Annotated in this window: 46 protein-coding genes and 1 tRNA gene (2 of these 47 only partly in view); 33 read left to right on the forward strand and 14 right to left on the reverse strand. The window is 58.0% G+C overall.

Annotation, left to right across the window (positions count from 1 at the left end; all coding sequences use genetic code 11):
• A protein-coding gene (locus LOH53_RS01295) for a DUF4245 domain-containing protein (RefSeq protein WP_230065909.1) crosses the window boundary here: on the reverse strand, positions 1-405 show its 5' portion. 210 nt of this gene lie to the left of the window's left edge; the window shows 405 of its 615 coding nt (coding positions 1-405); it begins with the start codon at positions 403-405; its stop codon lies off the left edge, out of view.
• A gap of 196 nt (positions 406-601) precedes the next feature.
• Here LOH53_RS01295 and glpX point away from each other — a divergent pair, with 196 nt between their 5' ends.
• Positions 602-1639, forward strand: a complete 1038-nt coding sequence (gene glpX, locus LOH53_RS01300) for a class II fructose-bisphosphatase (protein WP_230065910.1) — start codon at positions 602-604, stop codon at positions 1637-1639.
• A gap of 50 nt (positions 1640-1689) precedes the next feature.
• On the opposite strand, the gene LOH53_RS01305 is transcribed toward glpX, so the two are convergent.
• The 5 genes from LOH53_RS01305 to LOH53_RS01325 form a co-directional block, all read right to left on the reverse strand.
• The gene (locus tag LOH53_RS01305; protein WP_230065911.1) at positions 1690-2736 is read right to left on the reverse strand and encodes a lipid II:glycine glycyltransferase FemX; all 1047 of its coding nucleotides are present in this window, start codon (positions 2734-2736) and stop codon (positions 1690-1692) included.
• Positions 2733-4022: a mannose-6-phosphate isomerase, class I gene (gene manA / locus LOH53_RS01310; RefSeq protein WP_230065912.1), complete on the reverse strand. Its 1290-nt coding sequence runs from the start codon at positions 4020-4022 to the stop codon at positions 2733-2735. Before manA ends, LOH53_RS01305 begins: the two co-directional genes overlap by 4 nt.
• A 71-nt stretch (positions 4023-4093) precedes the next feature.
• The gene (locus LOH53_RS01315; protein WP_230065913.1) at positions 4094-5701 is read right to left on the reverse strand and encodes an LCP family protein; all 1608 of its coding nucleotides are present in this window, start codon (positions 5699-5701) and stop codon (positions 4094-4096) included.
• A gap of 7 nt (positions 5702-5708) precedes the next feature.
• A complete protein-coding gene (purE, locus tag LOH53_RS01320; protein WP_230066217.1) occupies positions 5709-6287 on the reverse strand; it encodes a 5-(carboxyamino)imidazole ribonucleotide mutase in 579 nt (192 codons plus the stop codon).
• A gap of 46 nt (positions 6288-6333) precedes the next feature.
• Entirely contained in the window at positions 6334-7491 is a 1158-nt protein-coding gene (locus LOH53_RS01325) for a 5-(carboxyamino)imidazole ribonucleotide synthase (RefSeq protein ID WP_230065914.1), read from the reverse strand.
• 173 nt (positions 7492-7664) lie between these two features.
• On the opposite strand from LOH53_RS01325, the gene LOH53_RS01330 reads away from it, so the two are divergent.
• Positions 7665-8177, forward strand: coding sequence for a GtrA family protein (locus tag LOH53_RS01330; protein WP_230065915.1), 513 nt, complete (start codon positions 7665-7667; stop codon positions 8175-8177).
• A 31-nt stretch (positions 8178-8208) separates the two neighbouring features.
• Here LOH53_RS01330 and LOH53_RS01335 read toward each other — a convergent pair whose 3' ends face one another.
• Positions 8209-9024: a TIGR03089 family protein gene (locus tag LOH53_RS01335; protein WP_230065916.1), complete on the reverse strand. Its 816-nt coding sequence runs from the start codon at positions 9022-9024 to the stop codon at positions 8209-8211.
• 384 nt (positions 9025-9408) lie between these two features.
• On the opposite strand from LOH53_RS01335, the gene LOH53_RS01340 reads away from it, so the two are divergent.
• From LOH53_RS01340 to LOH53_RS01350, 3 genes are read left to right on the forward strand one after another with little or no spacing between them, the layout of a single operon-like run.
• Positions 9409-9924, forward strand: a complete 516-nt coding sequence (locus LOH53_RS01340) for a WhiB family transcriptional regulator (RefSeq protein WP_230065917.1) — start codon at positions 9409-9411, stop codon at positions 9922-9924.
• 29 nt (positions 9925-9953) lie between these two features.
• Entirely contained in the window at positions 9954-13388 is a 3435-nt protein-coding gene (locus tag LOH53_RS01345; RefSeq protein ID WP_230065918.1) for a glycosyltransferase family 2 protein, read from the forward strand.
• Positions 13381-15279 (forward strand): DUF5719 family protein, encoded by a 1899-nt coding sequence (locus tag LOH53_RS01350; RefSeq protein ID WP_230065919.1) that lies wholly within the window; start codon positions 13381-13383, stop codon positions 15277-15279. The genes LOH53_RS01345 and LOH53_RS01350 overlap by 8 nt, the downstream gene beginning before the upstream one ends.
• A 23-nt stretch (positions 15280-15302) precedes the next feature.
• Here LOH53_RS01350 and LOH53_RS01355 read toward each other — a convergent pair whose 3' ends face one another.
• Positions 15303-15911, reverse strand: coding sequence for a metallopeptidase family protein (locus tag LOH53_RS01355; RefSeq protein WP_230065920.1), 609 nt, complete (start codon positions 15909-15911; stop codon positions 15303-15305).
• A gap of 75 nt (positions 15912-15986) precedes the next feature.
• On the opposite strand from LOH53_RS01355, the gene LOH53_RS01360 reads away from it, so the two are divergent.
• The 4 genes from LOH53_RS01360 to LOH53_RS01375 all read left to right on the forward strand — a co-directional run bounded on the left by LOH53_RS01360 (position 15987) and on the right by LOH53_RS01375 (position 18968).
• Positions 15987-16385 (forward strand): DUF3499 domain-containing protein, encoded by a 399-nt coding sequence (locus LOH53_RS01360; protein WP_230066218.1) that lies wholly within the window; start codon positions 15987-15989, stop codon positions 16383-16385.
• Positions 16386-16458: 73 nt separating this feature from the next.
• Positions 16459-16647, forward strand: coding sequence for a hypothetical protein (locus LOH53_RS01365; RefSeq protein WP_230065921.1), 189 nt, complete (start codon positions 16459-16461; stop codon positions 16645-16647).
• 115 nt (positions 16648-16762) lie between these two features.
• Complete coding sequence (locus tag LOH53_RS01370) at positions 16763-17554, forward strand: MBL fold metallo-hydrolase (protein ID WP_230065922.1); 792 nt, start codon at positions 16763-16765, stop codon at positions 17552-17554.
• 169 nt (positions 17555-17723) lie between these two features.
• A complete protein-coding gene (locus tag LOH53_RS01375) occupies positions 17724-18968 on the forward strand; it encodes a L,D-transpeptidase (RefSeq protein ID WP_230065923.1) in 1245 nt (414 codons plus the stop codon).
• Between the two features lie 113 nt (positions 18969-19081).
• On the opposite strand, the gene LOH53_RS01380 is transcribed toward LOH53_RS01375, so the two are convergent.
• On the reverse strand, positions 19082-19882 hold the full coding sequence (locus LOH53_RS01380) for an RDD family protein (RefSeq protein WP_230065924.1): 801 nt from the start codon (positions 19880-19882) through the stop codon (positions 19082-19084).
• Between the two features lie 50 nt (positions 19883-19932).
• Here LOH53_RS01380 and LOH53_RS01385 point away from each other — a divergent pair, with 50 nt between their 5' ends.
• A complete protein-coding gene (locus tag LOH53_RS01385; protein WP_230065925.1) occupies positions 19933-20925 on the forward strand; it encodes a stage II sporulation protein M in 993 nt (330 codons plus the stop codon).
• Between the two features lie 51 nt (positions 20926-20976).
• Here the strand turns inward: LOH53_RS01385 and LOH53_RS16755 are convergent, their stop codons facing one another.
• Positions 20977-21105, reverse strand: coding sequence for a hypothetical protein (locus LOH53_RS16755; RefSeq protein WP_268250846.1), 129 nt, complete (start codon positions 21103-21105; stop codon positions 20977-20979).
• Positions 21106-21108: 3 nt separating this feature from the next.
• Here LOH53_RS16755 and LOH53_RS01390 point away from each other — a divergent pair, with 3 nt between their 5' ends.
• Entirely contained in the window at positions 21109-22317 is a 1209-nt protein-coding gene (locus LOH53_RS01390) for a TIGR01906 family membrane protein (RefSeq protein WP_230065926.1), read from the forward strand.
• Between the two features lie 111 nt (positions 22318-22428).
• On the opposite strand, the gene LOH53_RS01395 is transcribed toward LOH53_RS01390, so the two are convergent.
• Entirely contained in the window at positions 22429-24156 is a 1728-nt protein-coding gene (locus LOH53_RS01395; RefSeq protein ID WP_376991910.1) for a dolichyl-phosphate-mannose--protein mannosyltransferase, read from the reverse strand.
• A 55-nt stretch (positions 24157-24211) separates the two neighbouring features.
• Between LOH53_RS01395 and rsmI the strand changes: the two genes are divergently transcribed.
• A complete protein-coding gene (rsmI, locus tag LOH53_RS01400) occupies positions 24212-25177 on the forward strand; it encodes a 16S rRNA (cytidine(1402)-2'-O)-methyltransferase (protein WP_268250847.1) in 966 nt (321 codons plus the stop codon).
• Positions 25178-25435: 258 nt separating this feature from the next.
• Positions 25436-26926 (forward strand): NAD-dependent succinate-semialdehyde dehydrogenase, encoded by a 1491-nt coding sequence (locus LOH53_RS01405; RefSeq protein WP_230065927.1) that lies wholly within the window; start codon positions 25436-25438, stop codon positions 26924-26926.
• Between the two features lie 75 nt (positions 26927-27001).
• On the opposite strand, the gene LOH53_RS01410 is transcribed toward LOH53_RS01405, so the two are convergent.
• Genes LOH53_RS01410 through LOH53_RS01420 form a run of 3 tightly spaced genes read right to left on the reverse strand, consistent with a single transcriptional unit; the run spans position 27002 to position 31928 of the window.
• Entirely contained in the window at positions 27002-29503 is a 2502-nt protein-coding gene (locus LOH53_RS01410; RefSeq protein ID WP_230065928.1) for a DUF3488 and transglutaminase-like domain-containing protein, read from the reverse strand.
• Positions 29500-30864, reverse strand: coding sequence for a DUF58 domain-containing protein (locus LOH53_RS01415; RefSeq protein WP_230065929.1), 1365 nt, complete (start codon positions 30862-30864; stop codon positions 29500-29502). Before LOH53_RS01415 ends, LOH53_RS01410 begins: the two co-directional genes overlap by 4 nt.
• Positions 30864-31928: an AAA family ATPase gene (locus LOH53_RS01420; RefSeq protein ID WP_376991905.1), complete on the reverse strand. Its 1065-nt coding sequence runs from the start codon at positions 31926-31928 to the stop codon at positions 30864-30866. The genes LOH53_RS01415 and LOH53_RS01420 overlap by 1 nt, the downstream gene beginning before the upstream one ends.
• A 129-nt stretch (positions 31929-32057) precedes the next feature.
• On the opposite strand from LOH53_RS01420, the gene LOH53_RS01425 reads away from it, so the two are divergent.
• From LOH53_RS01425 to LOH53_RS01525, 20 genes are all read left to right on the forward strand, one after another.
• A complete protein-coding gene (locus LOH53_RS01425; RefSeq protein WP_230065930.1) occupies positions 32058-32999 on the forward strand; it encodes a TatD family hydrolase in 942 nt (313 codons plus the stop codon).
• Positions 33000-33237: 238 nt separating this feature from the next.
• A complete protein-coding gene (locus LOH53_RS16885; protein ID WP_326832719.1) occupies positions 33238-34386 on the forward strand; it encodes a transglycosylase family protein in 1149 nt (382 codons plus the stop codon).
• A 150-nt stretch (positions 34387-34536) separates the two neighbouring features.
• A complete protein-coding gene (gene rsmA / locus LOH53_RS01440; protein ID WP_230065931.1) occupies positions 34537-35415 on the forward strand; it encodes a 16S rRNA (adenine(1518)-N(6)/adenine(1519)-N(6))-dimethyltransferase RsmA in 879 nt (292 codons plus the stop codon).
• A gap of 59 nt (positions 35416-35474) precedes the next feature.
• Positions 35475-36440 carry a 4-(cytidine 5'-diphospho)-2-C-methyl-D-erythritol kinase gene (locus LOH53_RS01445; protein WP_230066222.1) on the forward strand — a complete coding sequence of 322 codons (966 nt, stop codon included), beginning with the start codon at positions 35475-35477 and terminating at the stop codon, positions 36438-36440.
• 28 nt (positions 36441-36468) lie between these two features.
• Positions 36469-38247: an ABC-F family ATP-binding cassette domain-containing protein gene (locus LOH53_RS01450; protein WP_230065932.1), complete on the forward strand. Its 1779-nt coding sequence runs from the start codon at positions 36469-36471 to the stop codon at positions 38245-38247.
• A gap of 188 nt (positions 38248-38435) precedes the next feature.
• Complete coding sequence (locus LOH53_RS01455) at positions 38436-39272, forward strand: hypothetical protein (protein ID WP_230065933.1); 837 nt, start codon at positions 38436-38438, stop codon at positions 39270-39272.
• A 247-nt stretch (positions 39273-39519) separates the two neighbouring features.
• Positions 39520-39591 (forward strand) — tRNA-Gln (locus LOH53_RS01460).
• 102 nt (positions 39592-39693) lie between these two features.
• Positions 39694-41145, forward strand: a complete 1452-nt coding sequence (gene glmU / locus LOH53_RS01465; protein WP_326832720.1) for a bifunctional UDP-N-acetylglucosamine diphosphorylase/glucosamine-1-phosphate N-acetyltransferase GlmU — start codon at positions 39694-39696, stop codon at positions 41143-41145.
• Positions 41146-41183: 38 nt separating this feature from the next.
• A complete protein-coding gene (locus LOH53_RS01470) occupies positions 41184-42164 on the forward strand; it encodes a ribose-phosphate diphosphokinase (protein WP_230065934.1) in 981 nt (326 codons plus the stop codon).
• 295 nt (positions 42165-42459) lie between these two features.
• The gene (locus tag LOH53_RS01475; RefSeq protein ID WP_230065935.1) at positions 42460-43035 is read left to right on the forward strand and encodes a 50S ribosomal protein L25/general stress protein Ctc; all 576 of its coding nucleotides are present in this window, start codon (positions 42460-42462) and stop codon (positions 43033-43035) included.
• Between the two features lie 10 nt (positions 43036-43045).
• Positions 43046-43621: an aminoacyl-tRNA hydrolase gene (pth, locus tag LOH53_RS01480; RefSeq protein ID WP_230065936.1), complete on the forward strand. Its 576-nt coding sequence runs from the start codon at positions 43046-43048 to the stop codon at positions 43619-43621.
• A gap of 259 nt (positions 43622-43880) precedes the next feature.
• Positions 43881-46613 carry a LuxR C-terminal-related transcriptional regulator gene (locus LOH53_RS01485; RefSeq protein ID WP_230065937.1) on the forward strand — a complete coding sequence of 911 codons (2733 nt, stop codon included), beginning with the start codon at positions 43881-43883 and terminating at the stop codon, positions 46611-46613.
• Between the two features lie 2 nt (positions 46614-46615).
• Positions 46616-49360, forward strand: a complete 2745-nt coding sequence (locus tag LOH53_RS16890) for a helix-turn-helix transcriptional regulator (RefSeq protein WP_326832721.1) — start codon at positions 46616-46618, stop codon at positions 49358-49360.
• A gap of 491 nt (positions 49361-49851) precedes the next feature.
• A complete protein-coding gene (locus tag LOH53_RS01495; protein ID WP_230065938.1) occupies positions 49852-51423 on the forward strand; it encodes a sugar transferase in 1572 nt (523 codons plus the stop codon).
• A 14-nt stretch (positions 51424-51437) separates the two neighbouring features.
• Complete coding sequence (locus LOH53_RS01500) at positions 51438-51896, forward strand: adenylyltransferase/cytidyltransferase family protein (RefSeq protein ID WP_230065939.1); 459 nt, start codon at positions 51438-51440, stop codon at positions 51894-51896.
• A gap of 71 nt (positions 51897-51967) precedes the next feature.
• A complete protein-coding gene (locus tag LOH53_RS01505) occupies positions 51968-53143 on the forward strand; it encodes a DUF1972 domain-containing protein (RefSeq protein ID WP_230065940.1) in 1176 nt (391 codons plus the stop codon).
• A 154-nt stretch (positions 53144-53297) separates the two neighbouring features.
• Positions 53298-54416: a glycosyltransferase gene (locus LOH53_RS01510; protein WP_230065941.1), complete on the forward strand. Its 1119-nt coding sequence runs from the start codon at positions 53298-53300 to the stop codon at positions 54414-54416.
• A 54-nt stretch (positions 54417-54470) separates the two neighbouring features.
• Positions 54471-55259 carry a CDP-alcohol phosphatidyltransferase family protein gene (locus tag LOH53_RS01515; protein ID WP_230065942.1) on the forward strand — a complete coding sequence of 263 codons (789 nt, stop codon included), beginning with the start codon at positions 54471-54473 and terminating at the stop codon, positions 55257-55259.
• Entirely contained in the window at positions 55234-56670 is a 1437-nt protein-coding gene (locus LOH53_RS01520) for a phenylacetate--CoA ligase family protein (protein WP_230065943.1), read from the forward strand. The genes LOH53_RS01515 and LOH53_RS01520 overlap by 26 nt, the downstream gene beginning before the upstream one ends.
• A 29-nt stretch (positions 56671-56699) precedes the next feature.
• On the forward strand, positions 56700-57671 hold the 5' portion of the coding sequence (locus tag LOH53_RS01525; protein WP_230065944.1) for a glycosyltransferase family protein. It continues 72 nt past the right edge of the window; only the first 972 of its 1044 coding nucleotides appear in the window; it begins with the start codon at positions 56700-56702; its stop codon lies off the right edge, out of view.

A 57671-nucleotide genomic window follows, 5' to 3' on the forward strand; every position in this document is an offset into this window, starting at 1 on the left:
AGCGTTCTGCGCCTGGTTGGAAATCCAGGTCGGATTGGCCGTGATTGTTTCCCTCATGGCAATGAAGGTGTTAGCGGAGGTGACAAAACCAACATCCCAAAAAGCCACGCCGTCGGCCCCGGAACCGTTCCAACGCGCATAGTTGGCGGACCAGCCAACCGGCAAGACCGGGGCTGCGGGGGTGAATCCGGCCACGTCTGCGGCATGGCCTGAGATAGCCGCCACATCCACCACTTGGCGGTACGAATCCGCCTTCTGTTGGGGATTGAGCAAAACGACCACCATGACAATGGCGACCGTGGAGAGCATGGCCAGCAGCATGCCGATAACTGAGGCGTTGGCACGTTTTGCTGCCCCGGCGGCTATGACGGGCTTGACAGGGGAATTCTGCGGGGATTCACTCACGCAATCATTATCCCAGAAATACGGGTTCGTTGTTTCGTGCAGGCTTTCCCGCGAGCTCCATTGCGGTAATGCGTCAGAAGAGAAAACAGCTCTCGCGCCGATTCAACTATGATGGATACCGTAGGTGACCATACGGCAGGGGCGTGCACCGTCGCACGCAGCGACCCTATTCCTACTTCGAAGACGAGGTTATTACATGCCTGAAAAAACATCACAACGAGACTTTTCCCAACTGTCTAGTTCGCTCGCGGTGGGCGATGACGAACCGGACCGGAATCTAGCACTTGAGCTGGTGCGTGTGACCGAGGCGGCAGCAATTGCCGGCGGGCACTGGGTCGGTTTTGGTGAAAAGAACCTGGCCGACGGCGCTGCGGTGGATGCTATGCGCTCTCTTCTTTCCACCGTCCACTTCAACGGTGTTGTGGTCATTGGCGAAGGCGAAAAAGACGAAGCTCCCATGCTCTTTAACGGCGAAGTGGTTGGTGACGGTTCCGGCCCCGAGTGCGACGTCGCGGTGGACCCAATCGATGGAACACGCCTGACGGCGATGGGTATCAACAATGCGCTGGCAGTGCTGGCTGTAGCCGAACGCGGCACCATGTTTGACCCGTCAGCCGTGTTCTACATGGAAAAGCTGGTCACCGGACCGGAAGCCGCCGACATGGTGGACTTGCGTCTGCCGGTCAAGCAGAACCTGCACCTGATCGCTAAGGCCAAGGGCGTGAAGGTCAACCAGCTCACCGTCATGGTGCTGGACCGTGACCGCCACCAGCCGCTGATCCAGGAGATTCGTGACGCTGGTGCTCGCACAAAGATCATCCTTGACGGTGATGTGGCCGGCGCAATTGCTGCGGCGCGTCCCGGGAGTGGTGTGGATGCTCTGATGGGCATTGGCGGAACCCCCGAAGGTATTGTGGCCGCGTGTGCCATCAAGACCCTCGGCGGCGTCATTCAGGGCCGTTTGTGGCCCACGAGTGACGACGAAAAGCAGAAGGCGCTCGACGCCGGCCATGACTTGGACCGGGTGCTCTCAACGAACGACTTGGTCACCAGCGACAACTGCTATTTCGCTGCAACCGGCATCACCGATGGTGATCTGCTGCGCGGTGTTCGTTACGACAAAGGGCGCGTTCTTACCCAGTCGATCGTGATGCGTTCGAAGTCCGGAACGATTCGTTTCGTGGATGGTGAGCACCAGGCACACAAGTGGGAGACGTACGCTCGCCGCCCCTGATTGAGAGGATGTGAGTGTGCGGCTGCGGCTCTGGCTGCCGGCGACTGTCCCTAGTCTCTGGCAGCTCGACGACGGTGCGCAGCCGTGCGAACTGCGCCAAGTATGGTCCGCACGTTTGTGCGGACCATACGGGCCAGACCATAAGCGCGGTACATGCCCTTGTTGACGGGTAGGTCCCACGTTCCCGGATAGAGAACCTCGGCACCCCCAAAAGAGCGTTTGAACCGGGAGAAGCCGGCCCACGGGTGCTCTGGTTCGTCTTCTGGGCTCACCCCCCACATGTCAAAGAACTTCATTCCGGAATTTTTGGCGTCGAGCATCATGGTCACCAGCAGGGGGATGCCTGCATTGAGTTTTCTGTGGGCATCAGATGCGGCGGCATGTGCGTATACCCGGGTGTCTGCTGTGTCATAAGACAATGCTGCCGCGATTGGTTTCCCGTCAAGGTGCGCAATGAACAGCTTTGCGGCCCCGGCAGGCATGAGGGTGGCCGCAGCCGCGCCAAGGTATGCATCTGTTTGGGCTGTGAAGTCGGCCCGGCCGGCCACATCGTGTAAAAAGCCCAGCAAGATGGGCAGATCAGCCGGGTCTGTTGAGGACGTGAACGTGACGCCCTTCTTGTGAATATTGCGGAACAGGTTCCGGCTGGTGCTGCGCATGCCAGCCAATAATTCCTCGCGGGAGAGCGTGAGGTCCACCAGCCAGGACAGGTGAGGCTGGATGTCTTTTGGCGCCCTGACCAATCCGGCCGCGTGCAGGTGGGCCGCTGGGCTGTCCGTCATGGTGTTGCTTGTGTGCGAGCCGGGATCACTTTGCTGCCTTGCGGGGTCCGGTGTCGGCAAAGCTGCGGAGACCGGCTCAATTCTGACGTAATGGCAGTGATGCTCCTGGGCAAGGGTGCGTAGAGCCGTCAGGGCTTCACTAAAACCATGAGCATCCGTGGCACACGGCCCATAAGGGACGTAAAGATACGTGCCCAAGGATGTCTTTTCCTCGATGGCAACGAACTGCCAGCCGGCCCCGCTGCCCTCATGCACCCGTTTGCCGAGAGTCCGCTGGAACTGCGCCCAGAGGGGCGTCTGAAGAATCGGAATCATGCGCTGACCGAGGCCGTCTGCTCCGCTGGGCGGGCTGGTGCAACCGTGACGGCAAAAACCACCGCGGGCGATGATCCTGCCAAAGGATGCACCATGAGCGGATTCTCTGTGGCCGGGACAAACACCGAGTCGCCACGGGAGAGCACCATGTCCGCGCGGGGGGAATCCAGCACTACCGAGCCTGCGATTGCAATTACCAGCAGTGGACCATTTTGCACCAGCGGCACGGGGTTATCACCGTCTGAGATCTCTACTCGCTGTAAAACAAATTCGACAAACGGCGGCTCCCAAACATGCTGACCCAACTCGGTGGAGCGGGTCGGGACGAATGGCACAGCCGTCGGAGTGAAATCGACGGTTTCCATCAGTTCGGCAACGTCTACGTGCTTTGTCGTCAGGCCCCCACGCAGCACATTGTCTGATGACGCCATGACTTCTAGTCCCAGCCCACAAAGGTACGCATGGATATTTCCGGCGGGAAGGTAGATGGCTTCCCCGGCGGTAAGAGAGACACGGTTCAGTAGCAATGAAATCAGCACGCCCGGGTCGCCCGGATACTGCTGGGCAAGTTCGACGACGGTGCTCAACGCCGGATCCAGCCCGGCGTCGTTCTTGCTTGCCTGGGCGCTGGCCAAAAGTGCGCTCGCAGCGAGATCGACCAGCTCGGACGCGCTCTGCCCGGCGCCGATCAACGCAGCGAAAGCCTTGCGGATGATATCTGGTTCAACCATGCGCGAGTCCAGGGTGGATATCACTGTGGAGAGTAATGCGGGAATCGGTTCGCCGGTGGCGCCAATGGCGTCTCGTACGGCGCGGAAGAGCTCGCTTGACTCGGCACATGGGCGGAACCCGCACAGAGCTTCAAATGATGTGAGCGCAAAGAGCATTTCCGGCTTGTGGTTGGTGTCTTTGTAATTACGGTGGGCTGCGTCGTGTGGAACACCGGCCGCCTCTTCCTGGGCAAAGCGGTTGCGGGCGCGCTCCACAGTAGGGTGCACCTGCAAAGATAACGCAGTCTGGGCCGCCAGGAGTTTGGCCAAAAACGGCAGCTTCGAATCGAAGTCTTTGGCCACATCCGTCCCAAGCATGGCTACTGGGTGCGCGGCAATGAGCGCATCCAAGGGCACCGGGCCCTGCGAAGTTTGCGCCAAGGATGGGGAGTCAGGGTGCGCTCCCATCCACAATTCCGCTTCGGGGCCGCCACTGGGCGTGGTTCCTAGCAGTCCCGAAATTGCGGTGGTGGATCCCCACGCATAATCGCGCATGACGTTAGTGAGCGAAAACATTGTCTCTCCCTGTGGTGGTTGGAGGCATTACATGCCCGTAACGAGCCGGTTAGCGCAGACGCTTGTGACTATCAGTTTGCCGAACAGGTCCCGTTGTTGGCCAAAAGAGAGGTGAGCATTACATCGTCGCCATTGATGGCCAGTTGTTGGAGGTATTCTTCGGTGACTGGCGGGGCAGCAGGAGCAGCTGGTGCGGCTGGAGCAGCGCCAGCCCCAGCGTCAGGGGCGCTGGAACCGGGAGCTCCCGAGTCGGGGGCGGCCGAACCGGCGGTGCCCGTATCCGGTGCCGCTTGCGCGGGTGCCGGCGGATTGAGCAGATCCTGGACGCGCTTGTGGATGACGCCGAAATCGGGGTACGTGGAGAACTCGATCGGGAAATCGGGCGGGCCGATTGTCAATCGTGACAGCTCGTGACTCTTGGCCTTGATGGCGAGAGATACAAAACTACCCAACTGTCCTGCGGGGAGATCGGATTCTATGACCTTGGTGCCGGCATCAGCGATCGCATTGAACTTTGTCAGCACGGTGGCAGGGTCCATTTGTGCCAGCAACGCAGACTGGATGCACTGTTGGCGTTGGCTGCGAGAGTATTCAAGCACCCACTGGCGTGAACGGGCATACCAGAGCGCCTGATAACCGTTGAGTTTGTGCACTCCAGGAGAGATCCACCCGGTGGGTGGCAAATGGTTTCCAGTACCCGTAGGGTCGTCGCCACTGATGGGAACCCAACCACCCGCGTTGATGGTGACTCCGCCCAACGCGTCAATCAGCGAGGAGAACCCGGCCATATCCACCAGTACATAGCCTTGGATTTTCAAGCCAAGGATGCCGCCGGCAGCATCCATCATGGCCGCCGCTCCAGGATCAGATGCCTTGGGATAGAGGGCTGCGTGATTGTCAGTGACGTCCGTGTAAAGGAAATTGATGATGCAGTTGTCGCCACAGTTGTAGCCGTCAGGGTAGACACTCCACAGTGGAGAGTCCTTGGAGAACTGTGCATTTTGTAAGTTGCGGGGAATGCTGATGGTGGCGGATTGGCCTGTCTTAGCATCCACACTGACCACAACAATCGAGTCTGGACGCCGCCCCGAACGGTTAGCGCCGGCGTCGCCGCCCATCACCAAGAAGTTGTAGCGACCGTCCACAGGCGCCATATCAGGTCCACTAGCGAAGATGCTGGTGATGGCGTTTCGACCAGAATTGACCAGAAATGCTCCATAGCCCAGAGATCCAGTCGTCAAGACCATTAGCACTACCAAGGACCCACCGACCACGGCGCGCATTCCCGGAGCCAACAGGGCCAGGCGCAGGATGATCAGCGTGTTGATGAACAGCACTGCCCAGCCAACAGCGACGACTATGGCGGCCACAATGAGCAAAAATGACGTCCACGGGTTGGTGAAGAGGTTCAGCAATGCCTCGCGGTTGAAAACGGCCAAGGCGACGGCGGCGACAACCATCAACCATACGACGAACGTGCAGCGCAAGGCCAAGCGTCCCAGCCGTTTGTTTCCGGCGACGATCTGGGCGCTCCCAGGCAGGACGAGGGTCAGCAGCAGGAGTATCCAGGCTCGTTTGGAGCGTAAAGGTGCGGATGCTGACTCCGGGTACCTGATCGGGTTGGTCAGGACAGGCGCACGATTAGAGGCACGGGAGACTTTAGGGCTGCTGAAACTCATGGGTGCCTTACCCTCGGTCCGGCAGCGTGTGCTCAGTGAGTTCTTGCTCAGCCGATGCGGGAGCCGGCCGTGTGCGTTCCGCTAGCACCGCCATCGGGTAGTTCGCGCCGGCTTTCTCGCGCAGGGCGGCACCTTTGGCGCAAGCTTGGTCATTGAGCTCTTGGGCAAAATCACCAAGCTTTTTCGTTAGCGAGGTGGCGAGATCATCCGAGCCGGTGGCAAGTATCCGCACTACCAGCAAACCAGCGTTGCGGGCACCACCGATCGAGACTGTGGCGACGGGAACGCCTGCGGGCATTTGGACGATTGACAGCAGCGAGTCCAGACCATCCAGGGTTTTCAAGGGCACGGGGACGCCCACTACCGGCAGTGTGGTCACGGAGGCCAACATGCCCGGCAGATGGGCGGCTCCTCCGGCGCCGGCAATGATGACGCGCAGGCCACGCGCCGCGGCAGCTTGGCCGTAGCCGATCATTTCGGTCGGCATGCGGTGGGCGGAGACGACGTCGGTCTCAAACGGGATGGCGAACTCGGAGAGCACCGCGGCGGCGGCTTCCATAACGGGCCAATCAGAATCAGAGCCCATCACAATGCCCACGAGGGGGCGCAGAGAATTACTCACTCAAGTTCCTTTACTGTCCGTCACGGATGATGTTGGCCACGGTTGCGGCGCGGGTACGGACGGCAGTGACGTCTTCGTTCGCGAAACCAATCACATTGACATGGCCGATCTTTCGCCCGGGGCGCACTGATTTTCCATAACTGTGCACCTTTACGGCGGGCTCAGCGGCCAGCGCCGCACGGTAGGAGCTAAATAGATCCTGGTTGGCGCCGCCGAGGAAGTTCTTCATGACGACGACTGTGCCTAGAGCGTCCGTGGCGCCAAGAGGAAGATCCAAGACAGCTCGCAGATGCTGCTCAAACTGGCTCGTGAGGGAGCCATCCATGGTCCAGTGGCCCGTATTATGCGGGCGCATTGCCAATTCGTTGATGAGGTATCCGGGGCCGCGGCCAGGTGTTTCGAACAACTCTGCGGCCATGACGCCGGTGACGCCCAGCTCGGTGGCGATCTTCAGTGCCGCCTGCTGTGCCCGTGCGGCGACCTCGTCGCTGATCCCTGGTGCAGGAGCGATGACCTCGTCGCACACCCCGGCCACCTGCCGGGATTCGGCCACCGGCCACGCCCTGGCCTCGCCGGAAGGGGTGCGTGCCACGAGGGCCGAGAGCTCGCGGGAGAAGTCAACAACCTCCTCCACCAGCAGCGGGCTCATGGCTGCGAACCATTCGCCGGCGAACTGCGCGGCGTGGTCTGCGTTGCGCAGGAATGCCACGCCCTTGCCGTCATAGCCGCCACGCGGCATCTTCAGCACCACCGGCCAAGCATTTTTTTCACCAAATTCGGTGATTTCCGCCACGGACGTCACGGCGGCCCAAGCAGGGTTGGGTAGGCCGAGTTTTTCGATGGCTGCGCGCATCACGAGTTTGTCCTGGGCATTCACGAGCGCGTCGGGGCGCGGCTGGACGTTGATGCCCTCCGCGATGAGCGTCTGCAGGTGTTCGTTGGGTACGTGTTCGTGGTCGAAGGTGAGGACGTCAACCCCGCGGGCAAAGGCCCGCAGGGTCTCTAGATCGCGGTAGTCACCCACGGGGGCATAGGCCACCGCGTCAACTGCCGAGACGTCAGCGGCCTCTGCCAAAACGTGCAAATGAAAACCAAGGGCTACGGCTACGGGGGCCATCATGCGGGCAAGTTGCCCACCGCCTACAACACCGATTACAGGAAAAGTCACAGTCCCCAGCGTACCGAAAGAGTGTGAGCATGCCCGCCTTTTGGCGAATATGTTCCAACTTCGCAGCTTCTTGCCAGCTAAGAGGAGCTTTCTCCCCTTTTTGTTTGCCCTAGAATTTAGGCAAAGAGCTCTGCTCGAACTCAAGCAAGCGAAGCTCGAACTCACGGAGGAACATGTACAAGGCACTGTCGGCACGCATCAAGGGGCTGTTTGGCCTTTTTTGGCGCGAGGTGGCCAAATTCGGCGTTGTGGGCGGCGTTGCATTTGTCATCGACTCAAGTATTTACGTCTGGTTGCTCAACGGAACGATGAGTGGGCATCCAACTAAAGCCAAGATCATCTCGGCTTTAGTTGCCACTGTGTTCTCTTGGGTGGCCAACCGGTACTGGACGTTCCGCCACCGCCGGCAGGCAAACATCGTCCGTGAAGTGGTCTTGTTTGTCATTATGAATGGCGTTGGGATCGCCATCGCCGCTGCCTGCGTTTACATCTCGCACTGGGTGCTTGGTTTTCAAACTGCCTCTGCCGACTTCATCGCGGGCTCGGTAGTCGGTCTAGTTCTAGGAACTATCTTCCGTTTCTTTGCCTACCGCTATTGGGTCTTTACAGAAGAACTCGATACCGAACCGGGTTTCCAAAATGACCACGCGCTGATCGAATCCGAAGGTTCCCCGGAGGTCAACTAGCCCAAGCTGGCCGTATTTGTAGCCAGCGCTTTTAGCCAGCCGTCACATTTTCAGTGCTCCGCAGGTGATCAGTGGCCGTTACCGACGGGTCTAGCAGCACCACGGAGCCGCCGGCCGCCCACGTGCGTAATGCGGCCGGAAGCACCTTGGCCCAACCGTCGCGTGCTTCAAGTAGTAGACGCTGCCCCACGATCGATTCATCTAAGGTCTCCACTGTGGGCGGGCCAAATAGTTGCGCAAAGCTCACAGCTAATCCACCTGGCTCCGGTGTTTGTGCGGAACCCGCCACGCTGTGTTCCCATGCTGTGTCGCCGGCGTCGGGAGCTTCATCCGCGAAGAACACGTCAGCGTGGGCACGAACACCGCCAGAATAATCCACGGCGTCGGACGGCAAATCGCCGGTCCACCTCATGGCCAGAGCCGGCAGGGCTACGGCCACGATGCAAGGGTTCATGGCTAACACCACACACTGTTGTGCCACGTCGACGGGGTTGGCAGTTGCCACAATGTTTGCGCGCGTGAGAGAAGAGATGCATGAGCCAAGATAGCCAGTCTCATCGGCATCGCTTTGTCCTGTCATTACGGTGCCACCCGTGGCAAAGGACGCCAGCGTCCACACTATTGAGCGCCAATGAATGGGCAGATCCAGCGCCACAACGGTGCCAGCTTCTGCATCCAACTCTTCGATGAGAAAATTTGCGGTTTTAGCCACCCAGTTATCCAATACACGCCCTGATAGCTCTACTCGCTCGGAATCGGCGCCGTACCAGGTAAGACGAGGGGCGGTGGGATTTTGTAGCCGGAACGCTTGGAGCAACGCGGCAATGGTGCGGAGGGAAGTGGTCATGGAACCGATCTTGCCACGCTAAGCCGAGAAGATATATCTGCTGATTTGCTAAATTCTTTTTTTCTAGTGATTTGCATCACGTCAGATTTAGCTTAAGGGTGCTATGCGGGTTCAAATACCCCGAAACTACGGTGAATTCAAGACTTTTTGAACCCAAAAGTGACACGCCACGAGGGAGGATCGACACCAAATTGCCGGGCGTGGCGGGTGCACTCTATGCCTGTAATGGTGGTTATGATTCATCGCCCGCTTGACGCGAGTGACTTACATGGATGTAATTAGACGCACGAACCGCTGTAAACGCCATTCCCGGCGGACCGAACCGCTTCCTTGGGGGAGATAGGTTCGGTGACAGGCAAGACGGCACCATTCAGGAGGACGATCATGGGGCAAACGCAACTGAGTGTGGAGTTTCGAAAAAGCAATGACACCGCGTCCCAAGTCGCACAGACTCGGGGCCAGCGCGGGATACCAGCTGACTGGTTTGTGGATCCAGCTGATCCAGGCGCAGCACAATCCCACGAGGCGGCGAACCGCCGGGCACTCGAAGACCAGGCAACGGCCTTCCTGCACGAGCATGACTATGTGGCGCAGCCAAGCGAAGTGCCCGAAGCGGCGAGTACGGCCGTTCCAGTCTGGATTGGAATACGGCCCGGTCTTGACGACTTCAGCGACGAAGGTGAACTAGGCTGGCAAACGGATGCCTTGTGTGCGCAAACCGATCCGGAGGCGTTTTTCCCGGAAAAGGGTGGTTCCACGCGAGACGCCAAAAAAGTTTGTGGTGCCTGCAATGTGAAGTCGCAGTGCCTTGAATACGCTCTGGCCAATGATGAGCGGTTTGGAATCTGGGGCGGCCTGTCCGAGCGTGAACGCCGGCGGCTGCGGAAACGAGCGGTCTAATTCTTGAAGCAGTAAACGTCACCGCCGTCGTGGTTGCCCACAACGGCGGTGCTTACCTCCCCACGGTCTTGGGTGCCTTGGCAGCCCAAACGCGCCCAGCCAACGCGATTCTGGCGGCCGACGTCGGCTCCACTGACGATTCAGGCGAGTTGTTACGCAAGGAATTGGGCGAGCGTCACGTCATTACTTTTGACGCCCGTAAAGGTGGCTACGGTGCAGCCGTGAAAGCGGTTTTGGATCTTCAAGAACGCCTGGGCGACGCTTCTACCCTGATGCCTGCGGCGTCCGGGAGCGCCAATTCAACGGGCAACTCCGCCGCTGCTCCCGAGGGTAGACGACGCGGCAGCGCGCACGATTCGCCATCAGCAACGGGTTCTCAGGAGTGGATCTGGTTGCTCCAAGATGATGCTGCACCCGCTCCGGACGCCCTGCAACGCTTACTGGAGGCGCTGGAACGCTCTACCACGGCTACGGTGGCTGGCTGCAAGCAACTTGATTGGGAGAATCCGCGGTCTCTGGTTGACGTAGGCCTGACGACAAATAAGTGGTTCGACCGTTTTGCCATGATCAATCTCGACGAATTGGACCAGGGACAGTACGACGACCGCACAGACTTTTTTGCTGTCAACGCGGCAGGCATGCTTGTGCGCCGGGATGTATGGAAAAAGCTGGGAGGCTTTGACCCGGCCATTCCTGGACCTGGGGATGACATTGACTTTTGTGCCAGAGTTCGGCTCGCAGGACATCGTGTCCTCGTCGTTCCGGGCGCTAAGATGTTCCACGTCGTGGACCGCGTCAACCCTCTGGGATCGCCCGCCGCTGCCCGTAAAGCCGCAGTCTTTACCCGGCTAAAGCATGCGCCTCTGTGGCAGGTTCCCTTCCTCGGCGCCGGCGCCGCACTTTCCGCGGTCTACTGGCTGTTCGCCGGGTTCTTACTTAAGGCGCCCGGCCATGCGGTGAGTATGTTCGTTGCAACCTTCGCTGCCCTACTGCGTCCGCGTGCATTGTTCCGCAGCCGTCGCTCCTTGGCTGCGGCTCGCATTCAACCCAACTCCGCGCACAGGGCCCTGCTGGTAGGGCGCGAAGAAGCCAGAAACCAGCTTAAATCCCTCCGAGAGGCCGTGGGACCCGACGAGGAAGACGACGACGCAGCGAGCGCACCATCGATCCTCGAGCCTACGGGGGACGTCCACCACGAAGCTATTGCCCCCATGGCGGCTGTTCGAACGTCGCCTTTGGTCAGCGCTTTGGGCTTGGCAGCGATACTGGCACTTGTTTCCATCCTGACGCTTTCACGCCTGCTAGGTGCCAAAGCAATATCAGGCGGGTCGCTGCTGCCCATATCTGACACCCTTGGTGTCATCTGGATGCACGCCACGGACTGGTGGATCTCCTTGGGTTCGGGCTTGCCCGGCCGGGGGGAGCCTTTTAACTATGTGTTGTGGATACTGGGGGCCTTGGGACTCGGCGATGCCTCTAAAGCGACGCTATGGATCTTCATACTTGCTATTCCGCTCTCGGCTCTGACCGGATGGTTGGCAAGCGGTGCCTTTTCACGCAAGCGTTGGCCGCGCATTGTGGCTGGCCTCTTATGGGCTGGCGCTCCCGTTTTGCAAACGGACATGGCGCAGGGTCGTTTGGGGGCTTTGCTAGCCCATGTGTTGCTTCCGTTAGTGATTTTGGGAATGATCCGGGCCGTCGGGGCAGCGGTGAACGGCCCCGAGAAGCTAGTGCTCCCGGCTGCCGCGGCCTCTGCAAAGAAAACTCATAAGAACACTAAATTGGGCCGTCCCGGTGTCAATGGAACGCCGTCATGGACTGCGGCTGCGGCCGCCGGACTAGCGCTCGCTGCCGTCTGTGCCGCCGCTCCGAGCCTTTTTGTCTTGGCTGTTGTGGCCGTTCTTGGAACAACGGTGATCCTTCGCCGCCGGGCCAAGACACTGTGGTGGTCCCTTGTTCCTTCCCTTGCCATTTACGTGCCCTACGCCTTCTCCGCACTGTCCAACCCACGGGCACTGCTGGCTGATCCTGGTCTTCCGCTTTCTAACAACCCGGGCCCCATCTGGCAGCAGTTGCTGGGTTTCCCCACCGCGATTTCGACAACACCCAATCTGTTGGGCGAAGGAACGCTGACTGGGGCAGGTGCCCTGGCCGACGGCGTCGTGTTGACTTGGGTTGCTGTGCTGGTGGTTGGTGTTCCGTTGGTCGCGGTAGCCTTTTTCGCTTTATTTGTTCCGCTTCGACGTGCCGGACTGGTGCGCACTTTGTGGCTAGTTGCCATCCTTGGACTGGGATTGTCTTACGCGAGCGGGCTGGTTGCGGTAGCGGTGGAGGGTAACTCCTTGGTGACCGCATTCAACGGACCAGCTATTTCCGCAGTCTGGTTTGCCGTTTTGGGGGCAGCCTTGCTCGGCTTCGATGCTGTCTACCGTCGTGGCTATGACGGAGTCGTGGCCGGGGATGCTACCAGCGCGGGCAGCAAGCACCGAGTCAGTAAGGTCACCGCTCTGGCGATCTCCATTGTGCTAGTTGGAGCGCCGACGGCGAGTCTGGGACTGTGGATCATCGGCAGCTTCGCGGGCAACACAGCAGGTTTGGTTGGTTCTTCCTTAGTTGCGGCGAAAAACATCGGCACCATTCCGGCCACCGCTGCCGACCGTGGAACCGGGCCTGAAGCCAGCCGGACCATAGTTCTTCGCGTCGTCTCCGAGGGGGGAATCGACGCTTCCTTGATGCAGGGTAATGGAACCACGTTAGACATGCTTTCTGGAATTGCCGCGGCTGACGGGCTGACGGGAGCTCCCGGCGATGAATCGCTGGCCGGGGCCGATGATGCCACCAAGATGTTGCGTGAAACTGTGGCGAGCATGCTAGCCAAGTCTGGTCCAGACCCGCGTTCCGAACTGAGCAAATTGGGTGTGGGCTTCGTGGTCCTCTCACAAGGGGACACCGCTGCGGAACTACTGGCAAGCCAACTCTCAGCGGTGCCAGGACTTGAAACTGTGGGACCTACGGACGCAGGCTGGCTATGGCGCGTCAAACCCGATTATAAGAGTTCCGGCGTTACCGACGTCATCAATCGCGTCCGGCTAGTTGATGCTTCTGGAGCTGACCTTGCTCCCGTAGCCTCAGTGGGACAAAACGTCGACGCCGTAATTCCCGCTGGCCTGCAAGGGCGACGGGTGAGCATGGCGGAACGCTTTGACTCCGGCTGGAGTGCTTGGCTAGATGGTCAGCAACTCGCCTCGGTCAAGGATGGATGGGCTCAGTCGTTTGAACTGCCCGCCACTGGTGGACATTTAGAGATTCGTTACGAACAGCCATGGAACGCGGTGTTGAACCTGGTGCAGCTGGTCCTTCTGGGACTGACAGTACTGCTGGCCATCCCCGTAAGAGCACGACGGGGTCGGACTGGATCCTTCCGAGACGAAGCGTCACTGCACAAGGTAGGTAGAAGTGTCTGAGGATAGCAAGCCGCAAGAGCCCAGCGAGGAGAAGTCGTCCCGCAAAATCAAGTCGCCACGGTTGAGAGTGCCACGTGAAAACTTCACGCACGCGAAGTCGAAGGCTTCCAAGGAAAAAAAGACTTCCAGGGAAACGGGCGCGGTCGTTCCGCAAGTACCAGAAGCGAATGTTCCGCATACGCCAACGCACGCCCTGGCCTCAGGGACACGTACCACAGGTAGTAAATCCGCCGACACTAAATCCAGGGGCCGCAAGACCGGTCACAACACTGCCACTGGCCGGCGCTGGCCCCGCGTCTTTGCCGGTTCTGCCACGGCGGCTTTGGCCGTTGGACTGGTTGCTGCCGGGACCCTGTTTCCCGGCAATGATGCCTCAGCCCAGCTCGACCCAGTCGCTCAAGCCCTACCCATGGGCGATGTCATCGCGAACTGCACCGGACCCACCCGGCTGCTGAGCGGATCGGCAGCAGGAGCAGATCCCGAGTTCGCTGCGGCCTCTTCTTCGAGTAAAAGTCAGCTCAGTGCATTGGTCCTCAGTGATCCTGAGGGTGTTCTGCCCGGTTCAAGCATTGACTCTTTGGACAACGCGGCCACGCCGCTGACAACGCTGGCAACAGCACCTCAAGAAACAGCACCTCAAGAAACGGCACCGGCAGCCTCGTCAGCGCCAGCCACCACCCTTGCCCCTGTGACAGGTGTTGCCAAGGGTAAGGCCGCCGTGGTGGCGAATAAGGACATAAGCGCTGCGACTGCCTTGCGTGTTCAGCCCCTGAACGGCATCGCCTACCCGGCCATTGGATCGGTGGTCGTAGGTGCTAAAGACGGTGATCTTCGTGGGCTGGCGGCGGCCAATTGCCAGCAGGCCTCAAATGATCTCTGGATTGCCGGTGCCAGCACAACCGTGGGCCGCACCGCCGTGCTGGTTCTCTCTAACTCCTCCAAAAGCCCAGCCACGGTTTCCTTGGAACTATTTGGCAAAAATGGTCCTCTCGTGGCGCCCGGTGGCAAGGGCTTAGTGGTGGCACCGGGGACGGAACGCTCAGTGGTCCTCTCTGGCTTGGCTTCTGACCAAGAGCTACTCTCCGTCCATCTGAAAAGCACAGGAGGGCCAGTCTCCGCCGTCGTCCAACAATCCGTGTTGCGAGGACTGACGCCGGGAGGTGTGGACTTCCTAGCCCCTGTTCAGCCGCCCGCGCTCACGCAAACTATTCCCGGCGTCCGAGTAGTCGATCCCGCTGCCGCTAGCGCTGTCACTGGACAGCCTGGTTACTCCGACGCTGGCACGGCGCTGGAAGTTACGGTACCTGGAATTAGAGATGTGGTTGTTGAGGTGAAAGCCTATGGGGCCAGTGGTCAGGTAGCCCTTCCTAACGGTGGAGTCTTCACCGCGGGGGCCGGTAAAGTCACTGAACTCGCTCTGGCCGGGCTCCCACAGGGTAGCTACACGCTGACGCTTAATGCCGATTCTGCTGTCGCGGCTACCGTTCGCCTGATGAATTCCACGAAGCCCGGCGACGCCGTCGATCTCGCGTACGCTCCGGCAACGCAGCGATTAGGCGTCAATCATCTAGTGACGCTGCCCGGCGGTGTTTCGTCCAACTTTGTCTTCACAGCGCCCACGGGATCGGCGTCGCTGACTCTGACACCCGTCTCCTCCTCAGGCGTCCTTGGACCACAGAAGTCAGTGGATCTCAAGGCCGCGATGACAAGTGTCATCGACCCGTCAGCGCTGCTTGGGGACGGGGTGGCAGGAGTGCTGATTTCTGCCTCGGGGGCGCCGGTCTTTGGGACCCAATTACTGGGAGCCAAAGACAGCGCAGATATTGCCGTGCTGCCGATCGTTGGTAGCTCAGCGGACTCACAATCGCTGGCGATCACCGTCAAAAACTGATCGGTTGGCGCTTTCGCCGTGGCTTATCTTCCTTGCCGAAAGCGTCGGAAGAGCGGGTCCACGGTATCTGGATCGATGTTCAGTAGGCCTGCCACCTGTTCAATGAGGACCTCGTGCACCACCTCGCGCACCTGCCAGGGAGCATCACAAAGAGTTTCCACAGGGTGGCGATAAATGATAATCACGGCCGGTTTTTCCTGGGTTCCGTTGGAAGCTTTGATCGCCGGCGTGCACTTGCCTAAAGGGGCCTGTATTCCCGAAGCTATGATGGCTTCTAGCCCGTTGGGAACTTCTTCCACCAGGTATTCCACCTGCTCCAAAGGGGTCCCCCAGAGGTCGCGCAGGCGGGCGGCAGAATCTACTACCAAGTCTTCAAAACGTTCCGCCCGTGTCCGGGCACCTGGGAGCCCGGACATCAACAGGGGACCGCGCAGGCCACGGCCGTGTCTGTTGCGGCGTCGTCTTTGAAAGCTGCGTGGCGTCGGCGCAGCGGTGTTAGCGGAACCGTCCGGCAGTGTTGCTCGGGAGCCTAGTTCCTCGACTTTGCTGGGTGGGGGAGCGTCTACGGAAGAGGTTGGTGCGTCATGAACAAAAGTAAGTCTGAACCCGGGTTCCTCTGCGAAGTGATGCATCATTTCACTCTAGTTCACCCGTGGTGTGTGCGCCGGTAGGGTCATTGGAGCCCAAACGCTGTAATCTTGGAAACCGTGGGAACTCTTCGTCAATGCACCCGATCCGCCTGCCGTGAGTCAGCGGTGGCTACTTTGACGTACGTTTATGCCGATTCCACAGCAGTCCTGGGGCCCCTTGCCACGTTCGCTGAGCCACATTGTTACGACTTGTGCGCCAAACACTCTGCCCGGCTGACGGTCCCACTAGGTTGGGAAGTCATCCGGCTTGCCCACTCGGACAGCCCGCCCGCACCTGGCCCTGATGACTTATTAGCCCTCGCCGACGCTGTTCGAGAAGCCGCAAATGTGATTCCCGAGGACTTTGGCCCGCCTCTACAGCGTGAGCCCAGAGGTACCCTCTCCCGGCCAACTTTGGAGCCAGGACCAGTCTCCGCTAGTGGTCGCCGAGCACATTTGCATATTTTGCGTGACTAAGATTTTGAAAGCATAAGACGGAGCTTCTGCACGTAGTTCCAACACCACCACAAGAGACGAAGCGAGACGAGCCGTGGCAAAGATTAGCGAAGAAGTGCTCAGTGTGCTCCAGTGCCCCGTCACCGGTTCCGCCCTGATTCAGAAGGGCAATGAGCTACATAGTTCAACTCCCGGCCCGGATGGGGTGCCTGTTGTGTACCGCATGGAGGACGGGATCGCCTTGTTGCTCCGGCCAGAACAATTAGAGGTAACCGCATCTTAGCTACTGCTGGGAACACACAGCGCAAGGGGTCGTCAATGAGCGCCGGAACTTTCTCTGAACTCCGTGGAGGCAACTCTTCGGAACTGTCCCTCTTAATTCGTGCCAGGTCCTAGCCATGGTTGACTGGCAAATCACGGGGCCATTGAGCCGCTTACTGCGTGCGGATAATCCTGGGCCGATGACGCTTAAAGGCACCAATAGCTACGTGCTGGCTGCTCCCGATGAAAAGTCCGTCGTGGTAGTTGACCCCGGTCCGCTGATGGAGGACCACCTTGGGGCACTGGCGGATTGCGGGATGGTGGAGCTAATCCTCATCACGCATCGTCATGCTGATCACACGGGTGGCAGTGCCAGACTCCACGAACTGACCGGTGCGCCTGTGCGGGCATTTCACGCCGATTTTTGCCACGCCGGCGACCCGCTCCTGGATGGGGAGAGCATCAGCGCTGCCGGAGTGGAGATCAAGGTGTTGGCTACTCCTGGCCATACCTCGGATTCGCTGTGCTTCTTCCTTAAGGACGACGGCGAGCACGGCGCGGTCCTGACAGGCGACACGATCTTGGGCGAGGGAACCACGGTGCTCGACTTTCCGGACGGCCAGCTGATCGATTATTTGGCGTCGCTTGAGACACTTCGAGTGCTTGGATCCGCCACGGGGCCGGTCACTGTGCTGCCAGCTCATGGCCCAACCCTCCCGGATCTGGCATCCACTGCGGGTGCCTATATAACTCATCGGCAGCAGCGGCTGGCGCAAGTGCGTGCCGGCGTCGAACTTCTTCGTCAGCGCAACGGGAGTGAGCCAGACGCTGCGGCCGTGACTGCTCTGGTCTATGCTGGCGTGCCTGCCGCGGTGCAAGGGGCGGCGCTGCTCTCGGTGCAGGCACAGCTGGAATACCTCTCTCAGTAACGTTCTGCTCACGAGGCAACGACCGAAACTTGGGACAGGTTACACAATCGAGACATCTGATTTGTCTACACTGACCCCAACTGCGCGGCTTATAGAGTAAAATTGAACTTCGGCGGTGAGCTGTTCCTGCCGTCATAGTGGAATAAAACCACCGAATTGGGGAGTTTGGATGCCTGCATTGGACGAGACCAAGAAACCTCGCCGTGGCTTGAAGATCACGCTGATCTCTGCACTGGCCGTGGCGATCGCCTTGGGTGGCGTGGGGGCAGCTACAGCCAACACGTGGCTTCCCTCTGCAAATTCCACTCCCACCAGCACCTCGAATGCTGCGCCAACGCCGTCTGTCGCGCCTGTACCTGCGGCGACCATGGTGTTCGCCCCTGAAGCTGGGGCCACCTCCGTAAATCCTGCGGCGCCGGTCAGCGCTCTGGTGGAGAACGGCACCGTTTATAGTGCCGTTCTTAAAGCCACTGCCACGGGTGAAACCCTCAAGGGGGATCTGTTCATCAGTGGCCGCAAATGGCTTAATACGGAACCGTTAGCGTTCGACACCAACTACACGCTGACGGTGACCGCGGCCGATGAGTCTGGAAAGAAGACCACCAAGACCAGCACGTTCTCCACGGTTCCGGCTTCCCACGAGGCTGACCTTGCGATGTACCCGGCGGCGGATTCCACTGTGGGAGTGGCGCAGCCGCTGCAATTCACCTTCAGCGAACCGGTGTTGAATAAGGAGGCGGTGGAGAAGGCCATCAAAATTACTGCCTCCTCCGGTCAGACGGGCGCCTTTCGCTGGTACTCGGACAAACTGGTGCGGTATCGTCCGGCAGATTTTTGGGCTGCGAACACCAGCATCACTGTAGATATGAAACTTTTTGGTGTTGACATTGGAAACGGCCAGATTGGCAACTTTAATAAGACCAGCGTGGTCCAGATCGGTAACCGTGTCGAGATGGTTGCGGACGCGGCTAATTTGGTGGCGAGTATCTACATCAACGGAGCCATGGTCAAACAGTATCCGGTGACGATGGGCGACGAGCGGTTCCCGTCTGCTTCCGGATACCTGGTTATTCTCAGTGACAAGCAGCGCTTCGCCCACTTTGTTGCCTCCACCATTGGCCTCAAGCCGGGCGACCCTGCCAACTACGGCGAGGTTGACGTGGAGTACGCTACCCGGTTGACACCCAGTGGAGAGTTTATCCACCAGGCAACCGACTCGGCATTACCATTTTTAGGTCGGGTAAATCTCTCACACGGCTGCATCGGAATGTCCGCTGAAGGCGCCGGTTGGGTGTTTGCCAACATGCATACCGGTGACCTCGTCCAGGTAGTTGGTAGTCCGAACGAGACGATCGCACCCCTGGATGGCTTTGGCGACTGGAACATTCCCTTCGCTCAGTACGCAAGCCGCTAAACCATCGGAAAAACGCTAAAGGGTGAGTCACTAAGTCAAGTCCTCAAGGACTCTTAGTTACTCACCCTTTCTTCGTTGGGTTGTGCACGCTGCTGGCAGCTACGCTCGATTTACTATTTAGCGACACCATGGCAGGAGATGCGATCACGAAGCACGGCGGCCCGACGTGCTTGAGCGCTCATCCGCACGAAGTCCCGCTCGCGATGTTCGCTGATAAGGGCTGCCAAGAAAATCTCCGGGCTAGTGCCATGCGGAGGCGCGGGAGAAACATGGAGTAGGGCTTCGCTGGCTAAGGCAGCGCCCAAAGCTGCGCGGGATCCGGCAGCCATGTGCCGTCCCTGTCCCAAAAACAACGAAATGCGCCGCACGAGTGGGTCTGGGAGCCGTCCGATATCTGCCAGTTGCGCCCAGGGCGCCAGTGCCTCAACAGTATGAACCTGCAACGGGACAGTCTTAGGTACCCGGACACGGATGGCGTAGGTCCCGGCGAGCATGTCCCCAAGTCGCTTGGACTTCTCGTTAAACAAGGACACTAAGAAGGCTACCGACCCAATGGACATGTAGAGCTCAAGGACGCCTAAAAGGGAGCGGATCAAGGCGTGGCGGAAGCGGATAGAACCGCCGTCGTCACGCACCACCCGAAGGCCCATGACAAGTTTTCCCAACGATCTACCTCGGGACAACGTTTCCACGGCGATGGGCAGGCCCACCACTAGTGCCAGCGCCAGCGCCAGGATAATTGCTTTAGCCGCCGCCAAATCCACCAGGAACGGAATGGCGGAGAAAGCAATCAGGGCGCCGATGGCCAGTAGTACGGTGGCTAGCACATCGATGGCCGAGCCCAGCGACCTGGCGGCAAACGATGCCGGTCGCAGTTCCAGAAGGACGGCTTCACCCGTGAGAATCTCGCTCATGGTGCCAGTCTAGTGAGGAACTCGCCGTCGGTGGACTATAGGCTGGGGATGTGAATTTGGATGCGTATTCGGCAGTGCACAGCCCCCAGTGGGACCGGCTGCGTTTCCTTGGGCGCAAACGTAGGCTCACGGGGCAAGAAAGCGACGAGCTCCTCCAGCTCTACCAAAGCGTCTCCGCTGAGCTTTCTTTGATCCGTTCAGTCGAGGCCGAAAGCGAGCTCTCGGCATCGCTGTCCGCCAACCTCGCCACAGCTCGCACCCGATTTACCGGGGCGCGCAGCAACTTCTTTGCCGATGTGGCCCGCTTTTTCACAATTTCTTTGCCGGCTGCGTTTTTCCGCTTGCGCTGGCTCACAGTTGCGGTGGGTGTGTTCTTCGTGATTATCAGCGCGCTTTTTGCGGTGTGGACCTCATCTAACCCGGACGTTTTGGCTGCCTTGGGGTCCGATGCGCGCCTGCAGCAATTGGTCAATCATGACTTTGTGGACTACTACTCCTCGAACCCTGCGGCTTCATTTGCCGGGTCCGTGTGGACAAACAACGCTTGGATCGCCGCCCAGTGCGTAGCATTTGGCGTCACGGGTGTTTTTGTCCCATATTCACTCTTTGCCAACGCCCAAGGGATAGGCATGAGTGCTGGCGTCATGTTTGCCTATGGACGCGGAGACGTCTTCTTTATCTACATACTCCCGCATGGATTGATGGAATTGACATCAATTTTCATCGCCGCCGCGGCCGGGCTGAGGATCTTTTGGGCCTGGGTCTCGCCTGGTCCGCGCAGCCGTCTGGACTCTTTGGCCTTGGAAGGGCGCTCACTGATGACCGTCGCGCTCGGATTGGTCTTCGTGCTCTTTGTTTCGGGTCTTGTGGAAGCTTTCGTCACGCCCAGTTCGCTACCCGTTTGGGCAAAAATTGGTATTGGAGCGTTGGTGCTGGCGGGTTATTGGACCTATACGCTGGTGCTGGGGAGGCGCGCCTGGCTGGCTGGGGAGCGCGGTGATCTTTCCGAGGACGACGCCGGCGCCGCCGCGATTTCGCGCTGAAATCGCTTTCTGCCCGGTCCATCGTTGCCCGCGAACAACGTTCCCAGTGGGTCACAAGAGCTGGCGGTGTGCGGACAGAGCGAAGATTGGCACTGTGCCTAAAGCTGTGAATGTGGTGACAGTTTTCGCCAGCTCCGGGGTGGCAACGGCAATGATGAGCCGTGCAACGGTAGTCTTCACGGTGTGAGAGAGAACCAGAAACCGCAGGAATCCGCTGGCGAAAAGCCGGGCTCAGACCGGGCTGACGCCTTGGCCAAGATCAAGCTTGCCGTGCCGACTGACGGTAGCGAGCCCGAACCCATGCGCCCGGCCGGGCGCATGCTCAAACTCCCGTTACTGGATGAAAAACAGGATGCAGTGGACGCTGGCGCTGTCAGCACAGCCCCATCCTCCTCGGAACGCTCAGTCACGGCTGCCTCGACTGCGGCTGCCTCGACCAATACCGCCTCCACTGCGGCTGCCTCGACTGCGGCTGACTCCACTGCGGCTGACTCCACTGCGGCTGACTCGAGTGCCGCTGGCGCAGCCACGCACAGACCGTCTAAAGCCGCGTCTAAAGCTGAGCCGCAGGGACCATCGGCTGTTTATGAGGAACAGTCGCCTACCTCCATGCTGCAGATAAGTCCTGCGGAGAAGGACTTAGCCAAGACTAGGGCGGCACTAGAACAAGCCGCCAACACAAAGCCGGTATTGACACGGGTTTTTCAGGTCCTGCTGGCTGTGTTCTACCCCGTGGTATTGCTGGTAGTCGCTATACGTTTGGTCACCACACCAATATTTCTGTGGGTGGAGTATCACCGTCCGGGTTTCCCCGCTGACTCTTTTGGTTTTAGCACCGATGACCGGATGACTTATGGATCCTACACGGTAGATTACCTGCTGAACTTTTCCGGCTCCAGATATTTGGGTGGGCTAGTGAACGCCCAAAATAACCCACTGTTTTTGACCCGTGAAGTGGCGCATATGGCTGACGTGAAAACGGTAATCACCATGGCGTTCATTGTTGGTTTGGTGCTGGCCGCTGTGATGGTGGTGGGCATGGTGTATCTCTCCAAACGCAGCGTGGGCGGGATTCGCCGCGGACTGTTTGCGGGCTCCATCGCCACCCTTGTTTTGATCATCGCTTTGGGCGTGTTGGCTGTTCTGGGGTGGGAAGCGTTCTTCACTGAGTTCCATCGAATTTTCTTCGCCAATGGCACGTGGACTTTTTACACTGATGACACCCTGATCAGGCTCTTTCCCAGCGACTTCTGGACGGACTCCGGGATCTTTATCGGCGTGTTTGTGTTGGTCGTTTCTTCGTTGACTATGGCATTTACGTGGCCCACCAAAGACCGGCGCCAAGCCGTAGAGCGTGCGCACCGGCCGGGCCGCCGCGCCGCCGTCAAGTAGGCGGTTAGGTCAGCGGTCCCGTAAGCACAGTCGGGTGGCATTGAAACTCGCTCACTCATTCGTTGCCCGCAGCTGACCGGCTAGTGCACCCAGCTGTTTAGATCCAGCTGTCTAGATCCAACTGGGCAGCCACATGTGCTGGCGCCAGTATTCAAAGGGAATCAATTCAGTGGTCCAGATGGGGTAGAAGTAGGCACTGAGGAGCACTGCCAGCACTACGAATATCCCTGCGAACAATGCCCCCTGCTGCCGGCGCCATGGTGGTTTGGAGATCGCACCCATGATCAGTCCCAGCACCATGGTCACGGCTAAGATCATGAACGGTTCGTAGGCGATCGCGTAGAAAAAGAAAATGGTGCGATTAGGGTAAAGCAGCCACGGTACGTAGCCTGCGGCGAAGCCCACCAAGATGGCGCCTGCCCGCCAGTCGCGCTTGGCGATCCAGACTCCGATGAGGAACAAGATAGCCAGGGAGCCGCCCCACCAGATGAGTGGGTTGCCCAAACTGGTCACCATGGCCGCGCACTTATCCGCTGTGCACCCATCCTCGCCACGGACAGGGTATTGGGAGTAGAAAGAAGTGGGACGGCCCATGACAAACCATGACCACGCATTGGCCTTGTACGGGTGATCGGAGGAGAGCCCGGTATGAAAGTTATACGCGGTGTCGTGGTAGTGCCACAGTGATCTAAGGGATGCTGGCACCCAACCCCATGTTTCACTTGGGTTCGACTGCGCCCAATTGCGATCGTAGGCGTCCTTGGAGAGAAACCAGCCCGTCCAACTGGCCAAGTAAGTTGCCGATGCTACCGCAACCATGCTGACAAACGCGAGGATTCCGTCCTTCAAGAGGGCGCCAGTGACCCAGAACTTGATCCCGGCAATGCGTCGGGCACTCATATCCCAGACCACGCTCATCACGCCAAATGCGGCAAGAAAGAACAATCCGGACCATTTGGTGCCGATGCACAGGCCCAATGAAACTCCTGCGGCCACGCGCCACCAACGCATTCCCAACCACGGGCCGTACAACAAAGCTTTCGCCGGTACCCTGCCATCCGCCCCGGCGAGCTTGGAGAGCTTTCTGGCCAGCCGACGTCGGCCATCATCACGGTCCATGAGCAGGGCGCCAAAGGCGAGTAACGCCCAAAACATCACAAAAATATCTAGCAGTGACGTCCGTGATTCCACAATGGCGTGCCCGTCGACGGCGAACAAAAGTCCGGCGATGGCACCCAAGATGGTGGAGCGGAACATCTTCGTGGCAATCAAGGCCAGGATGAAAATGGAAAGAGTGCCGACCACGGCCGCGGAGAAACGACAGCCAAACGTGCTGCCCGGACCAAAAAGCCACATGCCAAAAGCAATCATCCATTTACCCACCGGCGGGTGAACCACGTACTCGGGAGTGTTTTGGATGCCGGTAAAAATGCCTTGGTTGAAAAGGTCGTTCGCCTTTTCAGCCCAGTTCCGCTCGTAGCCGCTCTGCAAGTACGAGTATGCGTCCTTGACGTAGTACGTCTCGTCGAAAACAAGCGAGTTCGGTTCCCCGAGGCGCACAAAACGCAAGACCCCGCCGATTAACGCTGTCAGTAAGGGCGCCAGCCAGAACCACAGACGCAAGCTCAAGGGTGTCTGTGAGAACGTGGCCCGTTTTCCGATGAGTCGCAAGATCAGGGCGCTGCGGGTATAGGCCGTGGCCGGATCTAGTAGCCAGCGGTTTGATCCACGTCCTGTACTAGGGGAGTCACTGACAGCTGGAGTCTGCATGGATTCCGGAAGTTGGCCCGGGCTTACGGTTGGCTCTGAGGCCTGGGCGTTGATGTGCACGCTGTCCATGTTACCTAGCGCAGCCGAGTGCGCGGTGCTGGCGGTGGCCAACTACGCTGGTGTCATGGACGAAGATCAAGACCTGAACGCAGAGAGTTTCGGCGCTGACGCCGGCCAACCCGAAGAAGCAGACACGGATGACGGTGCCGAGGCTCACACACGGCGGCTGAAAACGGTGGGCGGCCTGGCCACAGGCGAGGGTTGCATCGTTTTGGCGGCCACGCCGATTGGCAATATGGGCGACGCCTCCGCTCGGCTCATTGCCTGGTTGGGAGCAGCCGATATTGTGGCCGCGGAAGACACCCGGCGCCTGCACCGCCTTGTTACGTCACTGGGAATCACAGTGACAGGGCGGATTGTGAGTTACCACGAGCACAATGAATCCGCGAAGACCCCAGAATTGTTGGCTGAAGTTCAGAGCGGAAAAGTATTGGTCATGGTCACGGATGCCGGAATGCCTTCGGTATCTGACCCTGGATTTCGCCTGGTGGAGGCCGCAGTCACTGCTGGTGTTCGCGTCACCGCCGCGCCCGGACCGTCTGCGGTTTTGACGGCGCTGGCCCTTTCCGGACTTCCCACCGATCGTTTTTGTTTCGAAGGATTCCTGCCACGTAAATCTGGTGAACGCGCTTCCCGCTTGCATGAGCTCTCCGTGGAACCGCGCACCATGGTTTTTTTTGAAGCTCCTCACCGGTTAGAGACAATGCTGAGGGCGCTACACACGGCATTTGGACCTGCGCGTCAAGGCGCCGTATGCCGGGAAATGACGAAGACGTACGAAGAAGTGATCCGCAAGTCGCTTGCTGGTCTGCTGGAATGGGCGGAGGAAGCGGAGATACGGGGTGAGATCGCGATTGTGGTTGCGGGAGCGCCGGTCGGAGATCTTGGTTCCAGCGAAGACCATGTGGCTGCTGTCAACGAGCTGATGGGCCAGGGAATGCGGCTCAAGGAGGCTGTCTCAGTGATTGCCCACGATGTCCACGTCAGCAAACGCGAACTTTACAGCGCCGTTCTGGCCTCCAGGGCTTAACCTGAACGGACTTTGATCTGGCGCAAAACTGGGGTTCAGTTTTGCGCCAGGTGCACTATGCGCAAAACTGGCGCCCGGTTCTGTGCTGGCACAAACTAGGCGTCGTTGTACAACTGCACAAGGAAATCTATCGCTCGTAGTGCGCACATGCCTAGACACCCTTGGTGGTGGAGAATTACCGTGAACAAGAACACACCACCGACATCGTCGTTGCTCCGCGCGCTAGCCCGGAGAACCAAGCCGAAACTAGGAGTCACCATGACCGCTGCCACCGAGCTGACTGACCGCGAAGAAGCGCTGCTGGCAGGTGTCCCCACCGGGTTGCTGATCAACGGTGAGTGGCGCGCTGCCGCGTCCGGAAAAACCTTTGATGTTGAAGACCCTGCCACGTCAAAGGTCTTACTGAAGCTGGCCGACGCCGGCGTGCAAGACGGTGCCGCCGCTCTAGATGCCGCCGTTGCAGCGGCCTCAGAATGGGCTGCCACGGCCCCGCGCGTCCGTGCCGAAATCCTGCGACGCGGCTTTGAGATGGTCATGGCCCGCGCTGACGACTTTGCTCTCCTTATGACGCTGGAAATGGGAAAGCCGTTGGCCGAGTCCATGGGCGAGGTTAAGTACGGTGCCGAATTCCTGCGTTGGTTCTCTGAAGAAGCCTCCCGTTCCTTTGGTCGTTACAGCGGCAACCCTGAGGGCACACAGCAGATTCTGGTCCAGAAGAAGCCGGTTGGTCCATGCCTTTTGATCACGCCCTGGAATTTCCCGCTAGCCATGGCCACCCGCAAGATCGCTCCGGCCATCGCGGCGGGTTGCACTATGGTTCTCAAACCAGCCAACCTCACCCCACTCTCCAGTCAGCTGTTCGCGCAGGTCATGCTCGAGGCCGGTCTGCCGGATGGAGTCCTGAACGTCATCGCAACCAGTACGGCCGGTGCGGTGACCGGGCCTCTCATCCAGGATCCACGTCTTCGTAAACTTTCTTTCACCGGCTCCACTCCCGTAGGGCGACGCCTCTTGGAAGACGCTTCCACCAACGTCTTGCGTACTTCCATGGAACTTGGCGGCAACGCCCCCTTCTTGGTTTTTGCGGACGCCGATCTTGACGCCGCCGTCGAGGGTGCCATGGCAGCCAAAATGCGCAACATGGGCGAGGCCTGCACAGCAGCCAACCGGTTCTTGGTCCATGAATCGGTCGCGGAGGAGTTCGCGGAAAAATTCGCCGCCAAAATGGGGGCAATGACCCTTGGCCGTGGCACCGAACGGGACACAAAAGTCGGTCCATTGATCGATTCCAAGAGCCGCGAGAAGGTTCACTCCTTGGTAAGTGACGCCTTGGCTGAAGGCGCCACCGCGGTGGTCGGAGGCGCGCCCGTGGACGGGCCAGGATACTTCTACCAGCCCACCGTCTTAACCGGAGTGAAGCCAGGTGCCCGCATCCTTGGTGAGGAAATTTTTGGCCCGGTGGCCCCGATCGTTACGTTCAAAAACGAGGACGAAGCGGTAGAGATGGCAAACGCGAGCGAATACGGCCTGGTTGCTTACGTCTTTACAAAGGATTACGCGCGCGGATTGCGCATGGCAGATCGCATTGAGACCGGGATGATGGGTCTAAATGCTGGCGTTATCTCCAACGCGGCAGCACCATTTGGCGGCGTCAAGCAGTCCGGTCTGGGCCGTGAGGGCGGGCTGGAAGGCATCGCAGAATACCAGTACACCCAGTACGTTGGCATGCCGAATCCACACACCGTCTAAGTCATTTCGGCGGATCGCAAAATTGAACAAAAGGTGGTTCCCGTCAGGGAGCTGCCTTTTGTTCGGCTCCGGGGCTCAATGGCCCCGGTACCAGAGGGAGGACGGGAAAAGTCCCGCGCGAACCCTGATCCACGTGATTGCACCGCTCTGCATCGAAGCATTGATCCGTTCAAGGGCGTCTGCGAGGTCATCCCGGCTGCCTGGCAAGGCTGGCGCATGCGCAGCGTTCTGGCCGGTCGTCTGGCCGGTCATCTGGAGATGCGGAGCGGAATGGGGCGCAAATGCCCACTTTTCATAGGCGGTCCGGATCAGCTCGACGTCGTGCTCGGTGCTTGCGCCAAGCATCACGGCTATGTGTTCTCCCTGGAGCGCTGGCGTCAGTGCAGGATCACGGCGATATCCATAGTCCGTGGCCGTGGCGAGGAGTTCGCGCCATGCCAACTCCTCCGGCGTCGGGCGTGGACTACGGGCCGAATCTGCGCGGCCCGAATCCTTGCCACGGATCAGGGCAAGTCGCCGTCGTCGCGCTAGTGCCCGCGTCACGGCAGGCGATGCCAGCGCAAGCAGTGCTAACAGTAAGACCAGCAGCACGGTGCGGAGGCGAGTTTGTGGGGGAGTCTCTGGCGCGTGCACGAGAGGGCCTGTGGCAGCGGCTGTGGCAGTGGCAGTGTCTGTTGCGCCGGAGGATGCGACGGGACGGTTATCGGCGCCGTTGAGCAGATCACTGTTGTTTTGGCTCGTCTCCGGGGCGACCGTAGCAACTGCGTATGAAGGAACCACGCCACGGGACGGTGTGGGCTCGAACGGAACCCAGCCCAAGCCCTCGAAGTAGAGTTCGGGCCAAGCGTGGGCATCGCGCCCCGTCGCCTGATATCCCTGCAAGGTGACCCCGTCGATGCTGACATTATTTGTTATCTGGGAACCGGGCGCGAAGCCCACCACTATGCGAGAGGGTATACCTACCTCTCTGGCCATGACTGCCATGGTTGCGGAAAAGTGAACGCAATATCCGGCTTTGACCTCCAGAAATTTTGCAATGACGTTCATCCCTGCACCGTCGTAACCCTTTTCCACCGGCGTCTTTTCGCTGTACGTGAATGCCCCGGATCGCAAGTAGTCAGAGATGGCGAGGGCGCGGTCGTAAGGAGTATTTTTGCCAACCGTGACGTCTTTGACTGTTTTGCTGATAATGCCCGGCATGTTATCCGGCAGTTTCGTGAAAACAGGATCCAAGCCGGTGTTCGGTTTTTGGGTGGCGGCCCGGAGCAGATCGGGTGTTAGCTCGGGCGTTTCACTGGTCACTTGATACGGTTTTTGCGACGTTAGAGCATCGCCGTGGATGGTTTCCGTGGAGGGTTCCCACGTCCACAGACCGCTCAGCCCCTCGACCTTCGTGGGCCGTAGTGGGGAGGGGAGCCAGTTTGTGCTCAGCGCGGCCAAGGACACCCAGGTGGTGGTCGTGGAACGTGGCACGGCGGTGTTTGCTCCAAAAGTAGGGGCAAGAGTGCCCATGTCTTGGCTGAGGTTCTCCGGGACTGCCGAGGGCTTCCATGTTTTCCCGGTGAAATCCTCCAGGGTGCTCATTCGCATGTAGAGAGAGCCAGGTGCATTCGTTAGATACGTCATGTTCACGGAGTTGGACTGTGAACGCAGGTCATTGCCCAGTGAGATCATGGGGTCCAGTGCGCCCACATTACCGACTTGTCCCAACCGGCTTCCTTGCGGGAAAGTTCCAGAGGTAAAACCAGGAATTAGTCCTGGCAGCACACCAATGACCAGTACGACGGCGGTACCCAGCACAAGTGCGCGGCGGAGAGTTCCGCTGGCCGCACGGTTTGCCCCTGGACGAGGCTTCCCATCCGGGGCATACCAGCGACAACAACCCAAAATGAGCATGTACCCGATGGCGGCCCCGACGATGGAGAGAACACTAAGCCCGTCTTGGGTGGTGAGTGATGAAGGTAGCAGGATCAGCACCAAGCCGAAGGCGCTCGCCGCGGGCAGCGCCACGGTAATAGCCAAGGTGTCCACCAGCATGGCTGCGAAGCCGAGGCCGGCACAAATGACGAAGATGATGGCGTTCTCGGTCGGGACAGGGGCGTTGCTCACCATGAGGATCGTCGCCGCCTCGCCCGTCAAATTCACGGCGGCTCGGACTGTCGCCGCCGACGGAATGAGCCCCAAGAACGCTGTCGCGGGAAAAAAGACGAGTGTCAGTCCCATGGACCACCCGGCTAGTGCGGCGATCGGCGCATAGAGTGCCAGCCGGGGATAGCGTCTGATGAGCGCAGGCAAGAACGCAGTGAACACGACAACCAGCAGCGCCGGGGGGAACCAACTGGTATCCAAAAAAACATTGCCGAGGGCCGGGGCAGCGGCCATGATCGAGCCCACCACGGCGAGCGCTAGAACCCACCGGGCCGGTCCAGTTTCCGGTACTCCCAGAATCCTGCGTGGATGATCACGGCGTTGTGGGCTCCGCTGCCCCCTGGGACCGGAACCTGCGCTAGTGGGCAGATCTCCGGATTCGGAGGTGCCGTCGCTGCGCGCGTGTTGGCCCGTCGTGGTCCCAGTCATTGCTGCCCCGCGCCCCGACGGGCACCACTGCTGGGAGCTGACGGCGCCGATGTTCCGGCATCAAGCTCGATCCAAGCTTGCGCCAATGCTGTGGAAGGTGTGGCAGCAACCGCTCGCCAGCCTGCCTGATGGAGGATGCCCAGGGAGTCTTCCGCTAAGGCGACGTCGGGGCACACGAGCAAGGCAAAGGCGCCTTCGGACGCGTTGATGGCGGCAGAGAGCACCCGTGCATCCGCCTTAGTCAGCAGTCCGGTGACGACGACGACTGGCCCACGCCGTCGGGCCGCGAACAACTGGTCCACCAAAGTCTCGCCCAGTCCCGACGGGACGTTTTTGGTGGATGTGGCGTCGGGGCGCTGTGAGAGCTCAAGGGCGGCTAGTGACTGTGCCACTTCAAAGGTGCCCACCTGACCTGCAAAGTCTTCCTGATGGGGATCGGGAGCTGAAGGCGAGGACGTGAATGCTGGGGCGCCGGCGTCGTCGAGGACACGCAGTGAATAGCCTCGCTCCAGCAGATGGGAGGAAATGGAGGCGGTCGCCGTCACAGCCCACTCGAATGCGGGAGAAGAGTGCAGAAAATCCTTGCCGAACGCGGACTTGGCGGTGCTGCCGTAGGTGTGTGGGCGCTGATCGAGGATCAAGGTCGCCTCGGGGGTGGCCACCGAATCCTCCGCGCGGACCATCAATTTGCCCTGCCGCGCCGTGGCTGGCCAATGAACGCGCCTAAACGGGTCACCGTGACGGTATTCGCGAGTCATGACATCGTCATTGCTGGGGTTGGCCTGTTGACGGGTCATTTGAGAACCATCCTGTCCACGGCCACCGATGAACGGCACTAAGGGCAGTTGAATGATGGCCGGTGCGACGGTCAATGCATCGCCCTGGTCCAAGCTGCGTGCCAGAAGTGCGACGTCGAACGGGTCACCAAATGTGGCTGTGAGCGGGCCGATGGTGAAGACGCCCCTATGGTTAGGCTGCATCGTGTAGCTATACCGGCTAACGAGGCTATGGGCAGAAACCGGACGTGGATACTCGAAACGCGGTACGTCAATGAAGCGTGGAGGCAACTGCTCAGTGATGCGGGCGCTTGCGCCACCGGGGGTGGAGCCGCGCACTTCAACGGTGACAGTGGTGGTTGTGCCCGCTTCGGCAAAGGCGGGTGAAAACACGCGACTGACGGTAAACCCAGGAGCAAAGAAGCGAAGCCCCGCGCTGGCAGCAATGGGAAGTATCACCATAAATATGCCTGCCACCAGGAGGTCCCGACGGCCCAGAACCGCGGCGAAGAGCAATGTCAGTGCCCCTACGGCCAGCAAAAGCCAGCCTCGGGGCCGAAACCAACGCTCAGGAAGCCACTGCATCAGCGCACGGGTCCGGCCTTGCGGAATCCGCCAGAAAATGTCCGGCCAACGGCGGACCTGGATGAAGTTGTGGGCACTGTGGGCACGGGAACCTGGGCCAGAATATCGGAAATTTCTGCGGCAGCTGTGGCCCCAAGACTTGCTGCTTTCCGCTCAACGATGAGTCGGTGGGCGAGAACTGGTTGCGCTAAATTGCGGATGTCATCTGGAAGAACAAAGTCTCTCCCGGCCAGTGCGGCAGACGCTTTTGCTGCGCGCAGCAGCTGCAGGAGTGCGCGCGGGCTGGCGCCCAGGCGCAATCGGTTTCTCGTTCGGGTCGCCTGACCCAAAGCTACGACGTATTCCTTAACGGCTGCCCCGACGTGGACAGCGGCCACCACTTGGAACATTGACGCAACGTCCGCAGCAGTTGCCACGGCAGTGACTTCATCTAAGGGGTTGCTCCACTGGTGAGATTCGAGCATGGCCAGCTCCGCCGTCGTATCTGGATAGCCAAGAGAAATCCGGGCCATGAAGCGGTCGCGTTGGGCTTCCGGTAGAGGGTAGGTGCCTTCCATCTCAAGGGGGTTTTGCGTAGCAACGACCATGAACGGCTCCTGCAGGTGGTGGGAGGTCCCATCCACGGTGACCTGCTGTTCCTCCATCGATTCCAACAAGGCTGACTGGGTCTTCGCTGAGGCCCTGTTGATCTCATCGCCGATAACCAGGTTGGCGAAAATAGCACCCGGGCGGAATTCGAAGCTCTGGCTCGACTGGTCGTAAATGGACACACCCGTGATGTCACTGGGCAAAAGGTCCGGGGTGAACTGGATTCGGTTCACGGAACAGTCAAGAGTCTTGGCAAGGGCCTTAGCCAGCAGTGTTTTACCCACGCCCGGGACATCCTCCAGAAGCAAGTGCCCGCGGGCCAGCAGCACCGTCAACGCCAGCTCGACGGCCTCTGGCTTGCCGTCGATCACTGTATTCATGGCAGCCATGATGTCTTCGCTGCGTTGGGCGAAGGTCGCCGCTTTCATCAATGGGCCCACGGTCCCTGCCACTTCCAGTGTCTCGCTCAGGTGCATGCCAAACCTTTCGCATCAGCCGCTACGACCCAAGAAATGGAAGTAGTGAAGCAATAGTGACCCACGCTACTATTATTGGCTTGTTTTTGGGGAACAGTGCAGTGGTGGTGGTAGGTATATTTGGGGAATATGTGCACTTCAGAGATTCCCCAGCAATATAAGCGCCCGGAAACCGTGTCCTTGGCAGCCGCAGATGCGCAGGTTCAAGAGCCCGGGGCGCGTCCCCGTCCTGGATTCGCGCCGGCGCCCCTAGCGCTGCCGGAGCCTGTGTATGACAACCATACGCATTTTGACTTTGGTGACTCGCCGATCGCACTTCGCGAGGCGCTGGATGCTGCCTCGACGGTGGGTGTTCTCGGAGCCGTGCAAGTGGGCTGTGACCTTGCCTCATCGCGGTTTACGTTCGCTGCCGTCGACGCTGATCCCCGCGTGCTGGGAGCTGTGGCCATCCACCCGAATGACGCCCCCGGATTAGCTCTCGCTGATGGGGCTTCGGGGGGCACCGCATTGGAGGATGCGCTGATCGAAATCGAGACGCTTGGCGCACATCCGAGGATTAGGGCAATTGGGGAGACCGGGCTGGACTATTTTCGCACTGCGCCGGACGGTCTCGCCAGCCAGCAATACTCCTTTCGCCGGCACATCGACATTGCCAAGAGACTTGATCTGGCACTGCAGATCCACGACCGAGACGCACACGAGGATGTGGTGCGCGTTTTGCGGGAGGAAGGGGCTCCGACAAAAGTGGTCTTTCACTGTTTTTCAGGAGACGAGGAACTGGCTAAAATCTGTAATGACAACGGCTGGTACATGTCTTTTTCTGGAACGTTGACGTTTAAGAATGCGGCAAATTTGCGTCGGGCGCTCGCCGTAGCGGATCCGTCGCTGCTCATGGTGGAAACGGATGCGCCATTTTTGACACCGCATCCCCATCGTGGACGTCCGAATGCCAGTTACATGCTGCCGTATACGGTACAAATTATGGCACAGTTGAAAGGCTTGGATTTGGACCGCTTAGGTATCTTGTTGCGGGCCAATACGGAGGCTGTTTACGGAAGCTGGGACGCCTGACAGGGCCGGAGGACCGTTACCATTCCTTGTCTTATTGGTAACGAACAGGTTACGATGGATGACTATTAGCCGTGGTCGGGGAAGGCCAACGGATGTAATGCTGGCGAAACTAACGTTTCTTGTGGGTTTCGGCGGCGATCGTTCCAAGGAATAAATGTGTGGTTTGCCGTGTCTGCGGTGCTGCGCTTTTTTGCCTGTACTTCTCCGTGCCCGGATGCTCTAGCAGTTACGGGAACTAGTGACAAACCTCTTCTCCTCACACGGAAAGCTGAACGTTTTCAAGATCGCCGGTCAGGTGGCTGTGCTCCTGGCACTCGTGGCCGGACTTATCGCTTTCGCGGGAGCCAATAAAACCGTCTCCTTGACGGTGGATGGCCAAGCCAGTTCAGTTCAAAGCTTTGGGGGAAGCGTGGCGGACGTGCTCAAGCACGCGAATGTTGCTGTGGATGCGGGGGATCAAATTACCCCGGCGCTGGGAACCCAGATCGGCAACGGAACAGCCATCACGGTCAATACTGCCAAGAAGGTCACGGTGAACCTTGACGGCGCCGAACACACTGTCACCACCAACTCCAATAAGATCAGTGGTCTGATCAGTCAGCTCGGCATCGCTGCCAGCGCTCGGGTTTCTGCCCCGGCCGACGCCCTTTTGGCTAGTTCAAGCAATATCAGCATCATCACTCCCAAACAGGTCACTATCGTCGCTGACGGTAAGACAACTGTGCGCACCACCACGGCGGAGACCGTCCAAAATGTACTCTCCGACGCAGCGATCACGCTGGCACCCAGCGATGTGGTTTCGGTTCCCCCAGCGGCAAAAGTCGTGGAGAACATGGTCGTGAAGGTCTCTCGCGTGAACCCCGCAGGTATAGTCACCGAAGCTTCGGAACTGCCGTTTGAGACCGTCAAGAGCGTGGACCCGGCCATGTATAAGGATGAAAGCAAAACTATTAAGGCCGGCGTCGCCGGATCGGTAGAGAAGACATTCCAAACTGTCACTGTTGACGGCCATGAAGTCAGTCGAACCGAAACCGCAACCAAGACCGTTTTGGAACCTGTCGCCGCGCAGGTGAGCGTGGGCGCTAAGGATCGTCCTGCCACTCCAGCAGCACCAGCCAACACGGGTGCACCAGCCCCGGCCATGTCTAATCAGGCCATGTGGGATGCCATTGCTCAGTGCGAGTCCGGCGGCAACTGGTCGATCAACACCGGAAACGGTTACTATGGCGGTCTTCAATTTGATGCAGGCTCTTGGCTGGCCAACGGCGGCGGGGCCTACGCTGCCCGGGCCGATCTCGCCAGCAAGGAGCAGCAGATTGCCGTTGCGAACACTTACTACGCCAAAGCTGGCCTCGGGCCGTGGGGCTGCGCGGGCGCCGCTCGCTAACGCGAGAGACTAAGCGCCAGAAGATCCAGCCGTCAGAAGATCCAGCATTGGGCTCCGCTGCCCCCGGCAGTCCCACACGGGCTACCGGGGGACCGTGACGCCGTGGCCCAGTGCCGCGACCGGTGTGTAATAGCAGATACGATGGGACCCGTGACCTCGCCTGAACCCACCCCCGGAACCAAGCCGCTACTTGGCGCAACCGAGATCCGCCGCCTAGCGGAGGAAATCGGAGTGCGTCCGACAAAGACACTGGGACAGAATTTTGTCATTGACGGCAACACTATCCGCCGGATAGTTAGCGCGGCCAAGATCGAACCGGGTGAGATAGTGCTGGAGGTTGGGCCCGGGCTGGGCTCGCTGACTCTGGGGCTACTCGACGCCGCTGCTCGGGTGGTGGCGGTGGAGATCGATCCCGTTCTGGCAGCTAAATTACCATCAACTGTTGCCGCGCTCCGCCCCGAAAAGTCGATGAACCTTGATGTGGTCCTTGCAGACGCGATGCGCGTTACGGAACTTCCGGCGACGCCCACGGCCTTGGTGGCGAACCTGCCGTACAACGTGGCAGTCCCCGTCGTTTTGCATCTCTTGGAGCACTTTCCTTCACTCCAGCATGGTTTGGTTATGGTCCAGGACGAAGTGGCGGATCGGATGGTGGCTGGCCCAGGCTCCAAAACTTACGGTGTGCCCTCGGTTAAGGGGGCCTGGTACTCGCAGATGCGTAAGGCCGGAGTCATTGGCATGAACGTGTTTTGGCCGGCACCGAAGATCTCCTCGGGCTTGGTGGAGTTCATCCGCCGCGAACCTCCACAAACTCACGCGAGCCGCGAAGAAGTTTTTGCTGTCATTGACGCGGCCTTTGCCCAACGGCGCAAAACGTTGCGTGCTGCGTTGGCAGGGTGGGCCGGCAGCCCCGCAGACGCCGAACGCTATTTGCGCATTGCAGGTGTTGACCCCAGTGCCCGTGGCGAGGTCATCGATGTCACCGCCTATGCCCGCATTGCCGAAGCCAAGAACCCTCTGGTGGTCTAGCCCTAGTGGAAGATCGCAATCCCCGTCCCGGACTGCTCCCAGAAGTTCAGGGTGATCCCATCGGAGCCGTTGATGACTTCACCGGATCGCCCCCGCACGTTCGGGTGAGAGCTCCTGGAAAGATCAATGCAAGCTTCAAGGTCGGCCCGCTGCGCGCGGACGGGTACCACCTCGTAGCCAGTACTTACCTTGCCGTCTCTCTCTACGAGGAGGTTCGGGCCACGGCGAAACCCGGCACACCGGCGTCGGACGTCACCGTGAGCATCAGCGCCCACAGCACGTTACCCGAGCAGCAACTGGCAAGTATTCCGTTGGACGGGCGCAACCTAGCGGTGAGGGCTGCCCTGCTGGTGGCAGACGTCAGTATGAATCCGTGTGGTGTGCACTTGGAAATCACCAAACGGGTGCCCATCGCCGGCGGGATGGGCGGCGGTTCCGCTGATGCAGCTGCCGCACTCGTTGCCTGTGACATCCTGTGGGGCGCAGGACTCTCCCGTGAGGAACTCTCACTTTTGGGAGCCGAGTTGGGCGCTGACGTGCCCTTTGCGTTGCTGGGTGGCGCGGCTGTAGGGCTGGGCATTGGGGATCAGTTGACGGCGGCCCTGGCGCCAATTCCCCTCCATTGGGTACTAGTGCAATCGGACTTTGGACTCTCAACGCCGGTGGTATATGGCATGCTTGATACCTTGAGAGCCGGGACCGAGCCCGATACTCCCGAGCTCGTTGACCCGCCTATTTTGGCGGCGTTGCGGGCAGGGGATCCGGCTGCCCTGGCGAAGTGCCTGACTAACGATCTCCAGGCAGCGGCCATTGAACTTGCGCCAGGGCTGGCGGCAGTTCTAAGCGCCAGCGCCGAACAGGGTGCGTTGGCAGCGCTGGTGTCCGGTTCCGGGCCCACAGTGGCAGTGCTCGCCACCGATGGCGCGCACGCAGCTGCTCTGGCTGCCAAGCTGTCCGACGGCGGTTTTGTGGCCATGGCAGTGGAAGGCCCCGTTCACGGGGCGCACAGAGTTTTTGATTCATAATTTCCTTATTAGATGAAAGTAGTTTGTCGTGGCACACCTTCTCGGTGGAGAAAACCTTAGTATCGCCTTTGCCACCCGCGTCGTTTTGGACAGTGTGACGGTGGGCCTTGAAGAAGGCGATCGAATCGGCATCGTGGGTCGTAATGGTGACGGAAAATCAACATTGATGCGGCTGTTAGCAGGGCGCCAAAGTGCCGACTCCGGACGAGTCACCAAGCGCGGCGGGGTCCACGTTGGCTATCTGGATCAGTCAGACGTGCTCGACGGCGAGAACACGGTGGGATATGCGATCGTCGGCGAATCCGCGGATCACGTGTGGGCGTCGAATTCAAAGATTCGCGAGATCATGGGCGCCCTTGTCGGTGAAGTGGACTGGGATGCGAATATCCACTCGCTCTCCGGCGGGCAGAAGCGCCGCGTGGCATTGGCCAAACTTCTCATCGGTGATGATGACGTCATCATGCTGGACGAGCCCACTAACCACTTGGACGTGGAAGGTGTTGCCTGGCTGGCCAAACACCTCAAGGGTCGCTGGCGGGCCAACGAGGGCGCGTTTGTGGTTGTCACCCACGATCGCTGGTTCCTCGATGAGGTCTGTAACAGGACCTGGGAGGTCCACGACGGCGTCATTGACCCGTTCGACGGCGGCTATGCGGCCTATGTGCTGGCTCGGGTGGAACGCGACCGGATGAACTCCGTCATTGAGTCCAAACGGGTACAACTGGTCAAAAAGGAGCTCGCGTGGTTGCGCCGCGGCGCACCGGCACGCACGGCTAAGCCGAAGTTCCGCATCGAGGCTGCCAATGAGCTCATTGCCGACGTCCCGGAGCCCCGGGATACCGTAGCGCTGTCCAAGATGGCAACAGCCCGGCAGGGCAAGGACGTGCTGGATTTGGAAAACGTCTCACTTTCCTACGGTGATAACGAGATCTTCAAGAACATCACCCTGCGTCTGGCGCCCGGGGAGCGACTTGGCTTGGTCGGCGTCAATGGCGCGGGCAAAACGACCTTGCTGCGTCTGCTCAATGGCGAGGTGGAACCGACGTCCGGTCGGCTTAAGCGGGGCAAAACTGTGCAGACAGCCGTGTTGACGCAGGAAGTAACCGAGCTCGATGACGTCATGAACCTCCGAGTGCTGGAGGTCATTGAGCGCGAGAAGCGCTCTTTCGACGTCGGTGGTAAGGAAATGAGCGCTGGAGCATTGGTGGAGCAGCTTGGCTTCACGAAGGACAAGCAGTGGACTCTCGTCAAGGACCTCTCCGGTGGTGAACGGAGGAGGCTGCAACTGCTGCGTCTGCTAGTAGGCGAGCCAAATGTGCTCATGCTCGATGAGCCTACGAATGACCTTGATACCGACACCCTGGCCGCTGTGGAGGACGTTCTGGATGGTTGGCCAGGCACGCTAGTGGTGGTTTCGCACGACCGATACCTGTTAGAACGTGTCACTGACCACCAGATGGCGATGCTGGGTGACGGGAAACTACGCGGGCTGCCAGGCGGAGTAGACCAGTATTTGGAACTGCGTGCGGAGGCTCTCTCGTCCGCCAAACCCGCGGGATCGTCCGCTGACGATGCTCCCTCCGGGCCCTCTGAGGCGGAAAAACGAGACGCTCGCAAGCAACTCAACCGCGTGGAGCGCCAGCTGAGTAAGCTAGCTGCCGCCGAGGCAAAAGTGCAGCTGACGATGTCGACCAACGTGGGCGAGTATGACGCCCTGGCAGAGTTGCAAACGAAGCTCGCTGAGCTCGCGACTGAAAAAGAGTCTTTGGAGCTGCAGTGGCTCCAGGCTTCAGAGGTGCTCGCGTAGCCCGAGTTCGCGCCAGCGCCCAACCGGCGACTAGTTTTGCGCATAGTACTCCTGGCGTGGAACTCACCACGAGTTTCGCGCCAGCGCGAAGTAGAGATATTCCTCCCCAGCGGACTCTGCTTCCTTAGTTATCCACATCTGCGTAGATCCACCGGACTGCTGTGTTGAGGGTGCTCCAGACTGGGGTGATGGCTGGACATCAAGGTAAAAATAGGCACCCGGATTCGTTGGAACGTGTGATCTCATCGTTCGGAACGGTGGCTAGGCGCCGAGACTTAACGGCCGCCGGTTTCTCTTCGTGGCAGCTTTCGCAGGCTGAAACTCACGGCCGGATCGTTGGGGTTGCTCGGGGCTATTTCGGGCTGCCAAAGCCCGACCCATTAGATGTCCTGCTAGCCAAGAACCACGGCTGTCGATCGTGCCTGAGCCGTGCCAAACAGCTTGGTTTGTGGGTTATCCGTGAGCCAGAACGGCTCCATATCGCTGTGGCGCACGGCCGACCAGTGATGGGCTGTGTGGTCCACCGGATTCGGGGCACACAGACGCTCATGGACGTCTTGTATCAGTGTGTGAAGTGCGGGAGCGAAGTTGAAGCGTTGTGTGCCCTTGAATCTGCAATCGTCCTCAAAAAGTGCACTTTTGCACAACTTCGGCACGCGTTCGCCCGCAGGGAAGACGTGGCCGCCCGGGCGATTATTGCCCTGATCGATCCGCAGTCTCAATCGATCCTTGAAACCGTGGCTCGCTATTACATTCAGAAAGCCGGGTACAACGTCCAGGGACAGTTTTACGTCAAGGGAGTCGGCCACCTTGATTTGTTGGTGGATGGGATCCTTGGCGTGGAAACAGACGGGCAAACGTACCACAACACGCCAGATGGCTGGAGTGAAGATCTGCGAAGGGATAACCTGCTGGTCGTAAACGGCCTCTGGTGTCTGCGTCTGCCAACAGAAATAGTGCTCCAACGCCCAGAAATCATGCTCACGTGGGTGCGGCAGGCGTTGGAAAAGATTCAGGGTGCGTAGGCGGTCCCGGAGGTGTTTGCGCCAGCGCGCAATTGGCCCCGGGTTTTGCGCATAATGCACCTGGCGCGGAACTCACTACGAGTTTTGCGCCAACGGTAAGTGGGCCGCCGTCGAGCCTTAAAAAGTGTGAAATTTGACACCTCAAGCAAACAAATTTGTCAGCTGACACCGCCTCAACTCGCGAAACGGGGCTCTGGCGTGGCACACTATATTCTCGTGAGCTTGCCGTAAAGGGAAAACTTCACATTCCGCCCTGGTGTAATGGCAGCACCCCAGCCTTTGGAGCTGTGGAGTATAGGTTCGAATCCTATGGGCGGAACAGTGCTAGAAATTCGGGCGGCGCTGTGAACGGGTACCATGGACTTGTTTCCAATTGCGTACATTTGATCACGGACAGTGGTCCGGGTAGGAGTGCCACTTAGTGAGCCCCCAAGACACAAAATCATTCAATCTCGCTGCCGTAGTGGTGTTAGCGGCCGGGGCCGGCACTCGGATGAAGTCTCGAATTCCCAAGATCTTGCATCCCATTGGCGGGGTTTCCATGGTGGGACATGCACTCGCCGCAGCCAAAGGACTCAACCCGAATCGCCTCGCCGTGGTGGTGCGTTTCGAGCGCGATCAGGTGGCTGCGCACATTGCCGCCTTGGACCCATCAGCCGTCATAGTTGACCAGGACAACGTCCCCGGTACCGGGCGTGCTGTGCAAGCGGCCCTGGAAGTGCTGGATGCAGAAGTCCCGACGCGTGGCACAGTGGTTGTCACCTATGGTGATGTCCCACTTCTGACGAGCGAGCTGCTGAGCGAACTGACGGCGACCCATGAACGTGACGGCAATGCTGTCACCGTCCTGACCGCCGTCCTGGCGGATGCCGCCGGTTATGGACGCATCTTGCGCGATGAAACTGACGGTACGGTGCTAGGCATCCGCGAGCATAAGGACGCCACCGACGAAGAGCGTGCCATCAAGGAGATCAACTCCGGCATCTACGCTTTCGACGCCGATGTCCTGCGCAAAGCTCTCAAACTCGTCACCACGGATAATAACCAGGGAGAGATGTACCTGACGGATGTGTTGGGCCTTGCCAGGAACGACGGCGGCCGCGTCGCCGCGGTTCTCACCACAGATAAGTGGCAGGTAGAAGGCGCCAATGATCGGGTCCAGCTCGCGGCACTTGGCAAGGAGCACAACCACCGGATTGTGCAGGCGTGGATGCGTGCAGGTGTCACTGTGATCGATCCGGCCACCACCTGGATTGATTCCACCGTGCAGTTGGAGCAGGACGTGACGATTCTCCCCGGCACTCAGCTGCACGGAAAAACCACTGTGGCCCAGGACGCCGTCGTCGGCCCTGATTCAACCCTGACGGACGTTCAGATCGGTGCGGGCGCGCATGTCACGCGCACAGAGGGAACAGGTGCCGTGATTGGGGCGCGATCCCAGGTGGGTCCCTTTACGTATCTGCGCCCCGGAACGGTGCTTGGCGCGGACGGTAAGATCGGCGCATTTTATGAAACCAAGAACGTCACGATCGGCCGAGGTTCCAAGCTCTCCCATCTGGGCTACGCTGGCGACGCGGAAATTGGCGAGGACACTAACATTGGCTGCGGCAATATCACAGCTAACTACGACGGCGTCAACAAGCACCGCACGAAGATCGGCTCAGGTGTCCGAACCGGATCCAACACGGTTTTCGTGGCGCCCGTGTCCGTGGGCGACGGCGCTTTCACCGGTGCCGGTGCTGTGGTGCGCAAGGATGTCCCCGCCGGGGCATTGAGCCTGACGGTGGCCCCACAGCGCAACGCCGAAGGCTGGACGGTCGCGAACCGACCCGGGAGCATCTCCGCACAGGCAGCGGAAAACTCCGCTAACTAAGACTTCTCACCTACCCCACCCTGCGAGAAAGCGATCCCATGAGCGAACTAAGTTACAACGTCGACAAGAAACTGGTGTTGGCGTCAGGCCGTGCGCACCCTGAACTGGCTGAGGAAGTTGCGCGCTGTCTGAACACTGAGCTGCTGCCGATGTCTGCTTATGACTTCGCTAACGGGGAAATCTACGTGCGCTCGGGGGAGAGCGTACGAGGCAAAGAAGTTTTCATCATTCAGGCCCACCCGGCGCCATTGAATAACTGGCTCATGGAACAGCTCATCATGGTGGATTCCATGAAGCGGGCCTCGGCCCGTCGGATCACCGTGGTGGCACCGTTCTACCCCTATGCCCGCCAAGACAAGAAGGGCCGTGGCCGGGAGCCGATCTCTGCCCGTCTGGTCGCGGACCTCTATAAGACGGCCGGCGCTGACCGCATCATGAGCGTGGACTTGCACACTGCCCAGATTCAGGGCTTCTTTGACGGTCCCGTGGACCACCTTTTTGCCATCCCGTTGCTGGCTGGGCATATTCGTAAGGTTGTCGGGGACGACGCCGTCACGGTCGTTTCCCCTGATACTGGCCGCGTGCGCGTGGCTGAGCAGTGGGCCGAGCGCCTGGGTGGGGCGCCGCTGGCCTTCGTGCACAAGTCTCGTGACTTAACGGTGCCGAACCAAGCGGTTTCCAAGACTGTGGTCGGCCAGGTTGCCGGGCGCACCTGCGTGCTTATTGATGACATGATCGACACCGGCGGAACCATTGCTGGTGCCGTGCGCGTGCTCAAGGATGCCGGTGCCAAGGACGTCATTATCGCCGCGACTCACGCCGTGTTCTCGGACCCGGCAGCTGAGCGTCTCGCGAACTGTGGTGCCCGTGAAGTGGTGGTCACTGACACTCTCCCGATCCCGGCCGCCAAACGCTTCCCCACACTGACCGTGCTCTCGATTGCTCCGCTGTTGGCTCGCGCCATCAAGGAAGTCTTTGAAGACGGCTCAGTGACCAGTCTCTTCGACGGCAACGCCTAGCATTTTCGGCTGGCGCCTGCGCAGAAGTTCCCGCTAACGCCAACCACTTTCCTTCCGCGCTAAACCCGGATCGGGTTCGGTGCCACTTGATCACTGGCGCCGAACCCGAGTTCGGTTCGGCCCAGCGGCGTCCGGAGGCAGCGAATCCTCTGCTAAACTTGGAAAGTAAACCTTGGCGAGGGACGCTTATATTGCGTCCGTGATCGACTAGGTCCCACAGCTCCTGAATCTTGAAGGATTGTGTAGGCCTGTTTAGTCCACGCGAAGAACCACAAAGATAAAAGGAGCTTTTTCTATGTCTGATTTGAACCTCACGGGCGAACTTCGCACCGAATTCGGCAAGGGCGCAGCACGTCGTATCCGCCGTGCAGACCAGATCCCCGCAGTTGTCTACGGCCACGGCGTAGCCCCCTTGCACATCGTCTTGCCGGAGCGCGCAACCGTGCGTGCGATCCGCGGCGCCAATGCTTTGCTGACGATCACGGTGGATGGCAAGGCTCACTTGGCACTCGTCAAAGATATCCAGCGTGACCCTCTGCTCCAGATCGTTGAGCACATCGACCTGCTGACAGTGAAGAAGGGTGAGAAGGTCGTTGTTGACGTCCCGATCATCCTCACCGGCGAGCCGGCCCCGTCCGTCGTCGTCAACCAGGAAGAAATGGTCGTCAGCCTTTCCGCAGACGCCACACACTTGCCTGTCAGCGTTGAAGTCAAGCTGGACGGGCGCGTAGCTGGCCAGCACATCTATGCCTCCGACCTGACCCTGCCGGCCAACGTTGCCCTGTTGACTGATCCCACTTTGTTGGTCGCGCATTTGGCTGAGCCTAACGTTGCCGCTGACGAGGAAACCGCAGCAGTAGCAGCAGAGTAACTTTTACTCCATGTCTACTACATGGCTTGTAGTCGGGCTCGGGAATCCCGGGCCCGGCTACAGCCGTAACAGGCACAATATTGGCTACATGGTGGTTGAAGAACTTGCTTCCCGCCATGGCGTCACCTTCAAGAACCACAAAGCGAGGGCCCTCATTGCCCAAACGCGTTTAAGTGTTGGTGGACCGAGGGTGGTGTTAGCCAAACCGTCGGTTTTTATGAACCTCAATGGGGCGCCGACGGCGGTGCTTGCCAAGTTCTTTGACGTTTTGCCCGAGCACGTGCTTGCCATTCATGACGAGATTGACATCCCTTTTGATACGGTCAAATTAAAACAAGGTGGCAGTGAGGGCGGTCACAATGGGCTGCGAAGCATCTCCTCAGTGATGGGCACAAAGGACTACTACCGGGTGCGCGTCGGTGTGGGGCGGCCCCCAGGGCGTGGAGATGCAGCCAGCCACGTGTTGAGGGATTTTTCCTCCACGGAAAACAAAACGCTGCCGTTCCTGATAGATGCTGGTGCTGACGCAGTTGAGGTTCTCATTGCGGAAGGCCTAACGGCAGCGCAACAAAAATTTCAGGGCTGAAATAGATGTCTCCACTGCCAAGACCTAACTTGAATCCCGGTGGCTGCCACCCCAATGGCTCAAGACCCATCGCAGTATGGCTTGCGTGGTCCTGTCTTCAAGATGGCTAGTAGGTGGATTTTTGATGAACGGATGGGCAAGCGCTTCCCAAAAAAACTGATCGATATCCCTGCTTCGTCCTGTTACAATCACTGCTAGGAGCAACCGCGGTTTCTAAGGGCCGCTTTCTTGCATGATAAACGGGGTCTCAAAAATGACAATGGAAAAAGTTGTCGCTCCTGAGTCGTGGGTCCAGGGCGGTGAAGGTACATCCCGTGGAGCCCTGGGGGCGGTTGATCGTAATTCGTGGTCGCCGTATGGGCGTCATGACAAAGCGAACCAAGTTTTAGAAATTCTCCAAAACTCCGCAAGATATGGCGCTGTGGTCATCGGTCCTTGGGGTGTCGGAAAAACGGCGTTGGCCCGAAATATTGAAAAGTTACTGAACCCAACCACACATGTTGTCAGAGTTTTTGGTTCCACCACCATGACTTCGATTCCTTATGGCCCACTTTCGTTGTTGGTTGCCAAGCTACCTACAACTGCCTTAGAGACACCCGTAGGTATCATTCACGGCATCGCCGACCTCCTGCAAAGTGAGGCCAACGGCAAAAAAGTTCTCTTGATCATAGATGATCTACCCGGCTTGGACGTCATGAGTCTCGGCGTGATCATGCATTTGGTCATTAGCGGCTGCGTCAAGATTCTCGTTATGGTGAGGGACCTCAACAATCTTCCCGAGGACATGCTCTGGTTGCATAAAGACGGCTTATTGGATCAAGTTCAACTGGAATACTTCAGCCGCGCGGAAGTTGCGGAGCTTATTTCCTCGGCAACAGATTCGGCGATCTCTGAGTCGGCGGTCACAGCGCTACACAGTGCAAGCAGTGGTATCCCTCTAGTGCTCAAAGCGCTTTTTGATGAGCAGGTAGCCAATGGTGGCATACGCCATCGGCGTGGAGTTTGGGTCGTCACTGGTCCCATCAACTTGGATCCAGCCAGTGCTCTATCTGAAATTGTGTCCTCGGTCCTAGCCCGGGAGAATGAAACTGTCCGCGTAGGCGTTGAGAAGATGGCGCTGATTCGCAGAGCCCCACTTTCGATTGTGATATCTGCCCTCGGAGAAGACACCGCGGCCCAGATGGAGCAGCGGGGCTTTCTTAAGATCAGCTCTCAGAAATGGCGACACACTTACCTGACTCACCGCTATGTGGCAGACATCGTTCGAGGCTGGCTGTCCGCGGAGCGGAAAGCGACTCTTCTGGCTGAGATCTCCGCCTGCGCTAGCTCGGAGCTTAAGGCATTGGACGGGCCGGAGATCATGTCCATGGCCGCGTGGTCGTTGGACGCTGGGTTGGTACTGGCACCAGAAGCGGCCTTAACGGCAGCTCTAGAAGCTGTGCGGAACTTTGACCCCGGTCTGGCCCTTCGCTGTACTGCGCAAATCCCGCCCACTCATCGCCTGAGGATCGACGCCATCCAGGCGCGCAGTAAGGCGTTTAGGATTTTGGCTGACTACCAGCGTGCACTCCAGGAGCTGGAAACAGTCTCCGAGGCCGATCAAGCCGAACTTGATCTGGAAGACTACTGTGCTTGGGCGGCTTCGTTGTGCGGGGCGCTGCTCTGGGTGGATGGTGGTTGTGTAAGGATTCCCGGTGTGTTGGCTGCGGCGCATGAACGGATCACCCAAGTCAGCGAATCCGGGAGTGCTACCCATCTAAGCATCCGGACGGCTGAGAATACTCTTAGACTGGCGTTCTTCGAGCAGCAGATATTTCGCGGTGACTATGCCGGTGCCATCGAGGAACTTGAGAGCGCTAGTGAGGACGACGGCGATCCTGGCTTTGCACTCAATTGCTCCGCTCTGCTTGTTCCAGCTTTTGCAGCTACGGGGCGGGAACTCGATGCCGTGGCTCTTGCCAAGCGAGTCTTGGGAACCGTTGACTCGGGGCGTCAGGGGCTGTGTTTCGCCGACTACTGCAAGGACGGCATGCATAATGCCTTGACCTGGAGTGGACTGTGGCGCGAATCCGTTGACCTGCTCAGGAACGAACTTGAGGGTTTGTCACAGCTGGCGTCGTATAGCGGTGGGCTGATCGAGTTAAGATTAGGACTGTCCTACACATATGCAGGCCGGGGCGAGGAGGCGGTGGCTGTGTTGTTGGCAGCTACGGCGCAGTTGGAGGTCCGGGAATTTCGCAATTCACTGCCGCTGGCCTATTCGGCGCTGGCATTCGCCTACGCGCAAATCAACAATGAAACTGAAGCGCTGCGTCATTTGGCCCTCGCAGAAGATGCCACGCGACCAACCCTTTGGACGAATGACTCTATGTCTTTGTTTTTTCGCTGGATGGCGATGCGCTGGCTTGATGATTCTCAAGCCAGCCATCAGCTGATGGATACGGCGCGTGAGGACATCGCCCAGAAACGGTATACGATCGCATCGATGTCCATTTTTGGCAGCACCATTCATGGCTCCGAGAAAGACTACCGGCTCCTGGAAGAGGTTTCGCTTCGACGGCAGGGCCCCATGGCTACCATCAGTGTTCTGCTCGCCGTGAGCTGCCAGGACCGCGATGCAGGTAAAGCGCTTGAGGCGGCGGCTTTGGCGCAGGAACTCAGATTAGATGCTGTGGAATCGCGTTGCTCCGTGCTGGCCCTGGATCTCGCGCGGGACAATGGGCAACACGGGCAGGCCAGAATGGCTCGGGAGCGGCTAGCGCATCTGAAAGAGAAACTGGCGGTATTGCCGGTCTCACCGGCAAACCAGCAGGTGAAGCTGACTCAGCGTGAACTTCAGATAGCAAAGCTGGCCAAACGTGGCTTCGGAAATAGGGCTATTGCCGACCGCATCGGCGTTTCCGTCCGTACGGTCGAAGGCCACCTTTATCAGGTGTACAGCAAGTTGGGCGTCACTACTCGTGGCGAACTTGAGCAGGGCGTGGAGCTTTAGCATTGGTCCATCGATACGGGGATGGCCCGTCTGCTAATGAGCGTCGCCGGGATTTAGTGCACCCCTTTTGCCGCGATGAAGAGCTCCAAGCCATCATTCGGGATCTGAGCCAAGAGGCCTGCCGGGCCGTGTTACTAGAATCTGATATGGGTCTGGGTGCAACGACCCTTCTGCAGTCTGTCGCCGAACGGGCGCACGGTAATATGCCAGTTCTTGCCATCCACGGGACCCCGTCGCTGGCAAAAATTCCCTTTGGCGTCTTGGCCGCAAACTTGCGAGCGAGTGGTCCCACTTCATTGCGGTCACCGGTGGAGATGATCCGTGACATGTTGGCACTTTTCTCCGAGACGGCCGTTGATAATTCGGGCAACTTAGATGATTCTCAAAATACGCCTTTAGTGATCTTGGATGAGGCGGAATTCATCGACCAACCCACAGCCGAGTTGCTGGTTCACTTGGTGCAGGTCGGCAGCGTGAAGCTTTTAGCGTCGTATCGTACAGGCAGCGAAATGACGGAGCCTCTTCCATCTTTATGGTCTAAAGGGGTGGCAGAAAGGATGCGGCTACTCCCTCTAACCCGGAGTGAGGGCCATGATTTTTGCTGTGCGATGCTCAGCGGAAGAGTGTTGCCCAGCAGTAGCTGGCATATGTGGTCGGCGGCTGCTGGTAACCCGCTGTTGCTGTCCTTGATCATCTCCGACGCTTACCAGGACGGCCACCTCTCGCAAAGCAATGGCGCTTGGGTGGCTGACGCAGCAATGCTCCCGAATGGCGTGCAGTTGCAAGGCCTAGTACACGGTCAATTGCGGAACCTCTCGGCAGCGGCGGAGGAAGCCTTGGCGTTAGTTGCGCTCTCAGAGCCCGTGAAATCGGCCACCTTGAGGGAAATCGTTAGCGCAGAGGCGATTGAAGAACTGCTACGTCGGCGTATAGTCCATGCGCCAGCGTGGGAGCCAGGGCAACTGCGCCTTATCAACCCTGCATATGGTGACGTTATTAGGGCCACCTTGCCGCATACCAAGAGTCGCCGGCTTCACCTCCAGCTCATTGAGAAACTCAATGCCGAGGCTCCCAACCCCGAGGCTCTCCTTCGCCGGACCATGTGGGCCTTGGATAGCGGCCTGCCAACTGATGATGGACAACTGTTGCAGGCGGGAACCTTCGCCTGCAAGTTGTACCAATCGGAGACAGGATTGCATTTGGCGTCGGCCATTACGGATCCTAAATTTCTCAGCCGTGCCAACTGTGTCAAAGCGCGGGCGAAATTTAACATGGGAGACTATGCTGCAGCGGTCGGACTATTGGAGGCGGCGGAAAAACAAGCCACAAACGTAGTCGATCTGCTATTTGGTGGATTGTTAATGAACGCAGCTAAAGCGGCGATGGGCCTTCCGCTGAAAGCCTGTTATGAGGATGCCGCGAACTTACGTCGTCATGGCGAACAGCTTGCCCTGTCTGCGGAGAATGATTCAGAGCAGATAATATGGATCACTCAGGAGCGTGCCACTGTCCTTGAGCTGTTGACGATGTCCAGAGAAGGCCGTTATTTGGAAATGGACAGCCCCATCCGCACAATTTTAGCCGCGTCCGCCCCTGCCTACGAGTTAGATCATAAGTTGCACTGCTCAATTGCGCTGGCAATGGAGTCAGAACGACTGAGTGCCCTGGGCCAGCCGGAAAGCGGCCTCACGGCAGCGTTCTCGGCCTTGGCTATGACCCATCAGGAGGACCGCGACGTTTATTTTCTGCCTGAAATGATCGTCACCCGCTCCCAAGTTGCAGCATTGCTTGCGGGGGACTGGGTGCAAGCTGAACAAATCTTGGCGCACTTTTCAGTGGACATGGGTCCTGCGACGATTTCCTTCGGCGGTAGCATCGACGTGGCACGGGGCATGGTCATGCTTCGACAGGGGCGGATGAGTTCGGCTTTACCCGTATTACGATCAGGGATCGTGTCTCTTCAACAAAGTGATCCACAGCAGATGCTGGGCCTGTGCACGGCCATGGCTATGTACGCTGGGGCGGGTACCGGTCACTTAGATGCTACAGCGCCGAATTTGACGCCGTCGGGGGCTAATAATTGCATGTATCTTGTCTCGATTCATGAACAAGCCTTCGCTGCTGCAGCCCTTGAATACCGAGAGAAAAATGGTCAGGGGCTAACGGGACTGATTCGACTGGCCGATGATGCCGCCAAACGCGGACATCTAACCTTAGAGCTGACCGCGCTGGCCCTAGCTGTGGGATTCGATCCCGACAGCTATATGGACAGGTTCGCCAGTGTTGCGGCCAAGGTTCAAGGCCCGTGGGCAGGCGCCGTGCGCACTTATGCTCGAGTCTGGGCCAGCGGGAACGCACGGGCACTCGTCGAAGCGGGGGAGGAACTTCTCTCAGCACGCATTTATCAGCATGCGCAGAAAGTCTTCCACAAGGCTTTTGCCCTTTCCTTAGGTAGTCACCAGCAAGACGTGGCGCTTAGGGCTCGTGACGGACTCGCACGGGTAGCTCACGCTACCGGCGAAACTGCTACGCAAGGAGTCACTGAGGGGGTGTCATCAGTGGAGAGCAAAGCTGTGCTCACCAAGAGGGAGGGTGAAATTGCGGCTTTGGCGGCGTCAGGTGCCTCCGATAAGGATATCGCGGAGAAATTAGGCGTTTCAGTACGCACCGTTGAAGGTCACCTCTACCGCACGTACGCAAAGTTGGGTATTGCTGCGAGGGAAGAGCTTGACCTCGTCTTGCCGTAATACAGGTATGAATTCGAGTAGCTCCGAGTACCGACGAGTACTTACGGGTAGTCACGCAAGTACTTAAGCGAGTACTGCCCCGTTTCTAAGTACCCTTACTCCGACTAAACGGGTAGTCACCACGCGTGTGTACGCGTCCTTGAGGCCGTTAACTTGAAGTATCCCACCGGGTACAAGTTCAAGAGGTCTCGAATGTTTAGTCTGCAGCACACGGTGGTGCTTCCTGCCGGGGGAGAAAATCTCAACCTCGGGGCGCACCAAAGGACGGATGTTACCTTCCCGTCCCCTAACCCCAGGTTGGAAACCCTGTCCGTCCTTCAAGGACGGACTCCCTATTCGGAGCCGGCGACGGATAAGCCTTCTGAGACCAAGGCTTTCCCCCAGCCGTCGTCGGCTCCCTTGTTTTATTTCCAGGCTCAATCCGGAGCCCAGAAAAGCAGCCCCATGTACGCCGTTGACCATCTGCTGCCGTTTAAGCCGGTGTCGCTGTCGTGACGACCATCAAGACACAGAAGCATGGCAACAATCGGGTTTCCTCACCCAAAATAGGCACAAAGCCTGCGCCTACGGCAGTTTCCCACAAGCACAGCGTCTGGGACGAGACCACGCATTCAAAGGATGCCCAGATTGCCAAATCTGGACGCCGTTGGTGGACTGCCTATAGCTGGCGGTTGCGTATCACCGATCTACTAGTCATCACGAGCGTGACGTTTCTAGCATTCTCGCTGCGGTTTGGACTTGACGATCCAACTGAACGCGAACGCTATGGACAAGTTGGCTACTTTTGGTTGTCCGTGGGTATAGCTATTTTGTGGATGGCCGATCTCGAAATATGCAGAAGCCGTGAGAAGCGTGTTTTTGGCGGTGGAGTGGTGGAGTACCGCCGTGTACTTGGATCCACAGTTAGAGTATTTGGTTCCGTGGCCATTGTTATGGCCGTCCTCAAAGTTGATGTTATTCGTGGATTCTTTGCAGTGGCCCTACCACTGGGCATCGCTTTGTTACTACTAAGCCGCTGGCTGTGGCGCCAATGGCTGAGTAAACAACGCAAAAACGGAAACTATCTCTCCGACGTGGTGGTGCTTGGTAGCGCAGTTGACGTTGAATACGTCATTCACCAATTGCGCACGAATTTGAGTGCAGGGTACCGGGTAGCTGGCGCCGCGCTTTCTTCTCTTGATAAATCCATGGAACTGCGGCCGCCGTGGTACAAGATTCCGGTGTTATCCACCATGGCTGATATTTCACGCGTGGTGTTGGTTACAGGAGCGGATGCAGTGATTGTTGCAGGCCCGTTGCCTGGCGGCCCAGAAACCATTCAGCAACTCGGCTGGCGTCTTGAAGATCTGTCCACAGAATTGGTGCTCGCTTCGAACCTAACCAATATTGCCGGTCCACGGGTTCATTTCCGTCCGGTAGAAGGTTTGCCACTAATGCATGTGGAACTTCCCCAATATTCAGGTGGAAAGCACATTTTTAAGCGTGCTATGGACATAATTCTCTCTTCATTTGCACTTTTGGTCCTGATTCCTGTCCTCCTGGCTCTGACACTCATAGTTCGGATGGACAGCTCCGGGCCGGCATTCTTTCGGCAGGAACGAGTGGGACGCAACGGAGAGTCCTTCAAGATGTATAAATTCCGTTCCATGGTGGTGGATGCCGAAGAAAAGCTCGTTGGATTAGCGAAGCAGAACGAAACAGATGGACTCATGTTCAAAATGGCCAACGATCCCCGGGTAACTCGGTGTGGTCGCTGGATGCGGAAATTTTCGCTGGATGAGCTTCCACAATTTTGGAACGTTTTGCTCGGAAACATGAGCTTGGTAGGCCCAAGGCCCCCATTGGCAACTGAAGTTGCCCACTATGAGCAGCCCACACATCGACGCCTGTTAATAAAGCCCGGAATTACTGGCCTATGGCAGGTCAGCGGACGCTCGGATCTGAAATGGGAAGAAGCCGTTCGCTTGGATCTCTATTACGTTGAAAATTGGTCATTCATGGGAGACATCGTGATCCTGTGGAGGACATTTAGGGCGATGCGAAGTTCGGCAGGTGCTTACTAGAAATGGGAGTCTCCATGGGAATGCGAATCGGATATGCGGCTGGTGCCTTCGACCTGTTTCATGTGGGGCATTTGAATTTGCTTCGGCAGGCTAAAAGTCGCTGTGATTACTTGATTGCCGGCGTCGTGGCTGACGACCTTCTGCTCCAGACGAAGGGACACTCACCCGTGATTCCTTTGGTGGAGCGCTTGGAGATAGTACGCAACATTGGCCTCGTCGACGAAGCCGTTGCCGAAGTCTTGCCGAACAAGATCGATACTTGGCGAGAAAAACCCTTCGACATCTTTTTCAAAGGTGATGACTGGAAAGGTACGCCCAAGGGAATCGCCCTTGAACGTGATTTTAGTGCCGTTGGTGTGGAGATTGTTTATTTTCCATACACGGTCCACACATCGAGCACTGTACTGCGGCGCACGTTGGAGATTATTACCTCTGAATACGAGGAATCTTCGGCCCGCCAACGCCGTGTGTAAAAGGGTGCGTTGCCGGAACTATCTGGCATCGCACGGTCTTAATATCAGAGAAGAATCGGGGGATTCAAGCAATGAATCAAATTACTAGGAAGTTTGAGCCACTACGTATAGCCCTCATCGGCACTAGGGGAGTGCCTGCACGATACGGCGGTTTCGAAACTTGTGTTGAAGAAGTTGGAAAACGGCTCGTGGCTATGGGACACGAGGTGACTGTGTACTGCCGGAGAAGAAAAACAGATTCCCCGGCCCCATCGACGTACCTTGGCATGAAGTTGGTTCATCTACCGGCGCCACAGAAGCGGTCTATGGAAACTTTAGTTCACACAGCACTGTCTGTGGGGCATCTTATGGCCCACAGAGTTGACGCTGCGATTGTTTTTAATGCTGCCAACGCCCCGCTGCTGCCGGTTTTGCGAGCTGCGCGAATTCCCGTCGCCACCCATGTGGATGGACTCGAATGGAAACGGGCGAAGTGGGGGAATCTTGGGAAGAAATACTACCGTTTGGCAGAGGCACTTGCCGTCCGATGGTCTGATGCGCTCATTGCAGACGCGGTAGGGATCCAAGACTATTACGAGGATGCCTTCAACGCACAGACATCCCTCATCACCTATGGTGCACCGATTTTGTCCGAGGTAGGTTCGCGCAGATTGGCCGAAATTGGACTAGCTGCCGGCCGTTATCATTTGGTGGTTGCAAGATTCGAACCCGAAAATCATGTGGACTTGATCGTAGAGGGTTACGTCAACAGCCATGCACGGTTTCCACTCGTCGTGGTCGGGTCGGCTCCCTACGCAGCAGAATACAGCCGAAAGATTCACGACCTCTGTGATGACAGGGTCCACTTGCTCGGTGGCCTGTGGGATCAGCAGCTCCTCAACGAGCTCTATTCCAACGCTGCGATCTACTGGCATGGACACTCGGTTGGCGGGACCAATCCTTCACTCTTGCGAGCTCTGGGTGCAGGTGCTGCTGTAAATGCTTTTGACGTGGTGTTCAACAAAGAAGTTCTTGGGGACGCCGGTGCCTATTTCTCAGTACCCCAGGATGTGAGCGCCTTGGTGGAGTTCGCAGAGACGAACACGGATGACTCAGCTAAGCGAAGTGCCGCCTCGCTTGAGCGCGCCCGCCTCTACGACTGGGACATGGTCGCCGGCAAATATGAATTGCTTTGCCAGCAAATGGTTGCTGACGGGCGCCACGGTCAACGTAGCAGCGGACGCCGATACGCGTCGGCGTGGGGATGAGCTCCCATGCTGACACGAGAGAGACTTCAAGAATCCACAAAGAGCAGGAGGCAGTGAAATGAGTATCAACTTCCGACGGATCACCTCACTGTTCACTCGCGGACCATCCCGACAGGCCGCTGCCTCTGACCATGAACGACGTCCAGTAATTCTCATGGCACATCCGGGTGCGGATCTGTATGGTGCGGACAGAGTATTTTTGGAAGCGGTTGATTGCTGTGTTGCGGACGGCTTAGACATTGTTGTTACTATTCCCGGTCCGGGCCCACTTGTTCAGGAGCTGGAAAGCCGCGATGTGAGAGTAATTTATTGTTCGACTCCCGTGCTTCGAAAAAGCCTATTAACGATAACTGGTATTTTACAGCTCGCGACTAAAACAATAACGGGTCTAATTAGCGGTTGGAGACTAATTCGACTTGCAAAACCAAAAATTATTTATGTTAATACACTAACCATACCTCTGTGGACTATCTTGGCGCGTATTTTTAGGCTGCCAGTAGTATCCCACGTTCATGAGGCAGAGAAATCAATTCCTAAAATTCAACGCCTAATGCTCTCCACTCCACTCCTGCTATCGACAAAAATTATTGTGAATAGTCGTTTTACGTCTGACGTACTCGTGGGTGATATCCCAAGATTGAGCAAAAAAATATCAGTAGTACTCAACGGTGTCGCTGGTCCACTGACAAAGACTGCACCACGGGAGCTGATTATCGGGTCCTTGAATATGCTCTACGTGGGCCGAGTTTCACATCGAAAAGGTGTGGATGTGGCAATTGAAGCTGTCAAATGTGCGCGGGACCGGGGGGTAACTGTTCACTTAGACATTGTCGGTACTACTTATCCTGGAAACGAGGCATTTGAAACAGACCTGAGGCAGCTGATCAACCACCTAAATGTACGGTCTTCCATTACCATGCACGGCTTTCAAAGTGATGTTTGGGCCTATCTGGATCGGACCGACATCGCAATCGTGCCGTCACGGGCCGACGAATCGTTTGGTAACACCGCGGTAGAAGCAATACTGGCCGAGCGGCCACTCATCGTTAGCAAAAAACCAGGCCTCATTGAGGCTGCTGGCGGATACGGCGCGCCTCAATTTGTTGCACCGGATGATCCAGCTGCGATTACTGACGCAATTGTTATGTTGTACGAAAATTGGGGCCACTACCGTGGATTGGTTTCCCAAGACTCGGAAACCGCCGGAGTGCGTCAGAGTACTGAACAATTCCGCGGTGGAGTTAGGAAGGTGCTCTGTGAATATCTCAGGTAACCAAAATATGGGGCAAGCCAGATCGCGTCCGCTTTTGTTGGGAGAGCGCACATCATGAGTACATCGAACATCGATTCGGAACTTCATTCGAACGCGCGATACGGGTATACCGAAGCCATTCGACGGTTGTCAGCGGGGCGCAAGTACACAGGGCAGAACGCACCCGCATATTCACGTTTCGTGAACAGGCGCTTAGGACGGTATCTGGCTGGATTAGCATATTGCGCGGGTCTGAGCCCGAACGCCGTGACGGGGATCAGTGCGCTGATGACATTTTGTGCCATCACCCTGTTGGCTGTCGCGCCCCCAACTGTGCTGCTCGGTGGGACGGTCGGGACTCTTTTAGTACTTGGGTATGCCCTTGACTCTGCGGATGGACAATTAGCCCGGCTTCTAGGTCGGGGAAGTGTCGCCGGCGAGTGGCTCGATCATATGGTCGATGCGCTGAAGGTGTCGGCTCTGCCTTTGGCATTGATGGTGGGTCTTTTTCGTTTCAATTCTGTACCTTCTTGGTGGCTCGTGGTTCCGCTAGTGGCGACCGTATCTGGCTCAGGTCTATTTTTCGGAATGATTTTGACTGAACAGTTGAGACGTCAACATGAACCGACGAAGATGACTTCAAAATCGGCAGGAGATATTCCCCTGTGGACGAGATCATTAATGGTCCTACCTATGGACTACGGGATCTTGTGTATTACTTTTCTCTTGTTCGGTTTTTTACCAGTATTTCTGATTATTTACACCTTGATTACTGCGCTGACGCTATGCTTCTTTGTACTGGCAGCACGTAAATGGTTTATTGAATTAAAGAGGCTCGATGAAGATCCAAAGAGTCGCAGTTAGAGCTTTCTCTGATAGTCCAATAATTCGGTGCAAGAATAGTTTATGGAGATTTGTTGCTATGTTAGGTTCAGTTCAACGGGGAGCGTTTGCGGCACGGTCTAGATTCATGGTGCCGGGAAGTCGGACGGCATGGAAAAATCTCCTAACGTCTGATTCGATCACGCCCGATGCTCTCAAGGGCCTGAAGACCGATAGGTCGATAGCAATTGCTAGATTCGCCATGGAACATTCGAAATTCTATTCCGATTTTTATCACGGACACGGCTTTTCGGTTGGAGACTTGAAGGACCCCGCCGCGTTTTACGAATTACCGCTGACAACAAAGGAACTACTGCGCGAAAACTTTGACAGTATTGTCTCGGATGAACGGACGGTGGCAAACAGCGTACTTTCCGTATCAAGTGGAAGTACTGGCCAACCGCTGAAGATGTATAGAGACTTGCGTGTGCCTGCCAGAGCCTTTGAATGGCGGTTGCAGAATTGGTGGGGACTGGAACCGTGGATGAGCACAGCGGTGATTGACCGCCATTATCGGACGAAGTCTGCACATTGGAAGCAGCAATTACTGTGGTGGCCTGCAGGACGAATCCAGCTAGACACCTTTGACATCAGTGATCAGGCCGTGAGGAAATTTGCGCATGCGTGGCAAAGGAACAAACCAGAATTTTTGATCGGCTATATTGGTGGGATTTTAGCACTCACCCGGATAGCTGCAGAAAAAGGTATTTTTCTTGCTCGTCCCAAAGCTGTGGCCGTGACAGCCGGTCCGCTTTCTCAGGCCCAACGGGTAGAAATCGAAGAGTACTTCGACGCACCAGTTTACGATCACTATCGGACGACGGAAGCAAACTGGATCGCGGGTGAGTGTCAAGAACAATCTGGTCTACATACATTCGACGATATTAAGAACGTTGAAATCGTTCAGGACGGACTTCCCGTTCTTGACGATCGAGACGGAGAATTGGTCGTTACCGACTTCGACAATAGAGTATTTCCAATCATTCGGTATCAACTTGGCGACGTGGCTTCCCGCATTGATGGTCCGTGTGCTTGTGGGCGTCCGCACAACAGAATTAGTCAGGTCCGCGGTCGGACATCTGACTTTTTGGTCCTCCCGAGCGGGAAGGTGATTCTAGGAGGACTGACGGGACTGTATGCGGGCGCTGACGTCTATGTCCGCCAGTTTCAAATCCACCAGGAACAAGATTATTCGATCGTTGTCCGTTGCCTGTTGAGTGAACATCCCGATGCCGTTCAGGTGGCACAGTCCAGACTTGCAGGGCTGCGAGCCAATGTTGGCTCAGAAGCGGCCGTAAGACTGGAAATTGTTCAGGCAATTGCACCCCAGGGCGGAAAGTTTCGGTTCATCACCAGCGACGTCAGAGGTTCAACTTCGACGGTGCCCCGATGAAACCGCTCCGTGTGATGGAGTCGTTCGCAATGCCACGCCCAACGACGAATCCGTACATAGCCCAGCTTGCTCAGTCGCTAACGAGTGAACCCAATTGCGACTTGTTATTGTTCTCTTTCGCAGGAGCAATTTTCAGAAAATACGACGCTTTTCATGTGCACTGGCCCGAGGTTATTTACCGGGGAAGTTCGCCGTTGAAAAGCCTCCGGCGCCAGATCCTGACGGCAGGCATCCTCACTCGGATTCAGTTGACGAAAACTGCGCTTGTAAGAACCCGGCATAACATTGCTAGGCCCAGTGGACTGAACCGGCGCGAAGAATTTCTTGATCGATGGTTTGACCGTCTGACCACATTGGACATCTGCCTCAATGATGCGGCTGAGGAGACCGCAACTGAACGTTCCATGGTCATTCCTCATGGGCATTACCGGGAGTGGTTCACGCCGGCTATACATATTTCACAGGTGCGTGGGCGTCTAACCTATTTCGGTCTAATTCGCCGGTATAAAGGAGTCGATGGTCTTGTCTCATCTTTTCTAGGTACATTGACGCCTGGCCTTACATTGTCCGTTTCCGGGAACCCATCGACGCCGTCACTCAAAGAAGAACTTATAAGCCGCGCCGGCAGTGACAGCGGGGTGAGCTTCGACTTCAAGTTTCTCTCCGATACGGAGCTGGTCTCGGTTGTCACCCTGGCAGAGCTGGTTATATTGCCTTATCTCTTTATGCATAATTCGGGAGCAGCACTAGCCGCTTTGTCGCTAAACCGCCCTGTTCTAGTTCCTGACACGGAAGTTAATCGCGCACTTTCACAGGAAGTCGGACCTGGGTGGATATACCTTTTTGATGGCGTCATCACGGCGGAAGCCATCGATGCGGCAATCTTAGCGCTGCGTGCCGAACCTCCTGTTGTAGAGCCCAATCTGGATGCTCGGTCGTGGGAGACAATGGGTGCCCAACATGTGAGTGCCTTTAGGGTTGCTTTGGGCCTCAAGGGAGGC

The organism is Arthrobacter cryoconiti (genome assembly GCF_020905375.1).
Classification (GTDB): Bacteria; Actinomycetota; Actinomycetes; order Actinomycetales; family Micrococcaceae; genus Specibacter; species Specibacter cryoconiti.

Coding starts and splice junctions, on each gene's coding strand:
- glpX (WP_230065910.1), top strand. CDS start 602: ATGCCTGAAAAAACATCACAACGAGACTTTTCCCAACTGTCTAGTTCG.
- LOH53_RS01305 (WP_230065911.1), bottom strand. CDS start 2,736: ATGATTCCGATTCTTCAGACGCCCCTCTGGGCGCAGTTCCAGCGGACT.
- manA (WP_230065912.1), bottom strand. CDS start 4,022: ATGTTTTCGCTCACTAACGTCATGCGCGATTATGCGTGGGGATCCACC.
- LOH53_RS01315 (WP_230065913.1), bottom strand. CDS start 5,701: ATGAGTTTCAGCAGCCCTAAAGTCTCCCGTGCCTCTAATCGTGCGCCT.
- purE (WP_230066217.1), bottom strand. CDS start 6,287: ATGGGCTCTGATTCTGATTGGCCCGTTATGGAAGCCGCCGCCGCGGTG.
- LOH53_RS01330 (WP_230065915.1), top strand. CDS start 7,665: ATGTACAAGGCACTGTCGGCACGCATCAAGGGGCTGTTTGGCCTTTTT.
- LOH53_RS01335 (WP_230065916.1), bottom strand. CDS start 9,024: ATGACCACTTCCCTCCGCACCATTGCCGCGTTGCTCCAAGCGTTCCGG.
- LOH53_RS01340 (WP_230065917.1), top strand. CDS start 9,409: ATGGGGCAAACGCAACTGAGTGTGGAGTTTCGAAAAAGCAATGACACC.
- LOH53_RS01355 (WP_230065920.1), bottom strand. CDS start 15,911: ATGCATCACTTCGCAGAGGAACCCGGGTTCAGACTTACTTTTGTTCAT.
- LOH53_RS01370 (WP_230065922.1), top strand. CDS start 16,763: ATGGTTGACTGGCAAATCACGGGGCCATTGAGCCGCTTACTGCGTGCG.
- LOH53_RS01375 (WP_230065923.1), top strand. CDS start 17,724: ATGCCTGCATTGGACGAGACCAAGAAACCTCGCCGTGGCTTGAAGATC.
- LOH53_RS01380 (WP_230065924.1), bottom strand. CDS start 19,882: ATGAGCGAGATTCTCACGGGTGAAGCCGTCCTTCTGGAACTGCGACCG.
- LOH53_RS01395 (WP_376991910.1), bottom strand. CDS start 24,156: ATGGACAGCGTGCACATCAACGCCCAGGCCTCAGAGCCAACCGTAAGC.
- rsmI (WP_268250847.1), top strand. CDS start 24,212: ATGGACGAAGATCAAGACCTGAACGCAGAGAGTTTCGGCGCTGACGCC.
- LOH53_RS01405 (WP_230065927.1), top strand. CDS start 25,436: ATGACCGCTGCCACCGAGCTGACTGACCGCGAAGAAGCGCTGCTGGCA.
- LOH53_RS01410 (WP_230065928.1), bottom strand. CDS start 29,503: ATGACTGGGACCACGACGGGCCAACACGCGCGCAGCGACGGCACCTCC.
- LOH53_RS01415 (WP_230065929.1), bottom strand. CDS start 30,864: ATGCAGTGGCTTCCTGAGCGTTGGTTTCGGCCCCGAGGCTGGCTTTTG.
- LOH53_RS01420 (WP_376991905.1), bottom strand. CDS start 31,928: ATGCACCTGAGCGAGACACTGGAAGTGGCAGGGACCGTGGGCCCATTG.
- LOH53_RS01425 (WP_230065930.1), top strand. CDS start 32,058: ATGTGCACTTCAGAGATTCCCCAGCAATATAAGCGCCCGGAAACCGTG.
- LOH53_RS01455 (WP_230065933.1), top strand. CDS start 38,436: ATGGCTGGACATCAAGGTAAAAATAGGCACCCGGATTCGTTGGAACGT.
- LOH53_RS01470 (WP_230065934.1), top strand. CDS start 41,184: ATGAGCGAACTAAGTTACAACGTCGACAAGAAACTGGTGTTGGCGTCA.
- LOH53_RS01475 (WP_230065935.1), top strand. CDS start 42,460: ATGTCTGATTTGAACCTCACGGGCGAACTTCGCACCGAATTCGGCAAG.
- pth (WP_230065936.1), top strand. CDS start 43,046: ATGTCTACTACATGGCTTGTAGTCGGGCTCGGGAATCCCGGGCCCGGC.
- LOH53_RS01485 (WP_230065937.1), top strand. CDS start 43,881: ATGGAAAAAGTTGTCGCTCCTGAGTCGTGGGTCCAGGGCGGTGAAGGT.
- LOH53_RS01500 (WP_230065939.1), top strand. CDS start 51,438: ATGGGAATGCGAATCGGATATGCGGCTGGTGCCTTCGACCTGTTTCAT.
- LOH53_RS01505 (WP_230065940.1), top strand. CDS start 51,968: ATGAATCAAATTACTAGGAAGTTTGAGCCACTACGTATAGCCCTCATC.
- LOH53_RS01510 (WP_230065941.1), top strand. CDS start 53,298: ATGGCACATCCGGGTGCGGATCTGTATGGTGCGGACAGAGTATTTTTG.
- LOH53_RS01515 (WP_230065942.1), top strand. CDS start 54,471: ATGAGTACATCGAACATCGATTCGGAACTTCATTCGAACGCGCGATAC.
- LOH53_RS01520 (WP_230065943.1), top strand. CDS start 55,234: ATGAAGATCCAAAGAGTCGCAGTTAGAGCTTTCTCTGATAGTCCAATA.